Raw genomic sequence first — 51387 nt, forward strand, 5'->3', positions numbered from 1 at the left:
AAGACTGCAAAAATGCAGTCTCTTTGAGGCTATAATTAAATTTTTATGATAAAACCGATTTCAAATCGCCGTTCATGGCTCTAACAGCATCTGCACTTTTAACGAATTATGCTTTTAAAATGTACTAATGTTTAATGATTTTCTCTTTTACCACGCCTTCGTCTATTTCTATTAAAACGATGTAAGTTCCTTTTGCAAAGTCTGAGATATTTATTACAGAAGTCATTTGGTTTATCTGAACTATTTTTAAAATTCTTCCTTGAACGTCACACAATTCAATCTTTTTAATCATACTTTTATTAGATTTTATTGTGAAGCTAGAACTAATAGGATTTGGAAAAATTAATATTTTAGTTAGTTGCAAATCGGGAATTGATAAGGCTTCGGGTGATGGAAATAAATCACAATCAATAGGCTGAAATTGAACCGTTTCACCTTGTTTAGAAAAACAAACTAAACTACCTCCACTGGCACAACTTTGACTAACAACACCTATACCTTCAACTATTCCTGTTGCAGGACCACCCGCTCCTATCAAATGTTTTAAGCTTAAATCATCTATAGTAATTGTATGTATTGTTAGTATTTCACATATTCCGAAAAAAAAGTCTGGTGTAGACGGTAAATTATCTCCAACCTGAGCATTAATAATAGTTTGGTTGTCTAAAACAAGTACTTCTGTATCAAGTTGTGCATAAGGCCTTCTGTAAATTTTACCAGTCGGATCTTCTCTAATCAAATTATATTCAGGTGGATCAAACAATGTAGAACTTACAAACGAACCATTGTAATCATAGTACTCAAATAAAGTTAAAAACTTCTCTTTGTAATAGGTGTAGCCATTATAATTAACTGTACCTTCAAAATAAACAGTTCGATACATCTTTTCAATATAAAAAGGTGTGGGAGCAATACTAAGACCTTTCCATTGACAAGTTTCATCTAAATAGTTTGAATAATAAATTTGTGAATAACAAAAATTACTGATCATTAAAATTAAATAAAATTGAATGATTTTTTTTAAAGATATTACTTTCATTAAATTCTATTTATAGATTAATAAATTTGCTAATTAAATCAAATGTAAGAAATTTGTTAATTAAAAATAAAAAAGTTTCAATTATTTAAAAAAACAATTGAAACTTCTTAAAAATTTAATAAAGTAATTATGATAAAACCGATTTCAAATCGCCGTTCATGGCTCTAACAGCATCTGCACTTTTAGCGAATAATGCTTTTTCATCATCATTTAACTCTAAATCGACAATTTTTTCGATTCCGTTTTTACCGATAATACATGGTACACCGATACAAATATCATTTTGCCCGTATTCCCCTTCTAAAAATACCGAACACGGTATCATTTTTTTCTGGTCGTTTAAGATGCTATCCACCAAATAAGCTACAGAAGCTCCCGGTGCATACCAAGCAGAAGTCCCTAATAATGCTGTAAGTGTTGCACCTCCAACCATCGTACTTGAAGCTACTTTAGTCAATTCTTCTTCAGATAAAAATTCTGAAACAGGAACACCGTTATAAGCTGCTAATCTTGTTAATGGAATCATAGTAGTATCACCGTGACCACCAATTACCATTCCGTGGATATCGTTTGCCGGTTTATCTAAAGCTTGTGATAAATAGGTTTTGAAACGTGAGCTATCCAGAGCACCACCCATTCCAATCACTCTGTTTTTTGGTAAACCTGTTGCCTTTAAAGTTAGATAAGTCATAGTATCCATTGGATTAGAAACCACAACTACAATTGCATTTGGTGAATGTTGTAATAAATTTTCGGCAACCGACTTCACAATTCCTGCATTGATTCCGATTAACTCTTCACGAGTCATTCCCGGTTTTCTTGGAATTCCTGAAGTGATAACTACTACATCGCTGTTTGCTGTTTTAGCATAATCATTAGTGCTTCCCGAAACTTTTGTATTAAAACCTAAAGTAGTTTGCGTTTGCATGATGTCTAAAGCTTTTCCTTCTGCAAAACCTTCTCTGATGTCTAATAATACAATTTCACTTGCAATTCTTCTGTAAGCAATAGCATCGGCACAAGTTGCACCCACATTACCTGCTCCTACAATGGTAACTTTCATTTTATTCGTATTTAAGTTAAGTATTTATAATTGATATTGAATTCCAATATTTGCGTTTACAAATTTACCAAAAGCAATCGAATTCTGCAGATAAATTTTATTAAATTGATAGCGAAAAGCAACTTCTCCCAAGACATTGGTTTTTGATTCTGCAATTGTTTCCAAAAGATTATTGATTACCTGTTGAACCGGCAAAATGGATTCAATGGCACCCTTATTTCCAGAGACGATATATTCAAAATTACTTCGGTTTACAATCACACTAGTCATAATTTCTAGACGGTTGATTTCTTTTGAAGCAGCAAATTGCAGATGGTAGGTGTCAACCAATCCCGAAATTTGATTGATACCTAAATTACCATATTGGGTATTAATATCTAAAAATTCAAACGTAATATCTTCATTGGAATACATTCCCATTACGGCAAAATGGTATTTTTTTTCTTCTAATTTTGGAAAAAACTGACTTATATTTTGTTTTAATCCGAAACCATATACTTGGTATTCACCCCTTTTTAATTTGGTTCGTGTAGAATATCGCACCACTAATTCGGCACCATAAGGCAATTCCAGAGCACCAACCAAATACGGATAAACAATTACTTCTTGATTAACACCATAAGGCGTTCGCAATCGGATTTGTTCACCATCTAAATCGCCAACTAAATAATTGCGATCATCATTTCCCAAAGAAGTTGGCACTGTTGCTGAAGTTTGATTTTCTATTTCAAAAAAATTAAAATCTTCATTTTTTATATCAAAGGTTCTGTTGCTTTTAGGTACAAAAAAAGCATTGGCATGCAATCCAAATGTAGCGGTCCATTTCTTCTTCTTTTTAGGTGAAATCACCCAAGAAGCTGAAGCTTGATAAACAGCAGCATCGGTTGCAGGGACGAGGTATTTTTCAGAATAAAAAAGGGCATCTCCTAAGAGGTACCCAATTTGTTCTAATTGTGAAGACGTTTGACCTGAAGCAGTAACTGCCATACCAAAACAACTTATTCCTATTATAAAAGCGTGCAGTTTACGCATCAATTTTTGCGTAAACAGCGTTTTTCTCAATAAACTCTCTTCTCGGCGGCACCTCATCTCCCATTAACATGGAAAAAATACGATCTGCTTCAGCTAAGCTGTCGATTGTAACTTGACGTAAAGTTCTGAAATCAGGATTCAAAGTGGTTTCCCAAAGTTGTTCCGCATTCATTTCTCCTAAACCTTTATAACGTTGAATTGCAGCTGAACCTCCTAACTTCAAGTTAATCATATCACGTTGATCATCCGTCCAAGCGTATTCTTTTTTGTTTCCTTTTTTAACTAGATATAAAGGCGGTGTTGCAATATAAACGTGACCACCCTCAATCAATTCTTTCATAAAACGGAAAAAGAAGGTTAATATTAAGGTAGAAATGTGACTACCATCCACATCAGCATCACACATGATGACTACTTTGTGGTATCTCAATTTTTCTAAATTCAATGCTTTTGAATCTTCGGCTGTTCCGATGGTTACACCTAAAGCGGTAAAAATATTGCGAATTTCTTCGTTTTCAAACACTTTATGATGCATGGCTTTCTCCACATTCAATATTTTACCACGAAGCGGTAAAATGGCTTGAAATGCTCTGTCACGACCTTGTTTTGCCGTTCCACCTGCCGAATCTCCCTCGACTAAGAAAATCTCACATTTTTGTGGATCTTGTTCTGAACAATCAGAAAGTTTTCCGGGTAATCCACCACCGCCTAAAACAGTTTTACGTTGTACCATTTCACGAGCTTTTTTGGCCGCGTGACGGGCTTGAGCAGCTAAAATTACTTTTTGTACAATAATCTTAGCATCATTTGGATTTTCTTCCAAATAATTCTCTAACATTTCTGCAACAGATTGACTTACCGGAGAAACTACTTCTCTATTTCCTAATTTGGTTTTGGTTTGTCCTTCAAATTGTGGTTCTTGAACTTTTACCGAAATAATTGCTGTTAAACCTTCTCGGAAGTCATCTCCTGAAATTTCAAATTTCAATTTATCTAATAACCCTGAACTGTCTGCATATTTTTTCAACGTACGTGTCAATCCCATACGGAAACCTTGCAAGTGCGTTCCACCTTCGTGGGTATTGATATTGTTTACATACGAAAAGATGTTTTCTGAATAGCTGGTATTGTAAACCAACGCCACCTCAACCGGGATTTCGCCTTTTTCATTATCCATGCTTATTACATGGGAAATGATTGGTTCACGGTTTCCATCTAAAAACTTAACGAATTCTTTCAAACCTTCTTTCGAATGGAAAGTTTCCGTAACTAATTCGCCCTTTTCATCCAAATTTCTTTTGTCGCACATTGTAATGGTGATTCCTTTATTTAAAAAGGAAAGTTCACGCATACGAGCGGCTAATGTATCATAAGAAAACTCAATAGTTTGCGTAAAAATTGTAGTATCGGGTTTGAACGTAACCATCGTTCCGCGTTTGGTTGTTTCACCAATTTGCTTCACAGGATACATTGCTTTTCCGCGTTCGTATTCTTGTTCGTAAATTTTACCGTCTCTGTAAACTGTTGCTCGTAAATGGTCAGAAAGTGCATTTACACAGGAAACCCCAACTCCATGCAAACCTCCTGAAACTTTATAAGAATCCTTATCAAATTTACCTCCGGCTCCAATTTTTGTCATTACTACTTCAAGAGCAGAAACACCTTCTTTTTTGTGCATGTCCACCGGAATTCCACGTCCGTTATCTTCTACAGAAACCGAATTATCTTCATTTATAAAAACGGTGATGGTATCACAGTGTCCTGCCAACGCTTCGTCAATGGAGTTATCAACAACTTCATAAACCAAGTGGTGTAAACCTCTAACACCTGTATCTCCAATATACATGGAAGGACGCATTCTTACGTGCTCCATTCCTTCTAAAGCCTGAATACTATCCGCTGAATAACTATTCTTTTTAATTTCGTCGCTCATAAATTTTTATACTAAAAATGCATTTTTTGTCAAACATGCAAATATAGCAAAAATTGAGCGATTTTTGACTATAACCTCACCTGCAAAAGGTATAAGTTATTAACAAAACGTGTAAGTTTTTCACTATTTTGGAAAGATTCTATTAGTTGTAATTTATAAGAAAATCATTGACCATTGTAATAAAAATTCAAAGAAATTAGAATGAAACATAGTGATATTACAAATCTCCTCTATTGTCAAGCTGAACTTGTTTCAGTTTCTACAGTGTTGCCAGAAGCTGAAATGAGTTCAGCTTGAAAGAGTTAGAGTTAAAAAGATTCTGAAACAAGTTCAGAATGACAAAAGATACAAAAAAAAAACGCCCCGATAAATCGAGACGCTTCTAACAAACAAACTAAACTGCAATCTGAAAAATTTTATACTATAACTGAATCTTTAGCAATGGCGGTATCTGCTTTTACGTGAGCAGCATTTGCTCTTCCGCTTGGATCTTGGTTTTCTTGCCATTTCGGTATCCATTTGCGAACGGTTTGAGCAGCTGCTTGCTGTGGGAAATGTTTATGAAATATACTTCTGTAAAAGAAAGCTTCTTTGGTTGCCGGCGTATTGTATGGAAATAATGTTGCTGCTTTTGCAAAATCTTCATCCGATACTTGAGAAGAGCAATAGTCTATTAACGTATCAATCCAATTGTAGCCCACACCGTCTGAAAACTGTTCTTTTTGACGCCATAATACTTCTTGAGGTAAATAAGGCTGCTCTGGGGTGTCAAATGCTTTTCTAAGGATGTATTTTTCAACGCCATCATAAGTAATAGGCATTTTCTCCTCCGGTTTGATTTTGATGGCTAATTCTAAAAAGGCTTTATCTAAAAATGGTACTCTGGCTTCTAAACCATGAGCCATTGTTGATTTGTCTGCACGAAGCAAATCGGCCGTGAAAAGCTTTTGAACTCGTTCGATAGTTTCTTTATGAAAATCCATTACCGATGGTGCATTTCTAAAATAAAGATAACCGCCAAATATTTCATCGGCTCCTTCACCTGATAAAACCACTTTTATACCTTTTTCTGTAATGGCTTTAGAAAGGAAATACATAGGCGTACTCGCTCTGACAGACGTTACATCATACGTTTCTAAATGCCAAATCAATTTATCAATAATCTCAATACCTTGCTCTATCGTAAAATGAATTTCATGGTGTTCCGTTCCTAAAAAATCGGCTACTTTACGAGCTGCTTTTGCATCGGGAGCATCTTGATCTAATCCAATTGAAAAAGAATGCAAGGTTTTGCCTTTTTCTTTCATCATACGAGCGGCGATAGAGGAAGTTAACGAGGAATCCAAACCTCCTGATAATAATACACCAATCGGCACATCGCTCATCAATCGTTTTTCTACTGCCTTTGATAAGGTTTCACGAATTGCGGCTAAATCCAACTCCTCTACTCCTGCTTCAGGATCTTCCCATTTTGGTTGGTAATATTTTACAAATCCTGTTTCGGGCGTATAATAATGTCCCGGAGGAAAGGTTGAAAAAGTTTTACATTGGTCAGCTATAGATTTCATTTCTGAAGCAAAATACATGCGTCCACGTTCGTCTAAACCATAATACAATGGTTTTACTCCAAGTGGGTCGCGACCCGCAATGTAATCATCGCCATCAATCACAACAAAGGCAAACATGCCGTCTAGTAAATGACAAAAATCGTAACCGAATTTTTCATACAAATGCACGATGACTTCCGAATCGGATGTACTTCTGAACGTATGCTCTTTTAAAATGGTATCCCGCAATTCTTGGTGGTTGTAGATTTCGCCATTATGCACCATCCAAGCGGTATCACACCCTTGAATGGGTTGCTTTCCGGTATGTAAGTCGATAATTGACAAACGTTCATGGGATAAAAAATGACCTTTCTCAGTAATGTGCACATCACTTTCATCCGGACCGCGATGTGACATTCGTTTCGATAATTGTTTCACTAAGGCTTCGTCTTTTCCTTTTCCTATAATGGCTAATATTCCGCACATATATTTTTGCTTTTCAGATTATTATTTATTTGATAAAGCAAAAGTGGGTATTTAGTTTATATTTATAAAACAATATTGGTTTTTTAATTATAATTTAAAACTAAAAACTCATAATAGCATCATAAATGAAACTTAAAATCTAATAAATTGAAGTAACTGATTATAAATTGTAATTTCTAGCAAAAAAAAACTCCTTTCTGTGACAAAAGGAGTTTTAGGTATCTTGTAGTTTTCTTTACTTTTTTATGATTTTTTCAGTTTGAGAAAACTGTTCATTTTTGACTCTTAAAAAATAAATACCATTTGAAAGTGAAGAAATATCTATTGCTTGCGAACTATCTTGGAGTATATTCATTTTGCTTTTGTAGACAATGCGACCATTATTGTCAAAAATTTCTAAATCCAAATCTTGAAATTGACCATTGATTTGAATTTCAAAAATTCCGGTTGTTGGATTTGGGAATAAGATACTCATTTTTTCGAAGTCCTTGTCATCTATTGATAAAAAGGCATAAGGAATATTACTTGTAGACGAATTTACTAAAACTCCACCTTCCAAACCTTGCAACGCTGTTTTGAGACCAGCGGTATCACAAAATTGACAACCTACAGTGAATAAATTTAAACAACACGAAGTACTTGAAGGAAATGCTAATTCATAAAAATTTACATTAAATTGTTGAAAAATTGTATTCAAAAGAGTATTAGATGTCACCACTAACCCATTTGAATCTATTGAAACCAAATTACCATTCATCAAATTACTTAACCGTGTATAATGATAATGATTGTATGTTCCTTCAAATTGCTCGATAGAAGCGTAATACACAACCGAATCGTAGTTATTTAAGTCATTAACAAGGGCAGTAGCTGAGACTGAGTCTGTAGTTAAGATTCCAAATGAAGGGCTGTAAAGAGCTTGGTTTTCAACAAAGACAACTGTACTCTCCATGCTTGCAAAATAAGGACTTATAATTTGATTCAAACCTGTATCGTTGGAATAGAGAGAATTGAAATTAGCATTTTCATATAACAAGTAACCCGGTTTAACCATTAGTTGAACTCTAGCCATTTGAGCAAAGGCAGAAAAACCAAAAATGCAAAAGAGAAAAAGAACAATTCTTTTCATATTTTTAAACTTAGACAATCAAAGTTACTAAAAAATACTTGTGATATTATAATTCTTACCATTAAAAGCGATGCTTTCATTTTTTTTTCTCCCCATAAACAATTCCCCCAAAGGGGATTGAGGCGACATCCCAAAAACAGATTTGCCTTCTACTTCAATTTTAGGTAAAGCAACTGCCATCAAAAAAAAAGTGTCGTTTGCTTGAACTAAACTTCCTAAAACTACCTGATTTGATGCAATAGCATAATCAATTTTCAAGAATTTATGTTGCGTAGCCAAAACCTCTGATAGCTTTTGATTCAGTTTTTCCTGTTCTAAATGCATCATCGCCAAACCGGTTTCATGTTTGTCACCGGCAGAACCTTTGGCATCATTTTTTGAGTCTTCGGTTAAGCCATCAATCATTTCACGTAAGGAAGTGATGCGGTCGTTAAGGTATTGATTGTAATGTTGGATAATTTGTTGTTTCATTTTAGAGGTGCTGAGTTGCTAAGATGCTGAGTTAAAAAAATCCGCAAGGCTTACTAAACTTTGCGGACTTTTTAAAATCTTTGTATGCGGTTAGATAAATTTAAAAATCAAACTTATAATTGGCTCCTAGCACCACTTGAAACTGTTGTGCTGGAAAGTTAAACCATTTCTCATACGATTGATTCAAAATATTATTCAAGCGTAAGAAACCTGTCAAACGTTCGTTATGTTTGTAACCGATATTGGTGTTCAAATCAAAATAACTGTTTAATGTTGCTTTGTTTCTGTCTAAAAATAGTGGGTCATTTGCTACTGTTAAATATTCATCATAACGCTGTCCGACAAAAAAGGCTTCCACACCACCAAACCATTTTTCAGTAAAGGTAACATTCAAATTACTTCCTACAGTAACGGCCGGTAAGTTCCATGCTTCTTGTTCAAAGTTGGTAGTGTAACTATTTAAAGTAGCATTAAGTCCAAAAGATACATTCTTTGAAAAATCAGCTTTTAATTCCCCTGAAAAAGCAATAGTTTTCACATCATCATACACCACGCCAAAGGAATTACCGTTGCCGTATGCTTTGTTACTCGGATCCATAGAGGTGAATGATTCCAAGCTATTGTATTTAAACAACGCTTTGGCTTTTTCATTCGTATAAGAACCTCGAACGTTATAACTGATATTCCCGGCCAATTTCCCTTTTAAACCGGCAAAAATATCATATTGTCTGTCGGTTGGTGTCATAAATTGCGTTGGCGACAAAAACGGATTGCTATTAGTAAATTCTCTGTAACTGTTTTGTTGTAATGATCCTTCTGCACCTGCATAAAAAATCATTAAATCACCCACCACTTTATAAGCCGCTGTAATTTGTGGATAAACAAAAAGGTTGTTGTCACCTTCGCTGGCAATACTGTAGAAAAAAGCAGCTCCGATATTCATGGACAAATCATCTTGATTGTAAACAAAACTTGGATGAATTCCCACATTGGTAAATCCGTAATCTATTTTATTTGAATCGAAATAACTTCTTTCAAAAGAGCCGCTTACATTGTCAACAATTACTTTGGTATTGATTTGAAAATCATTAATGGCAAATTCAAAAGTTGGTTTCAAAATCAATCTGTTTTCTGCCGAATTATAGGCATCCCAAAAACGATTGTATTTGATACTTGCTCCTTTGAAAAAACTGTCTTCCATGCTTAACTTTCCACCTACATAAAAATTGTGATAGGTTTGTTGTGGGTCAATTCCGTTCAAAAACAAATCGCGGTCTTCTTGTGATAGTGAACCAATTAAATAATCAGGAGTTCCATACCAATTATAAATTTGATGTTGGTAACCCAAATCTGCATTCCAAGACATGTCTTTGTTTTGATTTCCATAAGTTAAATCCAATGACGTGTTATAGAATTTATCATCCAATAATACTTCTTCGATTCCGCCTTGAGAAGAATGATGACGCAACATTCCGCCAACATATTCATTGCGATTGAGTTGTTCTGTAACAAATAATTCACCAATAATTGTTCCGTAATTTCCAAAACCTAAAGTGGCATAATTTGAAAATAATTTTTCCTTTTTTGCTTTATCAACTCCGGCTGCTTTTCCTTTGGCAGGTGTAAAGGTGGACGCTACGGGAAAAGAAAAAATATTGTATTGAATGTCTTCTTTTTTAGAATTGTCTTCGTCATCCAACGAAGGTGTTTCTTTCACTTTAAAAGCATCTGAAATAGTTGCCGTATAAGGTTTTACCACATTCACCACTTCGGTTCCTATGTTTTCATCTTTCTTTTGTGCTAATGTTGTCTGAGCAATAATCAGCAATAAGATTAAAAGGTATTTTGGGTTGCTTTGCATAATTTACTTTTTTAAAAACTGCTTACTTTTTAATTAATTCTGAATCGATGAGTTGCGTTTGGCTTCTTCGCCTTTGATAATGGCCAACTCTTTTTGTGCCTCTTCCACTACATCGGGATATTCTTTGAAGTTTGCAATCAAACTATCCAAGATGTAAGTAGCTTGAAAACTGTCTTTTAATCCATAAAAATTCTTAGCCATTACAACTAATCCTTTAGCTCCATAATATCGGTAACCGGAATAATCTTTGGTTAATTTTTGAACGGCAGTATTTGATGCTTCAAACTTATTTTCTTTGTTTTTAAAATACGCATCATAATACAATGCTTCGGCAGCCAATTCGCCTTTGGCAATGGTCATTAACGTTGCATAAGCCGTTTTTGCTTTGGCTTCATCTTTCGTTTTCATGGCAGACCTAGCCACAATCATGTAAGCATCACTTTTGATTCGATCATCAACTTTAGCATTGTTCAACACTTTATCAGCATAAACTACGGCATTGGCATAATCTTCTTGTTCGTAATATGCTTTCATCAAATTGGATTGAGCAAAGGTGATGTTTTGAGGGAAATCTGCTTCTACTTCCAAGCGTTTCAAAGCCGGAATTGCTTTTGCGTAATCTTTTTTCTTTAAATGAATTTCAGTCAATCTAGCTAAAGCTTGTTCCGTATATTCACTTCGTGATTTAGAAGCTACAAATTCATAATGCGGAATGGCATTGGTTTCCAATCCATCTGCAAAATATAATTGAGCCAAATAGAAATTGGCTTTTAAAGCATGAATTCCATTTGGAAATTTGGAAACATAACTGCTAAAACCTGAAATAGCTCCTTTTGAATTGTTTTGCAAATACATTTTTTCTGCCGATTCATACGACGTATTATCAATATCAGCATTGGATACTTCTACATAATCTAAGGTTTTCACCCAAGTGGCATATTCATCTACTTTGCCGGTATCCACATAAATTTGTCTGGCCGTTGTAACCGCTTCCATAGCTTCAGTAGTTCTAGGATAATCGGCTGCCACTTTTTTGAATTTTGTCAACGCCAATTGCGGTTTATCATCATTGTAATAAATCAATCCCTGACGCAAAATTGCTCTTGCGGCAAAAGAACCGTTTTTATATTCTGAAATTAATTGGTCATAAATTTTTAATGCCAAATCGGATTTATTTTCATTGGTATACGTGTTACCTAACTCAAACAAAGCATCGTCACGGAATTGTGATTTTGGATAATTTTTCAAAAACAGATTTAAGTCTTCAATCTTTTTTTCGTTTCTGGCAACAAATCCATAGCTGATGGCTTTTTGGTAAGCCGCATAATCGGAATCCACCACTTTTAATTCGATGGCCTTGTTGTATGCTTCCATAGCCGGCCAATATTTTGCGGATACGAAATGACTGTCACCCAAACGCAAATAACTATCATTCAGCCTTGTTTTGTCTTCTTTTGCCACATCAATGTGTTTTTGAAAAAAGGTAGCTGCTTGTTCGTATTCTTTCAATTTGAAATGCGTGTAAGCCAAATTGTAATTACTATTTTTATATTCAGGAGTAGTTTTGGCTTCCGGATAACCCAAAAACTGTTTAAAACTTAACAAAGCTTCTCCAAAATTGTCTAAAGTATATTCGCTTTCCCCTTTCCAAAACATGGCACGAGCTGTAAATTTTGGGTCACGAGGTTCTGCCAATGATTTTTTGAACATTGCCAAAGCCTCTTGGTTATTTCCGTCAGTATATAGCTCCAAACCTCTGTAGAAGGTTACTTTTTGATACGCCTGTTTGTTTTCAAAACTTTTATTTTTTTCTAATAAAACCAGAGCTTCTTTGTAGTTTTTTGAAGTGATATACGAATTAATCAAAAGTGTTTCCACTTCTTGCTTGTTTGGCGTATTGGGATATTTATTTAAAAAAGCCACCATCACATCCGGCACACTCTGATAAGGATTTCCAATATCATAACTTAATTTGGCATAGTTATAAAAAGCATCTTCTTGAATTTTTAAATCAAAATCCATCTCAGAAGCATTTTTAAAAGCATTCAACGCTTGTTGTTTTTTGTTGGATTTCAAATAACTTTCACCCAAATGATAATACGCATTTTGAGCCACACCATCTTTTCCTTCAATGATTTTATTGAATTGAGCAATCGCATTTTCATAGTCGCCTTGCTTGTAATAGGAATAACCAAACAAGTAAAAATCTGTGTTGCTCCATTTTCCTTTTTTGCCTTTATATTCTTTTAGGTAAGGAATTGCTTTGTCATATTGTTTTAAATTAAAGTAGCTTTCGCCAATAATTTTATTCAATTCTGATTTCTCGGTAGCATCCGATTTTGGCATCGCAGCAATTCCTAAATCAATAGCTTTTTGAAAATTTCCCAATTTAAAATTCATGTCCGCTTGATAATAGGACATTTTTTCTTTGTATTTCTTTTCGTCTTCAACTTGTTCAAAATATTCATTTGCTTGCGTATAATTGTCTGATTCATAAGACATATAACCCAAATAATATTTTGCTTGTGAACCAAATTCTTTTGAATTTTCTACACGTTTGAAATAATTGGAAGCTTCTTTCTTTTTATTTCCCGAAAACAAAGCATATCCTTTTTGAAAGTTGAATTTTTCTTTTTCGTCATTTGTCAAGTTACTTTCATCCACTTTATCAAACCATTGCAAAGCTTGGGGAAATTTCCCTTCGTCAAAATAATAATGAGCCACTTCAATATAGGCTTGATTGTGTTTGGAGCTGGTGGGATAACGCTCTACAAAATCTTCCATCAACACATCACCATTGGCTTGATTTAAACGAATGGCACAATTTGCAATATAGTAGGCACAATCGGATTGCACTTCATAATTATCTTGTGAATCTTTTACTTTTTTGAATAAAATTTGAGCAGATTGGTATTGTTTGTCTTTATACAATTGAAGGGCCCGATTGTATTCCTCTAACGGATTGGTGTAAACTTCAGTTCGTTGAGCCTGAACCGAAAAACAAATTACTGTCAAACAGACAGCAAACAAATAGGTTAATTGACGCATATTTATTGGGTTTTTATGAACTATTCAAAGGTAACATTTACCTATGCATGTAACGAGTTAATGAATGTTTTTATTATGAACAAGGTTTTAAACATTTTTTGAGGGATTGAGTTGCTGAGATGCTGAGATGCTGAGTGGTTGAGAACATTAATTAAAATAAAATTTTGATAACCTTCGTTAAGTTACTACTTTTACCCTTCAAATATCATACCTATGTCAGATTCCATTTTAGAATTAAAAAATCTTACTATTTATCAAGAAAACAACATGGTACTTCAAAACGTTTCTTTGGAAGTGAAACGCGGTGATTTTCTGTACATTATAGGAAAAACCGGTTCCGGAAAAAGCAGTTTGATGAAAACACTTTATGCGGATTTACCTTTAACTAGTGGTGAAGGACATATTGTAGATTTTGATTTAGCAAAATTGAAAGAGAGTGACATTCCTTATTTAAGAAGAAAAATTGGAATTGTTTTTCAAGATTTTAAATTATTGCCTGATCGTAGCATTTTTGACAATTTGGATTTTGTTTTAAAAGCCACAGGTTGGAAAGAAACCGAAGAACGCAAACATCAAATTGATGAAGTTTTAGATAAAGTTGGCATGAAATCAATGGCCTTTAAAATGCCGCATCAACTTTCGGGTGGTGAACAACAACGAGTGGCAATTGCCAGAGCTTTATTAAACAATCCGGAATTAATTTTAGCCGATGAACCAACCGGAAACCTTGACCCGCAAACCAGCGTGGAAGTCATGGGTGTTTTAAAAAAAATCAACGAAAACGGAAAAACCATTATTATGTCCACTCATGATTATGCATTAATTATGAAATTCCCTTCAAAAACGTTGAAATGCGAAGACAGCACTTTGTTTGAAGTGGTGCAACGAACGGTGTAAGTCAAAAAAAACAGATTACCTTTTTCTTTCTTTTTATGAAGCTCAGGGTTTTATAACATCCTTTTTTTTCAGTTCCATTCAACAAGTTTACTATGAAACATGTTGTAAAAAACTAAATAATCAAACACTCTATTCTGCATTATCTTCTTTTAAAATTTCTTCAACATAACTATTTACAACCTTTGAACATTTAGTTGCACCTTCTGTGTGCATGTGGTCTGCATCATAAAAATCATCATTTGTAAACCGCTCATCTTTAAATAAATTGAGATAACTTACATTTTCATTATGATCAGCAATGGTTTTACATGTTTCTTGAATCTTTCTTAGTTTAAGCTGGTTAACCCCTTCCGAAAAATAATCTGTTACAGGCATATTCAACAAAACTACTTCTATTCCTCTTTCTTTACAAACAGCAATAATGGATTGTATTCTAACAATATTATCATCAAAATTCATTAAATTATCTTCAATATTTTTAACTCGTAATAAAGCATCTTTTTTTGATATACTTATGCTCTTCTCTTTTGTATAATCGGTACCAAATCCATTATCATCACAATCAACTAAAGTGCCTTCTCTTAAATACCTCAGCATAAGTTTTATATTGGCATTAACGCTTCTTGTAGAAGATAAAATACATTTATTATAATCGTATTTTTTAATTGAAGGAACATCTAAATTCATGTAGGTTTGGTAATAATATTTTCTCCAATTATTTTCCTTTGTGTCTACTATTTCACTTAAACTTGTATATTCAATGTGCAAAATAACACACTTAACAGCTTTAAATTCATCAATATAATTATCAAACAATAACTTATCAAAATATAGTGTTTGACTAATATGAGCTAAATTATAAGTAGGTCTATCAAAAAATTTGGGATTCAATCCATAAAAAGTATGTGAATTTCCAAAAATTAAAACTTCTGTCGTGTCTGTTTTCTTAGGTATTGTTTCATATTTAGTTGAATAATCATTTGGAACAAATCGGTAAAACATTTCAATTCCTATGAATAGAAAGAGTAATGGAGATAAGTAGAGCACTATTTTCTTTACTAATGTAGTCATCTAAAATTGAAAATATAAAAATTGATAATCTCTTCCGTAATAATAGAGTATCAAAAGAGTCAAAATATAATAAAAAACGATTCTGTTAGGCTTTTTCCAGTTTAAGGCAAATTTTTCTATGGCGTAATTATCTTTTCTCCCAAACCATTCAATCATTATGAACAAAAATATAAAACCTAATAGCGTTTTTGGAAAAATTTCCGGTGATGAAAATAATGAAATTGAAAACAGGTTATCAATGTAACTAAAAGCAAAACTAATAGAACTTGATCTAAAAAAAATCCATGCAATAGAAACCAGACTAAAAGTAACTGCTATTTGAAAAAAAGTTAGTAAAGCTGATTTTATCTTTTTTGGAGCGGCTATTTCTAAATTTTTTCGGTTTTTATTTGCTAGCAACAAAGGAATAAAAAATAAAGCGTGTAGAAATCCCCAAAAAAGAAAAGTCCAGTTTGCCCCATGCCAAAAACCACTCAATAAAAAAATCACAAATACATTTCTAATGCTTTCCCAAATTGTACCTCTTGACCCTCCAAGTGGTATATACACATAATCTCTAAACCAACTTGAGAGAGAAATATGCCATCGCCGCCAAAACTCAGCGATATCACGGGAAAAATAAGGAAATGAAAAGTTTTGCAAAAGTTCTATACCTAACATTCGAGCAGTCCCTAAAGCAATATCGGTATAACCTGAAAAATCTCCATAAATTTGAAATGAAAAAAGAATAGCACCAAGAAACAAAGTGCTACCTGAATAGTCACTGGGATTTTCAAAAATCTCATTAACATAAATAGCACAACTATCAGCAATTACAATCTTTTTGACTAATCCCCATAAAATTTGTCTTAATCCATCTACAGATTTAGAATAGTCAAAACTCCTTTTTCTTTGAATTTGAGGTAATAAGTGTGTCGCTCTTTCTATCGGACCCGCAACAAGCAATGGAAAAAAACTAACAAAAAGAGAATAATCCACTAAGCTTTTTACGGGCTTTATTTTTCCATTGTAAACATCAATCACATAAGACAAACCATGAAATGTATAAAAAGAAATACCAACCGGTAGAATAATTTTTAAAGACCAAACATTATGATTTAATCCAAACAAAGAAATTAATTCTGAAAAGCTGTCAATAAAAAAATTAAAATATTTAAAAAATCCAAGAAAACACAAATTTACTATGACAGAAAACCAAAGCCATTTTTTTTTATTGTTTTTAGAATTGAATATTTTAAGTGCAATGGAGTAATCCAACAGGATAGAAAAAAGAAGTAAAAACAAAAAACGCCAATCAAAACAAGCAAAAAAGAAAAAACTCGCTGCTAATAAAAATAAATTTTGCTGTTTTAACTTTCTATTAAAAACAAACCAATACAACAAAAATACCAGAGGAAAAAAAACTGCAAATTCTATTTTGTTAAATAGCATAAATACAAGGATAATTTTTTTCAAACAAACGCAAATCTTTTCTGCTCTTTGATTGTGAATTACTAAAAAACCTTTACTTTGTAAATATATAATTTCTTTTACTGAAATCTAAAAATGTTATCAATTCTTATTCCTTGCTACGAATATAAAATTACTGACTTGGTTTTTGTTCTTTCAAAAATGATGGCAAATGAAACGCTATCCTATGAAATTATAGTTTTGGATGACGGTTCAACAAACCAAGACTTAATCACGGCAAATCAAAAAATCAACTCTTTACCTAATTGTAAATACCTTTATAATAAAATTAATCAAGGGAGAACAGTTACCCGAAATGAACTGGCTAAAATAGCCACTTATGATACACTATTGTTTTTAGACGCTGATGTAATACCTCTCTCCCAAAATTTCATTCAAAAATACATCCCATATATTACACAAAGTTATAATGTAGTCTGTGGCGGATACTCCTATTCAGAGACCAGACCTCCTGAAACGTTTATTTTGCGATGGAAATATGGTAAATCAAGAGAACAAAACATAGCTTTTAATAGAAATAAAAATCCATTCAGTTATATTTTTTCAGGTAATATACTTATTAAAAAGTCACTTTTTTTTGCTTCTAACTTTACTGAAAACAAAAATATTTATGGATTAGACATCTTTTTTTCATACAACCTTTATATGCAAAACAGTACTGTTTTACATATTGATAATGAAATCGTACATTTAGGATTAGAGCCAAATGAAAAATTTTTTAAGAAATCTTTAGAATCGGTTGTAGGAAGATTTAATTATTTGGTGGATAAACCAGAAATTGAAAAAATAAATGGTTTAATCAAACACTACAAAACAATTAATAAATGGAGAACAAAAAATCTTGTTGCCTTTTTATTCATATGTTTTGAATCATTTCTAAAAAAACAAATAGTAAAAGGCGACCCTAATTTATTGTGCTTTGATCTATATCGATTGGGCTATATGTGTTCACTAAAAAACAAATCCAATGTATAACATTATAAAAAAAAATGTTTATAAACTCATTCCAAAAAGAGTATTAATTCAAAACGAACAACTTATCAGAAAAATGATTTCCTTCTTTTACAAAGGAAATACTAACCTATGTACTATTTGTAATTCAAAACTAAAACACTTCATTGAGCAAAAAGAAAAAGGCAAGTTATGTCCTAATTGCGGGAGCTTACCTAGAAATAGAAGATTATGGACACTTTTAAACAATGAATACCTGCAAAAAGATATGTTAATTATAGACTTCTCCCCTAGTAGATGTTTATACCGAAAATTAAAAAAAATAAAAACAATCAATTATATAGCTTCAGATTTATCGGATGATTTTATTGCAGAATATAACTATGACATCACTAATATCAACGCTAAAGAAAATCAATTTGATTTAATTATTTGTTATCACATCTTAGAACATGTAATTGAAGATAGTAAAGCTATAAAAGAACTTAGAAGGGTTCTGAAACAAGATGGAAAAATACTTATTCAAACTCCTTTTAAAGAAGGAAACATCTATGAAAACTTTGCAATTACAAAACCTGAAGAACGGTTGAAGCATTTTGGACAAGAAGACCATGTAAGGATATATAGTATCGAAGGACTAAAATCAAGATTAGAACAAGAAAGCTTGAAAGTTGAAATTAGAGATTATAAAAACTATGACGATTATTTAGGTCTTGTTCCTGAAGTCATTTTGGTGGTTTCTAAAAATTGATGAATGAATAAATTCTTTCACATGATTTTTTTTTACTTCTTATTAAATTTAATACTTTTGAAATTTAAGACAAATTAATGCCAAGATTTTCAGTTATTATTCCACTTTATAATAAAGAAAACTTTATTAAAAATACTATTAAAAGTGTTTTGAATCAAACGTTTACAGATTTTGAATTAATTATTGTGGATGATTGTTCGACTGATGGAAGTCTAAGTGAGATAAAGAGTTTTACAAATACCAATGTTAGAATTATAGAACACGATGTTAACAAAGGTTTATCAGCTTCAAGGAATACGGGAATACTAAATTCAAATGCTGAATATGTAACTTTTTTGGATGCAGATGATTTATGGAAGGAAAATTTTTTATACGAAATTAATAAGTTAATTAAAGAGTTTCCCCTTGCTTCGCTATATGCTACAAACTATGAAGAAATTGATGTCAATAACAAAATTGTATTACCCAAAAATGGTTCGGATAAATTACCCGAAAAATCACAAATAGATGATTTTTTTAGAATTAACATTATGCAATCATTATATAACCTATCAGGCTTTTGTGTTAAAAAAAATGTATTTAACGATGTTGGCATGTTTAATACTGCCATAACCTTTGGTGAAGACATTGATTTTAACATAAGGGCTAATTTAAAATTCAAATTAGCATATTCAAATGTACCTTTGACTAGCTATATTGTACATTCACAAAATCAAATAACTCAGGGAAAATTGAGTCCCAAAACAATAACCAATTTTGATTTTTACGAGCAAAATAACCCGGGAAACAGTTCTTTAAAAAAATTTCTGGATTTTCAGCGATACACTAAAGCTAAACAATACAAAATAGAAAACAATAGTAGTTCATACAAAAAAATGATAAAACAAATCAACTTATCTAATTTGACCTTGAAACAAAAAATACTATTGTTTTCTCCTGCTTTTCTTTTGAAAATGATTAAAAAAGTGAAGACCTTTTTGTTGGTAAAAGGTTTTAGAGTTACTTCTTATTAAATGCTATTTCTTATTATAATCTAAAAATTTATCAAAATCACGGATGTAGTCTTCTTCACTAAAAACTTCAGAAGCTAAAACTAAACAAACTGACCCCGAAGAAAAATTTTCTAATTCCCTCCAAATATTTTCATTAATAAGCAATCCTTTATCTGGTTTATTCAATGTTATTTTTTGAGTTGCTGTTGGTGTTTTTAAAACAACATCGAAACTTCCGGAAACAGCAATCAGCAACTGCTTCAGGTTTCTATGAGCATGACCTCCACGGTGTGAACTGCTTGGAACATCAAAAAGATAATAAACTCTGTTGATTTCAAAAGGAATTGTATCTTTTTCAATTATGGCAAGATTACCTCGATAGTCTTCTCTCTTTGGAATTTGTAAAATTTCTATATTCATAGAGCAAATTATTTATATTTTAAAAAGTTCAACCATTGCTTTCCAATATTCTCCAATGCAAATTTCTCCACACTTTCAATGGCATTCGATTTACAAAACCTGTATAGTTCTTGGTCCGCTATCATTTCGTTCAAGGCTTTTGTGAGCTTTTCTATATTTTGATCTTCTACTAAAAGTCCATTATGTTTATGTGTTATAATTTCATTTGGCCCTGTAAAACAATCAAACGAAACTACGGGTGTTCCTGTTGCCAGACTTTCTATTAATACATTCGGGAAACCTTCATTTTTACTTGATAAAACTGAAAAAATAGCGTTTTTTTGATATGGAAACGGGTTTTGTTGATGACCTTTAAAAACTACTTTATTTCTCAGATTTTTTTGTATTACTAATGTTTCCAATTCATTGAAGTGCTTTCCTTCACCTAAAATTAAAAGTTTTATATTTTTTTCCGGTAAAACAGAATTTGCATACGCCTCAATCAGCTTGTCGAACTGTTTTACTTTGTTATTCATTCTTCCTACTGCAATAATGTAATTTTTTTCTTCGGGAATAAACAGTTTGCTTTTCTGTTCTATTTGTTCTAAATCGAAAGGATTATAAATTGTTTGAATAGGGATATTCAATATTTTTTTTACTCTTTCTTCAATTGCTTTACTGACTGTTACAATATAGGTTCCTTTATAAATCAATTTGGCAATTATATTATTTTTGGGAACATACCACTGGATAAAACCACTATGTACAGTATAAATTACAGGAACATTATAGGCAAAATATCTTATAAGAAGTTCATTTAAATTATTTACACGATACCTGAAATCAATAATATGATCTACTTTATTTTCTCTAAGATACTTTCGTAAAACATATATTTTTTTGAGTTTATCGAAAATAGTTTTGTTTTTCATTTTCCCTAAATTCAATAATTTTCCTGAATACTCATACGCAATATCATCAAAAATAATAATGTTGTGAACCAAAATTCCATTGTTTTCAAAAAAAACTGAAAGTGTAGCATGCACTTTTTCGGCACCTCCGCCTGCCAATATATCTCCAATAAGGGCTATTTTAAGGTCAATTTTTTCTTTATTCATTTTTGAATTGCTATTTTCGTAAACAAATATAAATGAATTTATGAGAATATTGTTAGTGGGAGAATACAGCCGTTTGCATAATTCATTAAAAGAAGGGTTGGTAGAACTTGGCTATGAAGTGAAAATTGTTGGAAATGGCGATGGTTTTAAAAAATATCTCGTCGATTTTAATACAGAAGCCTTTTGGAGTCAAACTAAAGTAATTAATAAAATACGTCAAATTATTTTTAGATTATTTAGGTTCGATTTTGCTAAAACCGAAAGAGGATTACGATTTTGGATGTATTTAAAACACTTTAAGAACTACGATATTGTACAATTCATCAACGAAGCACCCATTAAAACAACTTCAAAATTTGAATTGTTTTTGCTTGAAAAATTACTACAACAAAACCCTAAAATGTTTTTGCTCTCGAGCGGAATTGATAATAAAAATGTGGAATTTCTACTAAAAAAAAACCTTAATTATTCGATTCTGAATCCTTATTTTGAAAATCCAAATTTAAAAAATGAATACCGATATATTTTTGATTATCTAAAACCATCTCATCAAAAGCTGAGTGCTTTTGTGTATCAAAAAACAAAAGGAATCATTGCATCTGATATTGATTATGTATTGCCTCTTTTAGGAAACCCTAAATTTTTAGGGTTGATACCTAATCCTATAAACTTAAATAAATTTGAATTTCATGATATTCAAATAAAAGATAAAATATGCATTTTTTTAGGTATAAACACATGGAATGCTACTCAAAAGGGTGTGGTTTATTTTGAAAAAGCTCTTGAAATCATCAAGAAAAAATACCCTTCAAAAGTTGAAATCATTATAACAACAAATCTTCCCTACAAAGAATATATAAATGCTAACAACAAGTGTCATATTGTTTTGGATATGGTCTACGCTTATGACCAAGGCTACAACGCTCTTGAAGCTATGGCAAAAGGAAAAGTGGTTTTTACCGGTGCCGAAAAAGAATTTATGGAGCATTATCAGTTAACCGAGAGAGTTTGTGTAAATGCATTGCCTGATGTGGAATCTATAGTTCAGGAATTATCTTTTTTAATTGAAAATCCGGATGAAATTGTCAATATGAGCAAACGAGCCCGAACTTTTATAGAAAAGGAACATCATTATGTGACCATTGCACAAAAATATGTTGACGTTTGGACTAAAAATTAAGGTTTGAAATTTCTTTTTTTGAAGTTTCAAAATCGGTAATAATTTCAGCTATAATTTCTTGTACAGGTTTGATTTCGTGAATTAATCCCGCAATTTGACCAATCTCTAATTCGCCTTCAATTAAATCTCCTTCAAACATCCCTCGTTTTGCTCTAGCCCGACCCAATAATTCTTTTAATTGATCTGTAGTGGGACATGTAGCATACAATTCTTGAACATCGTTATAGAACTTATTTTTAACCAACCGAACGGGGGCTAATTCTTTTAAAGTCACTTGCGTATCGCCTTCTTTTACATCCAAAATCGTTTGCTTAAAATTATCATGAGCTGAACTTTCAACAGAAGCTGCAAAACGACTGCCCATTTGAATACCATCTGCTCCTAAAATCATGGCGGCCAACATGCCCTTTCCGTTGGCAATTCCACCTGCTGCAATTAATGGAATAGTGATACTCTCCCGAACCATAGGAATTAAAGTAAATGTTGTGGTTTCTTCTCTTCCGTTATGACCTCCGGCTTCAAATCCTTCAGCTACTACTGCATCAACGCCGGCTTCTTGTGCTTTTAACGCAAACTTTGAACTGCTGACAACATGAACTACGGTTATCCCCTTTTCTTTTAAAAATGCCGTCCAGGTCTTTGGATTTCCTGCAGAAGTAAAAACAATCTTCACACCTTCTTCCACAATGATTTGCATGATTTCCTCTAAATTGGGATACAACATAGGAACGTTTACACCAAAAGGCTTATCTGTTGCTTTTTTACATTTTTGAATGTGTTCCCGTAAAACTTCAGGATACATGGAACCGGCTCCAATAAGTCCTAAACCGCCTGCATTGCTAACTGCACTGGCCAATTTGTAGCCACTGTTCCAAATCATGCCGCCTTGAATAATGGGATATTGAATGTTGAAGAGTTGGGTAATTCTGTTCATGAATTATTTTTTAATGAGTTTGCCTTTTCTATGTTCTGATGGAGTTTGAAACGAATAAAAATACAATCCCGATTGTAACTGTGATAACGAAAGTGTCTGATTGGCCTGAATAGTTTGTTGTTGAACCACTCGTCCTGTTGCGTTGTAAAGTATAAAATTACCGCTTTCAAACTCATTTGAAAACGCGATTGTTATTTCATTTTCAAATGGATTTGGATATATCGTAAACACATTGGAGGAAATGGTTTCTGTTGAAAGCAACAAACCGTTTTGATAAGCTGCATAAAAATTAGGAATACCATAACCCAATTGTGCTGTTGGAGTGGTATAAATCGAAGCAGATTCTCTAATTAATTGAAGAATTTCTGCATTGGTAAGATTGGGCAAACTTTGCCACAAACAAGCCACTAAACCTGCCGTTATCGGACTTGAAAATGACGTGCCGTTAGCTCCTCCGATTGTTCCGGTTGATGTAGCAACTATGGCTCCAACTCCTTGGGCTACAACATCGGGTTTTATTCTGTTATCCGCTGAAGGACCAATAGAACTAAATGAGGCATAATTACCTTCAGAATTAACAGCTCCAACGGTCAAAGTATTCAAAGCATCGCCGGGAGTAGTAATGTATTGCCAAGCACTATTTCCTGAATTTCCGGCGGAAGTCACACAAATCATCCCACGGGTAAAAGCAATTGCAGCTCCTCGAGCAATGAAAGTTGTGGTTCCGTTCATCGCAGCATAATTATAATTATAAGCCGGATTATCAAAAGTGGAATAACCCAACGAAGTATTGATAATATCAACGCCAAAACTATCGGCTAATTCGGCTGCCTCAACCCACAGCGATTCTTCTAATGGATTTTCATAAGTATTAGATTCTGTGACAAACAAATAGTATTTTGCATCGGGAGCACTTCCAATTAATTGGTTTTCCACAAAAGCTCCCATGTTGGATAACACTAAAGTTCCGTGTGAACCACCACTATATATGGCATCATTTCGCAACACAAAATTATAGCCACCCAACAATAGATTATTATCAAACAAGCGTTGAAAAGGTGCCGTTGTATTCACTCCTGTAAAACCATTATCCATTACAGCAATGATTTTTCCGGTTCCTGTAAAATCATTTTGATGTAACAAATGGCCATTCATCATAGTTACTTGATTGGAAGAATTCCCATATTGGTACGTAACTTGCGTTTCCAAGTTTTTTTCTACAGAAGCCATTTGTTGAAATCGTCCGGAAGTGTTTGTATTCAATGCCGCATTGGCAAATTGAATTTGTGTTACAAAAGAAATAGTATCTAAAAATTGAATAGCTTGTTGACTTCCACGAACATGAACCGCATTGAGCCATTTGGATTGTGCCAAAACGGTAACTCCATTATTTGATGCCACTTGAGTCACATAAGGTTGATGAATAGGAACATCCAAATTGTCCAAAGCAATAGACTGAGCCGAACGTCGGTCTAACGCTCTTTGAGAAAGCATTTCTAAAGGATTGGATAAATAATAAACTGCATCAGGTTTGTTTGAAAAATAAACCCATGCGTCTTCTTGTGAAAAACCAAACGATATACTTATTAAAAAGAAAAACAGTATTGATTTTCTCATACTTTCAATTTTTTGAAAGCTAAGTTACGAAATTACTCCGGAACCTAACAATTCTTCACCCAAATGCCAAGATACAAACTGACCCGGCGTTATGGCTGATTGAGGTTCGTCAAATACAACATACAAACCGTCTTTTGTTTGATGTAAAGTGGCATTTTGAAGCGGTTGTCGGTAGCGAATGCGAGCCATAACTTTCATGGTATCATTGGTTTTCAAGCGTAAATCTTCGCGAATCCAATGCACTTCATGAGACAAAACTTTCAACACTTTTCTAAACAAACCGGGATGTGAAGCACCCTGACCGGTGTAAATTATATTGTTTTCAACATCTGTTGCAATAATAAACAAACCCTCTTTGGTGCCGCCAACATTCAAGCCTTTGCGTTGACCGATGGTAAAATAATGAGCTCCTTGATGTTTGCCTACTATTTTTCCCATGGAGGAAGTATAACTTAAAGGTTGAGCTTCAAATTCCAGTTGGTCTTCTTTTAATTCGAATTTTGGTTTTGGCAAACTATAAATAGAATCATTTGCTGCGATTTCAATAATAATTCCTTCTTTGGGTTGTAATTGTTGTTGTAAAAATTCAGGTAAGCGTACTTTCCCAATGAAACACAAACCTTGAGAATCTTTCTTTTCTGCGGTTACCAAGTCCATTTGAGCGGCAATTTCTCTAACTTGTGGTTTGGTCAATTCCCCAATAGGGAATAATGATTTGGCCAACTGCTCTTGAGAAAGCTGACATAAAAAATAGGATTGATCTTTATTGCCGTCAACACCTGCTAATAATTGATAGATTTCTTTTCCGTCTTTTTCTAGAGTTCCTTTTCTGCAATAATGTCCGGTAGCTACATAATCAGCTCCCAAACTCAACGCAATTTTCATAAATACATCAAACTTGATTTCGCGATTGCACAACACATCCGGATTGGGGGTTCGACCGTTTTTGTATTCGTTGAACATATAATCCACAATACGTTCTTTATATTGTTCGCTTAAATCGACTGTTTGAAATGGAATACCTAATTTTTCAGCTACTAAAAGTGCATCATTAGAATCTTCTAACCACGGACATTCATCAGAAATAGTTACAGAATCATCGTGCCAGTTTTTCATAAACAGCCCAATTACTTCATAACCTTGTTCTTTTAATAAATAAGCGGCTACGCTTGAATCTACACCTCCCGAAAGTCCTACTACTACTCTTTTCATTACCTTAAATTCCAATTTGACTGCAAAAATACCACATATATTGCTTATAGTTTTCGCTCTTTAACTTTTCTTTTAGTGGCTGTCGGGTCGGGGTTAGCGGCTTCTTTTGGTCGTTTGGTTCGAAATAACTCCTTTTTTTCTGTTCTTACCAATTTACCTTTTTCATAATACTTCCACTCGCCAACAGACAATCCGTTTTTATATTGACCGGTGATACTTATTGTCCCATCAGTTTCTTTATAAATTGCCGGACCGTGAAAGAGGTCGTTCTTATAATTTAATTCTTCCATTACAATGCCGTTTTCAGCATACTTTTTATAAGACCCTTCTCTTTTGCCTTCTTTATAATTGGTTTCTTCTGCTAGTTCTCCACTTTTATAAAACACTTTTCGAACGCCGTCTAATTTTCCATTTTTATAATTTTCTAAAGTCATGATTTGATCCATGTCTAAGTGGTAGTATTTCCACTCTCCTTCATACAACTTATTAACTACTTTGCCTTCGCTTACTTTAAATTTACCTTTATAAAAAATGGTGTAGGCCGAATTATCTTTTGCATCAAACTCACGGGTTGCAACCACTCGTTTTGTTTTTGTGTTGTCATAAAAAGTAAAAACACCAACCTCTTTACCATTTTCAAAGGTTCCTTCATATTTTAAATTTTTGGTATCGTCATAATACCCTTTCCAAAGACCGTGCTTCTGCCCTTTTGCATTCAATTGATTGGGTTCCGATTGAGAAAATAATTGTGTTACAGTCAAAAAACAAAGTATTAATAACGGTAAAAACTTTTTTTGAAACATACTTTTAAAATTAGTATTACTTAAACTATAAATTGGACTATTTAGTATTGCAAGCCTTATTTTTACAAACAAATCAACTAAATTTGATAAACTCGATTTCGAGTACAAAAATAAACAATTATTTATGAGAAAAAATTACTTCTTTTTGCTGCTGTTATTACCACTCCTTGCTGTAAGTCAAGTTACGTTGCGTGTCACCTCTATTCCGGCAAACACTCCGGTGGGTGCTCCCATTTATTTTGCAGGGACAACAAACGGTTGAATATAAATTTACTCGGGGTAGTTGGCCCACAGTTGAAGGTAATGCTTCCGGTGGCTATTTGCCAAACCGTTCTTTTACTTTTACCGGTTCACCGCAAACCATCAATTTAACCATTCAATCTTGGGAAGATATTTCAGGAAGTGGTTCCAAAAGTACCGCAGCGGCGAATGTATAAATTTTAAGTCCGTCTTTCTTTATTCCGCAATTAAACAGAAACAGAAGAATTTGGTTGTATTTGCCACCCGATTATCATACCACAACCAAAACATATCCGGTTTTATATATGAAAGATGGTCAGAATTTATTTGACAATACTACTTCTTTTGCCGGAGAGTGGCAGATTGATGAAACTTTGAATGCACTTCATGCTCAAGGAGATTATGGAGCCATTGTTGTTGGAATTGACAACGGCGGTGTGCATCGATTGAATGAATATTCACCTTGGGTTAACACGCAATATTGCGGTGGCGAAGGTGCCGCTTATATGAATTTTATCGCTCAAACTTTGAAACCGTATATTGATTTAAATTTCAGAACAAAACCAGAATCGGAATTCAATGCGTTGATTGGGAGTTCCATGGGAGCTTTAATTGCCACTTATGGTGCAGTGGAACATAGTATGCATTTTAAAAAAGTAGGTTCATTTAGTCCCGCCTATTGGTTTGCTTTGAGCGATTTAAATATTTATGTGAACGCCACTTCAACCGTGCTAAGCAATAACAGAATGTATTTTGTGGCCGGTCAAAATGAATCTACAACAATGGTTACCAATCTAAACACAGTTAGAAATAATTTAATTGCAAAAGGTTTACCAAACACTGAGGCTTTCACTAAAATTGATTCGTATGGTACACATACTGAAAACTATTGGAAAGGTGAATTTGCAGCAGCTTATCAATGGTTGTTTTTAAATACACCTCTGTCAGAAAATGATATTATCATGACAAAACCAGCCGTATATCAACTTGCAAATTCTCAATTGTTAGTGGAAGGTATGGATTCAGAAACTAGTTTTTCAATAGTATCAATTACAGGACAAAATGTTGGAAAAATAACGTTATCAAATGGAATTCATGATATTAATAATTCTTTAGCCTCAGGAATAGATTTTTTAAAACATAACGGTACAATTTTTAAAATTTTCAAACAATAAACAGATTATTGTTTATTAAATTTTTGTTAAAGTTAAACAATTTATAACTTATCATAAAAACACGTTAATGCTCAATATCAAAGGCATTAGCGTATTATTTTTTTATAGGAGAACAAACTTTTGTTTATGATTACACTAATTTTGTTGAACAATATTGTATTTTTTTTCATAAATTTGTCTAAACAATCATAAAAAAACAATAACTATGAAAAATTTAAAAAACATTAAAATTTTTGCTTTAACAACATTTATTTCATTAGGATTATTTTCTTGCAGCAGTGACGATGAAACAGGTACACCTCAATTAGACACTATTGCCGGAATTGCAAGTGATAATGATAACTTATCTATTTTAGTTCAAGCCTTAGTAAAAGCTGATTTAGCAGGTGTGTTAGACAGTCCCGGAAATTATACCGTTTTTGCTCCGACAAACGCTGCATTTACAAGCTTTTTAAGTGCTAATGGATTTGCAAATTTAGATGCTGTACCAACGGCATTACTAAAAGAAGTTTTATTAAATCATGTTGTTTCCGGAACTTTACAATCATCACAAATCAACACCGGATATGTGAAAACTTTAGGAAAAGGTTCGGCATCATCAACAAACACTTTGAGCATGTATGTTGCAGCAAGTTCAACCGGAATTCGTTTAAACAATCAATCTAATGTGGTTTTAAATAGTGCCAACATTCTTGCTTCAAACGGTATTGTACACGTTGTTGATGCTGTTATTGGTTTACCAACAGTAGTTACTTTCGCAACAGCGGATCCAAACTTTTCAACTCTTGCTACAGCTCTTACGACTTTAACTCCGGGTACCGATTTTGTTTCTATACTTAATCGTACAAATACCGGAAATACAGACGGAATTAATCCTCCTTTTACTGTATTTGCTCCAACAAACGATGCTTTTACAGCACTTAACACGGAGCTTGCACCAACGGGTATCGCTGGTTTAACAGAAGCACAATTAACAAGTGCTTTGCTATATCATGTTGTTGGTGGAGCAAATGTATTATCTACTCAAATTCCTGCAACTCCTATTACAACACTTGAAACTGGTACTTTTAGTATAACTGGTACAGTTATAACAGATGAAAATAACAGGAACACCAATATAATAGCTGTTGATGTTCAGGCAGCAAATGGTGTAATTCATGTTTTAGATAGAGTGCTTTTACCTACTTTATAATACTAGTTTAGTTAACCAAAAAGCCACGCAAATTGCGTGGCTTTTTTATGAATAGACCTATTTTACTTCTTTAAATTCTTTTGCTTTTCAGCTTCTTCCATCATTTCCTGCATTTTGCGTTGGAAACGATTCATGGTTTTTGGCTTTGTTTTATTTTCTTGAATCTTAGCATGAATCTTTTTCTCATCAATAATGAAATTCTTGATTACTAACATGATTCCAATCGTAATGGTATTGGATACAAAATAATACAAACTCAATCCCGAAGCAAAGTTGTTAAAGAAAAACAACATCATGATAGGCGAAATATAAATCATAATCTTCATGATTTTACCCATATCCGGCATTCCTTCTTGTGGTGGTGCACTCATAGCCTGATCACCTGTTGTCATTTTCATATAAAAGAAAATTGCAATAGAAGCCAAAATTGGGAACAAGCTCACGTGATTTCCATAAATTAGTATAGAAAAAGGCAATTGTAAAATGGAGTCAAAAGAGGACAAATCATCTGCCCAAAGGAAATTTTTCTGTCTCAATTCTATTGCAGAAGGAAAGAAACTAAACAACGCATAAAACACTGGAATTTGCAACAAGGCTGGTACACAACCCGCCATAGGGTTAACTCCGGCTTTGCTGTATAACTTCATCGTTTCTTGTTGCTTTTTCATTGGATCTTTCGCAAATTTGGTTCCCAACTCCATAATCTCAGGACGCAATACCTTCATTTTTGCTTGCGACAAATAGGATTTATACGTTACCGGAGACATTGCAATTCTAACTAAAATAGTCAAAATTATAATGGCAATTCCATACGGGAAAAAGCCCACTAATAAATCAAAAGTTGGTATAAAAACATAGCGGTTTATCCATCCGAAAATCCCCCACCCTAAAGGAACTACCTCATCTAAATTACGGTCGTATTCTTTAAGAATATGATAATCTGTTGGACCATAATACCAATTCATAGCATGGTTCAATTCACCGTTTTTAAAGGCTAATGGTAAACTTGCTTTAAAATTTTTAGTAAAAACAGTATCTACTTTATCATCATCAACCAAGTTTTCTGATGTCACAATAGCTTTTTCAAAAGGAGTGTCTGTCAATAAAATCGAAGAAAAGAAATGTTGTTTAAATGCAACATAGGTAACATTTTTAACCTCATCTGAAGTCGATTTACCTTGTCCTAAAAAATCGTCTTTTCCTCCTTCATATTCAAAAATCAATTCTGTGTAACGGTTTTCATAGACTACACTTTTTTCATTTCTGAACGCTTTCAATTGCCAGTCCAAGTTGAGCGGATTTGAAGTATTGATGATGTTATCTAACCCTTGTGAGCGAATTCCAAAATCCAACATATAGTCGTTTGGTTTCAACACATAACGGTATTCTAAAAACTGAGTAGGAGAAGCTTTCAACTTTAAACTCAAAATCTGATTGCCATTTTCTTCGGTCAACTTTGGTTCAAAGAATAGGTCTTTTGTTTGAAGCGTTCTGTTATCTGACGTTTTTAATTCAATAGAAAAACTGGCGTTATTTTCCTTGATGATTTGAACATTTTGAGCCGATCCTTTGTGAAATTGCTCAAATTTCTTCATCTCTGCTTCAACAATATAACCTCCTTTGTTGGCAATTTTTAAACGAACTAAATCATTTTCTAAAACAGTAAACGCTGCTTCAGTAGCAGTAGGTAACGCCGCTGAGTAAGCAAACGAACCCAAACTGCTTTGCAATTTTAAGGTTTGTATAGAATCAGAAACTGTAGAATCAACAACTGTAGCTACCGATTCTTTTTTTGGAACTTCAGTAGTTGACGTTGTAGTGGGTGCTACTTTTTCAGTTTCCTGTTTTTTTATTTGTTCTTCTAATTCTTTTTGTTGGCTGTTGTACATAACCCAAATCAGGATTATAAATATCAAGCCAAAGCCGATTATGGAGTTTAAGTCTAATTTTTTTTCTTCCATGTAAAATTTAATTAATTAGTGCTTTCAAATTGTTTTGAAATCAACGATTTTTATGTTGAACAGCGGCAGCCACAAAGCTAACAAAAATTGGATGCGGATTGGCAACCGTACTTTTATATTCAGGGTGGTACTGCACCCCAATAAAAAACGGATGGTCAGCAATTTCTATAATTTCTACCAATCCGGTATCCGGATTAATTCCTGATGCTTTTAGTCCGTTATTTTCCAGTTGTGAAAGATACGCACTATTGAATTCGTAACGATGGCGATGTCTTTCTGAAATTTCATTTTTACCGTAAATAGCATGAGCCAAAGTGTTGGGTTTTAAATCACATTTCCAAGCACCCAATCGCATCGTTCCGCCTTTGTGCGTTACATTTTTTTGTTCTTCCATCAAACTGATAACCGGATTTGTGGTTTCCGGATTCATTTCGGTTGAATTGGCATCAGACAAACCTAAAACCGTTCTAGAAAATTCAATTACCGCCATTTGCATTCCTAAACAAATTCCGAAAAAAGGAATTTTATTTTCTCTTGCAAATCGAACGGTTTCAATTTTTCCTTCGATGCCCCGTTCTCCAAAGCCCGGAGCCACTAAAATACCATTAAGTCCGCTTAATTTTTCTGCTGCAGTATTAACATCAACATATTCTGAATGAACGCTTATTACATTTACTTTAGTTTCGTTGGCAGCACCTGCATGAATAAAAGCTTCTAAAATGGATTTATAAGAATCTTGCAATTCTACATATTTTCCAACCAAACCAATGTTAATAGTATGTTTCGGATTTTTTAACTTTCGTAAAAAGTCATTCCAATGTTCCAAATTTGGAGTCGCTTTTTCAGGTAATGCTAATTTTTTTAAAGCAACAATATCCAATCCTTCTTCCAACATTAAGTTAGGAACATCATAAATGGTTTTTGCATCAATGGATTGAATAACTGCCTCGCGTTTTACATTGCAAAATAAAGCTAATTTTTGACGTAACTCGTCAGACAATTCATGCTCGGTTCTACAAACTAAAATATCCGCTTTAATTCCGCTTTCCATCAATGTTTTTACGGAATGTTGTGTTGGTTTTGTTTTCAATTCTCCGGCTGCAGCCAAATAAGGAACTAATGTTAGATGTATCACTATTCCATTATTTTCGCCCAATTCCCAAACCAATTGACGAACTGACTCAATATAGGGTAACGATTCAATATCACCCACCGTTCCTCCTATTTCTGTAATTACAATATCAAAATCACCTGTCTTTCCGAGCAATTGCATGCGTTCTTTAATCTCATTGGTAATATGTGGAACCACTTGAACTGTTTTTCCTAAAAACTCACCACGTCGTTCTTTTTCTATTACTGAAAGATAAACTCTACCGGTTGTTACGTTATTTGCTTGAGAAGTGGGAACATTCAGAAATCGTTCGTAGTGACCTAAATCCAAATCGGTTTCGGCACCATCGTCCGTAACATAACATTCGCCATGCTCATAAGGATTTAGAGTTCCCGGGTCAACATTAATATAAGGATCAAATTTTTGAATGGTAGTTCGATACCCTCTGGCTTGCAATAGTTTTGCTAATGAAGCTGCAATAATTCCTTTTCCTAAAGAAGAAGTTACACCTCCTGTTACAAAAATATACTTTGTTTGATTCATTGTGTTGTGGTTGTAGTTGTAGTTGTTATTGTTGTTTCAATATTGAATTTCTGTTTTTCAATTCAAAACGGTGCAAAAATACGATTAAAATAATCAATGTGAAAATGAAATTGAACTGTAAATGGAATACAATTTTAAATTTAGGAGTAATTTAAAAAGGATCGTGGTTTTATAGCCGTTTTTTAAAATGAAACAGCACACAAAACACTGTAAATCGTCGAGTTATTATTTTGATTTAGGATATTTCTTTTTAATGGTTCTAACTATTTCTTCCAATCCATTTACTTTTAATTCGTAAATCAATTGCAGTTGTTCTCCTAATTTACCTTTTGGAAAACCTTTTCTGTAGTACCAAACTACATAATATTCGGGAAGATCAATCAAATAGCGACCTTCATACTTTCCAAAAGGCATTTTAGTATGAGCCAATTCAATAAGTAATTGTTGTTGAAAATTCATGAAGATTTTAAGCGTAACCGCTTTTTAAGTAAAGATTACTTCCAATGAAACGTAATGATTTTTTCAATATCCGGATGCAAACTCAAGTAAACGGGGCATGTAAGTGCCGCACGTTCCAGTATTGTTTTTGTTTTTTCATCTACTGAAATTACCATTTCAAAAATAATTTCTATTCGAGCAATTTTTCTGGGTTCCGATTGCATAATTTTTGTAACCATTGCCGTTGATTCCCTTAAATCTACATTCAAGTCTCTGGCTTTAATTCCCATAATGGAAAACATACAAGTGGCTAATGAGTTGGCTACTAAATCCGTTGGAGAAAAAGCTTCCCCTTTACCATGATTGTCTTTTGGAGCATCAGACAAAATTTCTGTACCCGATTGCAAATGAACCGAAGTTGTTCTTAAATCTCCATTATAAATTACTCTTGATGTCATTTAGTCTAGTTCAATTATGGAATAATCTTCTTGATATTGCATGATAAAAATTCCTTTGTTAGAATAACCGGAATCATTTCTGACAAAGTAGTCAAATTTGTTTTCTATTTGCACCGTTGCAATGTTTTGAATAGAATTTTCAAAACCTTCATATAATAAAATTCGTTGCATCACATCAAATGTTACATCAAATCCACGAATGGCAAATTGATTTGGAAAGATATTATTCTTTTTACGATAAGCGTTTGAAAAAACAGTAAATTCTGGAGAATCCTGAAACTTTGTTAGTGATGGAAATATAATTTTTTGTTTAATTAATCGTGGAAAAATTTCATCTGTTTCAAAAGTATCGTTTATTTCTAACACCACTAATTCTACTTTAAAACCACTATTTCTTGCAGCATTGCATTGATTCAAAGCGGAAAAAATCGTTCCGGTACTACCCGTATCTAAAACAAAATAATTAATTTTATTTTTTTGTAATCTTGGCATGATACTGTCACTCATAAAACCACCTTTTTCATTTAGAGGTGCCATATAAATTGATTTGTGTTCCGTTTCTAATAATTTACGAGTGGCGTTTCTTTTGTTATCTATTAATGCAATAATATTTCCCTTTTTTTCGTACAAATACTGCAACATACTGTTTTTTACAAAATCACCTGAAGGCATGGATTGAAACAAATTGTCATAAGATTTTGAAGTTTCTCGTAAAGGAGAAATTACCGGTACTTTTGATTCGTTTAATAATTGAGCTACTTTTTCAACATATTGCGGATAAAATGGCCCTATAACAACATCTGCATTTTTTAAATTTTCTGAATTCACCAATCCTACAACATTGGAATTGTTTCGTGTTTCTTTTGAATCTAAAAATTTTATTTTTAATGGCATCCCTAAACGTCTGGCAGAATCAATAGCCATTAATGCCCCGGAATAAAAATCCAACGTCATGTTTAAAAAGCTATCTCTTTTTAAACGAGCTTGCATAGATAGTGTAGTATCAGAAGCAATACTAGACACATTAAATGGTAATAAAAAAACGATTTCTTTGGTTTCTTTAGTTCGTACCGATTTTGATAAATCGCTGTAGGTTGTTTTTGTTGCAGGAATTGGATTCGTTTTTATCTCTGTTTTTGGTAAACGTAACGTCATTCCTTCTTGCACTCCATTTTCTAATTCCGGATTTAATTTTTTTAATTCCACCTGACTTAAACCAAATTCTTTTGAAATTCCGAAAAGCGTTTCTTTGGGTTTCACTACATACGTTTTGTAGTCAGTTGAAGTGGTTTCTAATACAACTACTTTATTATTGGGATTACTTTCAGTTACTCTTTTATCGTTCGTTTTCTTTTTTATCACCAATTGATGACCAATGGGTAAATTAGCAACCACGTCAGGATTGAGTTGTTCTAATTCAGAAACACTCATGTCATAAAGTCGTGCAATGCTATAAAACGTTTCTTTAGGTTGTACCTGATGAAAGGTTTTTGTTCCGTTTGTTTTAGTATTGTCATTTGATGCAACGCCATTTGAAGTAAGCTGCAGTTGTTGCCCGATGATTAAATTAAATTTATCAACTGACGGATTGGCTTTTTCAAGTTGTTCGTTAGTCAAATTATATTTTTTAGCAATACTGTAAAAAGTATCTCCCGGTTTTACTTCATGCACTTTTGGTGGTACACCGGTAGCTTTTGGAATAAGTAAAATTGTATTTTCCTTTATACCTAGTTTGGCATCCGGATTTAATTGATAAATATCAAAAGGAGTTACTTTATATAACTGTGCAATTTGAGCAACAGTCTCGCCTTTTGCTACTGTGTGTTTTTTTATATCACTGGGTTGTGCACTACTTAAACAGAAGAAAAGTAAAAAACTAATGTAAACTATTTTATTCATAAAAGGAGCTTGAATCAATGGGTTTGAATTAAAATAACTTGACCAATTTGTAAACCATTACGCAACGTTTTTTCATTTAATGATTGAATCTCGTCAACGGTTACACCATATCTTTTAGACAAACCATATAACGTTTCTTTGGGCTGTACAGTATGTTTTATCAAGGCATTTTTTGGCACTTCAAATGATTTTTCAATAACTGTGCCATTTGAAGGTATGGTAATGATTTGACCTATTTGTAATCCCTTTTTTAAAAGCTCTGAATTATTTTGCTGAAGAGCTGCTATTGTCACTTCATATTTTTTTGAAAGTCCGTACAAGGTTTCACCTGTCTTTACTTTATGATAGATTGCTGCAGAACGAATTTCAGGAACAGAAGTAGTGATTATCTTAACTTCCTTTTCAGGACTAACTGGTGTTTTAGTTTCAAAAGGTCCTGCAATTGCAATAGGTTCGGATATAACAATCGAATTTTTAGGAGTTTTCATTTTTTTATAACCTAAAAATTTCAACTCCATCCCTGCTGAAATACCATCTATTGCATACCGATTTTCACGATAAATTTCAGACGGGTCTACCGAATAATCAGTGGCAATTTTGAGTATTGTTTCACCGCTCGTAACAACATGAAGAATAGAAGACAAAGCACCATTCTCCGGCGTTGCTTGACTGAAGGATACCTGAACACTTAAAACCAAGAAAAATAAAAACTGTTTCATAACAACCCTACAAAATTTAATGGTAAAAACTTAAATATAAGGAATACAACTAAAATTTAGTAGCGTCTAAACTAGTTTTACTCCCATTCTATAGTTGCGGGTGGCTTTGAACTAATATCATAAACCACGCGATTTACTCCTCTTACTTTATTTATAATTTCGTTTGAAATGGTCATCAAAAATGAGTACGGTAAATGTACCCAATCTGCGGTCATTCCATCGGTTGATTCTACGGCTCTTAGGGCAACTACTTTTTCATAGGTACGCTCATCCCCCATCACTCCTACACTATTGACAGGCAGTAAAATAGCTCCAGCTTGCCATACTTGGTCATACAATCCGTGCGACTTCAAACCTTCAATAAAAATAGCATCAACTTCTTGCAATATACGAACTTTTTCTTTTGTAATGGCACCTAAAATGCGGATGGATAAACCAGGTCCCGGGAATGGATGTCTCCCCAACAATTCATCATCTATTCCTAAAGTTTTTCCAACACGACGCACTTCATCTTTGAACAACATTCTGAGCGGTTCAACAATTTTAAGTTTCATAAAATCAGGTAATCCGCCAACGTTATGGTGTGATTTTATTGTTGCTGAAGGTCCTTTTACCGAAATCGATTCAATAACATCCGGATAAATTGTGCCTTGAGCCAACCATTTTACGTCTTCAATTTGATGGGCTTCATCATCAAATACTTCAATAAACACCCTACCGATAGCTTTACGCTTGGCTTCAGGTTCTTCAATGTTTTCCAACTGATCTAAAAAACGATCTGCTGCATCAACTCCTTTAACATTTAATCCCATTCCTTTGTATTGATCTAATACATTTTGAAATTCGTTTTTGCGAAGCAATCCGTTATTCACAAAAATACAGTACAAATTAGGACCTATGGCTTTATTCAATAAAACAGCAGCAACTGTTGAATCTACCCCTCCCGATAATCCTAAAACCACTCTATCATTTTGTAATTTTTCTTTTAATTCAGTTACAATTTCTTCAACAAAAGCATTGGGCGTAAAATTTTGAGGCACTTCAGCAATTTTCACCAAAAAGTTTTCCAAAATCTGCTTTCCGTCTATTGAATGATAGACTTCGGGATGAAATTGTATGGCATAGGTATTCTCACCTTCAATTCGGTAAGCGGCATTTTCAACGTCTTTTGTACTCGCCAATAAAACGCCATTTGTTGGAAGTTTTTTGATGGTATCACTATGACTCATCCAAACTTGACTGTTTAAGGCTACCTCATCAAAGAAATGTTCGTCATCTTTTACAAAACTCAAATTGGCTCTACCATATTCTCTGGTATTGGAAGGAGCTACTTCACCGCCATCAAAATGAGCCAAATATTGAGCACCGTAACAAACCGCTAATAGCGGCATTTTACCTCTAATTTGCGACAAATCAGGATGTGGAGCATCATCAGCTCTAACAGAAAAAGGACTTCCTGAAAGAATTGTGGCTTTAAACGATGACAAATCAGATGGAATATTGTTGTAAGGAAAAATTTCGCAGAAAATATTTAATTCCCGCACTCTTCTCGCAATAAGTTGTGTGTATTGCGAACCGAAATCTAAAATAAGTACATTGTGTTGCATGGGCAAAAATAGTCAATATCTTGAGAACAAAAAATAGCTTGTGATGAAATATTTTGAAAGTGGCATTTTAGCAATTCCATTATCTTCAAGCAAACCTGCTTTTTCTTAAAAACCTTTTTGAAGTTTCTGTTTTGGTATAGTAAATCCATAAAAAAAGTCCCAACTAAGGGACTTTTTTATTAATCGTTCATGGAGATTAAAAATTCTTCATTATTTCTGGTTTTCTTAAAGCGATCGTTAATAAAATCCATCGCTTCTACGGGATTCATATCGGCTAAATATTTTCGCATGATCCACATTCTATGTATCGTGTTGCTATCTAAAAGTAAATCATCTCTACGGGTACTCGATGAAGTTAAATCGATAGCAGGGAATATTCGTTTGTTAGAAATTTTACGATCCAACTGCAACTCCATATTACCGGTACCTTTAAATTCTTCAAAGATAACCTCATCCATTTTCGAACCGGTTTCGGTTAGGGCTGTTGCAATGATACTCAACGAACCACCATTCTCGATATTTCGAGCCGCACCAAAGAAACGTTTTGGTTTTTGTAGTGCGTTGGCATCAACACCACCACTCAATACTTTACCTGATGCTGGTTGAACGGTATTGTAGGCTCTGGCTAAACGCGTAATCGAATCTAATAAAATCACTACATCATGTCCGCATTCCACCAAACGTTTTGCTTTTTCAAGTACAATGTTTGCCACTTTCACGTGTCGGTCAGCCGGCTCATCAAAGGTGGAAGCAATCACTTCGCCTCTTACATTTCGTTGCATATCAGTAACCTCTTCCGGACGTTCATCAATCAGTAAAACAATCAAATAGACTTCAGGATGATTGGCTGCAATGGTATTCGCAATATCTTTCAACAACATCGTTTTACCGGTCTTTGGCTGAGCTACAATCATTCCGCGTTGTCCTTTTCCAATAGGAGAAAACAAATCAATAATTCGGGTTGAGATGGTAGCTTGCTTTTCTGCTAATTTGAATTTTTCATCCGGAAAAACCGGAGTCAAATGTTCAAAAGAAATTCGATCACGAACTACCTGAGGATCGTGTCCGTTTATTTTTAAAACTTTTACCAGCGGAAAAAATTTCTCCCCTTCTTTTGGAGGTCTAACTACGCCTTTTACAGTATCTCCGGTTTTCAATCCGAATAAACGGATTTGAGAAGTGGACAAATAGATATCATCCGGCGATGCTAAATAATTATAATCTGAGGAACGCAAAAAACCATAACCATCAGGCATCATTTCTAAAACACCTTCACTTTCAATAATGCCGTCAAATTCATAGTCGGCGTCTCTATAATTGGGTTTTTTATTTTTTTGATTGGGGTGGTGGTTTCCGTTACTGTTTGGATTTTTCTGAAACTGTTGTGGGTTCTGATTTTTGGCAGGAGCATTTTCTGAAGTTTGAACCGGCTCCGTTGAATCAACAAGTGTTTCTGTTGGTTGATCGGCTAGAGGCGTTTCCTGAAATAAAGTTTCTTGAGAAGGTTCCAATTTTCGTTTTTCAAATTTTGGTTTTATTCTTTTTTCAACGGGTTGAATAGCTTCTTCAGGTTTAGTCTCTTGGAGGCTAGTTGGCTCTTCCTTGTTCTCCGCAAGACTTCTTCCCTTTTCATCGGGTGCTTTTACCTCCTTATTGGGAACAATTCTATTGCGTTTTGATTTTAGTTTTGAGAGGTCTTCAGAAGGAGTTTCTTCAGGAGTAGCTTCTTCAAGAGACACAGCAGCTTCCTGTTTGCTAACAATATTTTTTATTAATTCGTCTTTTTTGACACCGTTAAACTTGATATTGGCAATTTTGGCTATTTCTTGAAGCTCAGCAAGCTTCATTTCTTTTAAAGCAGAAATTTGAAACATGTATGTTTTTTAAAATTTAAATTAATTTTTTCGGTAAAATGTGAAGTGTAATTATAATGAAATATGCCGAAGGTTTAGGGGCATTCGGAAATACAAGGCAATAGTACAACATTTTTTTTTACTAAACAATAGTTCAATTTAAAAAGAAAAATTATTTTTGTGCTTTAATAATTTGTAATGTTTCAAAGAATCCAAACAGTTTATCTAATTATAGCTATTGTCAGTGCTGGGATTTTACCTTTTTTCTTGCCCTTGTGGCATGATTCGAATAGGTTTCCTATTTACTTTGACAGTTTTTTAGGTATTGCTATATTATTTATATTTAGTGCTGTTTTGTCAGTTATTGCCATCAATTTATATAAGAAAAGACAAATTCAATCGATTCTTTGCTTATTAAATATAGTATTAAATTTAATTTTATTAGGATTATTGTTGTTCTATTCGTTAAATGTATCCGGAGATATTGATATATCTGAGAAGGGTATTGGGTTAGGTCTTCCTGTTCTTTCTATCGTAGTACTGGCATTGTCCAACAATGCTATTAAAAAGGATGAAAAGCTCGTAAAATCTTCGAACAGAATTCGATAAACCTATAAACTTAGTTTATTATAGTGCGTAAAAAACCCGAACCAATGGTTCGGGTTTTTTTGTTATTTTTATAATTTAACCCGTTGGGTGTAATTATTTAATTCAAGATTATTTTGTTTTTTTACCACGAATTCTCGAATTATAAATTAATCAAACGCAATAATTTGTTCATCTTCGATGAAAATTCGAAATAAATCGAATAATTATTATAAAAAATTAGTGAATTAGTGGCAAATTTATTTCCAAAATTTAATTACACCCAACGGGTTAATTTAAACTATTTCTACTAATATTTTACAATTTGTATTTATTTCTTTACATTTGAAATGTTAAAACAATTATGGAACCCAAAATAAAAATTTATTTAGCAGACGACCATCAAGTGTTGATTGATGGTATGTTGGCCGTTTTAAAAACTAATGCACTATTTGAAGTAGTTGGTCACGCTTTAAATGGAGAAAATATTATAGAAAAAGTATGTGCTGTAAAAGCTGATATTTTAATAATGGATATCAACATGCCCATTCGTGACGGTATTGAAGTTTTAAAAGAATTTTCTGTCAAAGGTTATTGTTGTAAGGTCATCGTCTTGTCAAGTTATGATGATTATAAACTCGTTAAGGAGGTCATTAAACTTGGAGCTAGTGGCTATCTCTCAAAAGAGTGTGCTGGCGAAAATATCATAGAAGCCATAACTACTGTAGCAAATGGAACTCCTTATTATTCTCAAAACATCAGAGATAAAATCATAAACTCTGTTACTAACAATGGGGATTCAAATTCTATGTTAGGGGTACCATTAACTAATCGGGAAATTGAAATTTTGAAACTGATTTCTCTGGAATACAGTGGCAAAGAGATTGGCGAAGAGCTTTTTATTAGTCCTAGCACAGTTGAAACCCATCGTAAAAACTTAATCAAAAAACTCAACGTTAAAAACACTATTGGCTTGGTGAAATATGCTCTGAAAAACAATTTAATAAACCCTTAAAAATTATACAAATGGAACTAGTAGACAAAATCAACATTGACAGAATCTCAATTGAAGAGTATAAGGTAACTTTCGATATACCTGACAACTGTGACTTTTATTTACAAGATGACTCTAAAGGAAACTATGATGTAATTGTAACATTGACACCTCCGGCAACTATTCCTTCGTCAAGTTATGTTACTCATGTTTTTGATACCAAAGCCTACGGTGACAATATTAGCATCAGTTTTGATCAACAAGAATATCAAACCAATTTAGCATCTCGGAAAATTAAGCCGGTATTTCGTATTGCTACAGACTGTTAATTAATATGATAGTTCGATATGTATTTTTTGTTTTATTGCTTTTTCTTGGTTGCTTTTTTGCTCATGCACAAAATGCATCTAAAGATTCTGTTGACTTCTATATAGAGCAAAATGAATTAATCAAAGGTCTTAACTATGCAAAAATAAAGACAGACCACTACATAAAATCTAAACAATTTAAAAAACTTAAAGATATAAGTATCAAAAAATCAAACATTTTCACTAAGCTTAATGAAAATGATAAAGCCATTCAAATAATTTATGATGCTATTATTCACATAGAAAAAAACAAGGCTACAATTCCGATTTCAGATTTGTATATTGAGCTTGGTAAAAAATATTCTATAGTTAGAGACACCACTATGTCCCTAAAAAGTTATCACAAAGGCATGAAATTGGCAAGAGAAATCAATGACACGATTCCCTTAAAAAATGCATATCAGAATTTGTTTCGATTACATGTTCACAACAATCTTGATAGTTCTTACTATTACATGAAAAAGAAATTTGCATTGGACAAAATACATCAAAGCAATGCTGGTTTAGCTTCTAGTTATAATAATCATTTTGTATATTACTCAAAGAAAAATGAATATGAAAAGGCCAAAAAATATTTAGATTCTTGCTATTCAACTTCTTTGAAAAGTAATTCTATTGAAATGAAAATTTCTGCCTTGAGCAATTTGGGTTATTATTATATGGTTCACAAAGAAGATTTCAAACACGGTGCTTCCTACTACCATGAAACATTAGATAAGTTTGAAAACGAGATGACAGACAACGAATTAGTGGATGTTTACCTCAATTTATCTTATGCTTATGAAAATTTAAAAGATTACCAACAAGCCAATGTTTATATGAGCATTGCTTACGAATTGAAAGATAAAGTAATTAATACCAACATTAATGATGCTATTAAAAAAGTTGAAACTCGGTATCAAATTGAAAAAATTGAAAATGAATTTGATCAAATCAGCAAAAACATGCAAGAAAAGCAATTGAGAAACAAAAAAATTATTATAGTTTTTGCCTCACTTTTTGCCTTTAGTTGTGTTTTATTCTACTTTTTTTATCAAAATCTACAGCTCAAACAACGCAACAAAATAAGAGAAATTGATAGTGAGATTCAAGAAAACATTATCAATGCTTCTATTGACGGTCAAGAGTTGGAACGCAAGAAATTAGCGGACACACTTCATGACAATATCAGTGCTTTACTCTCTTCTGCAGGACTGCATTTGTCTGCTTATATCGCTAATAAAGAGGGTGAACCGGCTGAAGAAATCCGGAAAGCTCGCTCCCTTTTAAAAGATGCTCACGATAGGGTTCGGGATTTGTCTCATGAACTTGTTCCACCTGTATTAGCCAAACTAGGAATCGTATATGCTTTACAAGATTTATGTGAAAAAAATTCTAACTCTGCTATTCAATTTCATTTGATAACACAACTTTCTACTCAAAAAAAATACAACACTGATTTTGAAATTAAAATATATTTTATTGTAACTGAATTATTAAACAACACCATAAAACATAGTAAAGCTTCAGAAGTCAACTTAACTTTGGATGAAAACAACAATCAATTGCATGTTAATGTAAAAGACAACGGAAGGGGTTTTGATACAACAAAATCTAGTGGTACTGATGGGTATGGTTTAACACAAATAAAAGCACGGATTAAAGGTCTTAACGGTAAAATTCAAATCACTTCAAAAAACAATGAAGGAACAACTGTTGACATAAAAGTGCCGATTCCTTCAAGTACTACCGTTTAATTTCTATTATTTCTAAATTTTTTATCGCTTCTTTTTCAATCACAAATCGCAACATGGTTCGAACTGTGTGAAAACCATGTGTTCCCACTGCTCCCGGATTCATATGTAATAAATTGTGTTTGGAATCAAACTGCACTTTCAAAATATGGGAATGCCCACAAATAAATAGTTTTGGCGGATTCATTTGTAACTCCTTCAATACCGAAGGATTATACCTTCCCGGATAACCGCCAATATGGGTAATCCAAACCGCCACTTCTTCACATAAAAATCGGTTGTGCAATGGAAATTCCATTCTGGCTTCCTTGTTGTCAATGTTCCCATAAACAGCACGCAAGGGTTTTATTGCTTTTATAGTATCCGTAACCCGTAAATCACCAATATCTCCGGCATGCCAAACCTCATCTGCCCAATTGATGTGTTTAATCATGGCATCATCAATGTAACTATGGGTATCAGACAACAAAAGAATCTTTTTCAAAATGACTAATTTTTCACAAAAATAAACCATTTCAAAACAGTTAAAAAGTTTAACGCAAAATTATAGTCATGCCATCTAGTAAATTCTTCATTTCCGCTATCTTTGCTTTTTGATTATGAGGTATTTTATTCAATTAGCATATAACGGAAGTAACTTTCACGGGTGGCAATCGCAACCCAATGCCGTTACTGTTCAGGAGACTTTAGAAAAGGCACTTTCGCTGTTGTTAAAAACACCTATAGCGATTGTTGGTGCCGGTAGAACAGACAGTGGCGTTCACGCCAAACAAATGTTTGCTCATTTTGATTATGAGGAAACCTTTGAGGTTGCCTTTTGGTTACCTAAATTAAACTCTTTCCTGCCAAAATCGATTGTGATTTATGATATACTTCCTGTTGCTGATACTGCTCATGCTCGTTTTGATGCTACTTCAAGAACTTATGAATACCATATTCACACTTTTAAAGATGCCTTTATAAACGAATTAAGTTGGTATTATGCACAACCTTTGGATATTGACAAAATGAATTTAGCAGCGGCTATTTTACTGCATTATACCGATTTTGAGTGTTTTTCAAAAACCAATACCGATGTGTTCACTTTTAATTGCAAAATAACACAAGCCCATTGGAAGCAAACCAATACTAGTTTACAATTTACAATTACTGCCGATCGTTTTCTCCGCAATATGGTTCGGGCTATTGTAGGTACCCTAGTAAACATTGGTCAAGGCAAAATGGAAGTTGATGAATTACACCCTATAATTCAAAGTAAAAACAGAAGTAAAGCCGGCTTTTCAGTTCCGGCTCACGGTTTGTATTTGACCCAAATTGACTATCCCTATATTCCAAACAAAAGCAACCTATGACAGCCTTTGACACCTCCTTATTCAAACGGATTTTAGTGTATTCTAAACCCTATCAATGGCGTTTTAACAGCGTGGTGGTTTGGGCTATTTCGCTTTCAATATTTGCTGCCCTTCGCCCCTATTTATTAAAAGAAACGGTAGATGGTTATATCAACACCAAAGATGCATCGGGTTTGTTATTTTATATTTCCTTAATGGGATTTGTATTGTTGCTGGAGGTGCTTTCACAGTTTTATTTTGTGTATTGGGCCAATTGGTTAGGACAAGATATTGTTCGCGATATTCGTACTAAATTATTTCAGCACATTGTCCGATTCAAAATGACCTATTTTGATCATTCTCCCGTCGGGCAACTCGTTACCCGTTCCGTTTCTGATATGGAAGCCATTGCCCGAATTTTTAGTCAAGGGTTGTTCATGATTATTAGTGATGTGCTAAAAATGATTGTAGTCATGGCGTTTATGCTCTACATGAATTGGAAGCTATCCATGATTGTAATTCTAGCTATGCCGCTATTGGTTTATGCCACTCGAATTTTTCAAATTAAAATGAAAGGAGCTTTTGAAGAAGTTAGAACCCAAGTGGCCAATCTCAACACTTTTGTGCAAGAACGTGTCACCGGAATGAAGATTGTACAGCTATTTTCGAGAGAGAAAATTGAATATGAAAAGTTTAAAGTCATCAATGACAAACACAATAAAGCATGGATAAAAACGGTGTGGTACAACTCCATTTTCTTTCCAATTGCTGATATTATTTCTTCGTTTACGCTGGGTCTTATTGTTTGGTATGGCGGTTTGGCCATGATTGGTGGCGATTCGCAAACCACAATTGGTGATTTGTTTACTTACACCATGTTAATCAGTATGCTGTTCAACCCATTGCGTCAAATTGCAGATAAATTTAATGAATTGCAAATGGGCATGATTGCCGCCAACAGGGTTTTTGCTATTTTAGATACTTCAAAAGAAATTCAAAAAGAAGGTTTGCTGCCTACTCCACGCTTTAAAGGCGAGATTCTTATTGACAACTTGCATTTTGGTTATACCGAAAATGAAAAAGTGTTAAAAGGCATTTCACTTGAAATTAATGCCGGACAAACCATTGCTATTGTTGGTGCCACAGGAGCCGGAAAATCAACCATTATTAATTTGCTCAATCGGTTTTATGATATTGATGAAGGCAGCATTTTGATTGATGGCGAAAACATCAATTCGTTTGAATTGACCTCGCTTCGCAAACAAATTGCGGTGGTACTACAAGACGTGTTTCTGTTTGCCGATACCATTTATAACAACATCACGCTTTACAATCCTGACATTACAAAAGAAGAAGTGATGGAAGCTGCTCAAAAAATTGGCGTTCACCAATTCATTATGAGCCTACCTAATGGTTATGATTATAATGTAAAAGAACGCGGGGTGATGCTATCATCGGGGCAGCGACAATTGATTGCATTTTTAAGAGCCTACATGAGTGAGCCTAGTATTCTAATTTTAGATGAAGCCACTTCGTCTATTGACACCTATTCGGAGGAATTGATTCAAAAAGCTACCGAGAGAATCACCCAAGGTCGCACCTCTATAATTATTGCACACCGATTGGCAACTGTCATCAATGCCGATCAAATCATTGTGATGGATGCCGGAATGATTGTGGAAAAAGGCACTCATTTTGAATTAGTACAAAAAGAAAATGGCTATTACAAGAACCTTTATGATTCGCAGTTTCTAACAGAACAATAAAAGCAGGTTTGGTTTCAAAACAAACAAACGCTTAGCTTTTACTATATTCAAACAACTGACAACAAAAAAACTTTTTAAAGACATAATTAATCCTTAATTTCGCATTCTGAATAATTAGAAAAAATAAAATATGAACTACGATATTATAGTTTTAGGTAGTGGACCCGGTGGTTATGTAACAGCCATTCGTGCTTCGCAATTGGGTTTCAAAGTGGCAGTTATTGAAAAAGAAAACTTAGGTGGAGTTTGTTTGAACTGGGGATGTATTCCTACCAAAGCTCTTTTAAAATCAGCCCAAGTGTTTGAATACCTAAAACATGCTTCTGATTACGGATTAACTGTTTCTTCCTTTGACAAAGATTTTGGTGCTGTAATCAACCGCAGCCGCAATGTAGCAGATGGAATGAGCAAAGGCGTTCAATTTTTAATGAAAAAAAATAAAATAGACGTGATAGAAGGTTTTGGTAAACTAAAACCGGGCAAAAAAGTAGCGGTTACAGCTGCCGATGGTAAAGTGACAGAATACAATGCCGATCACATCATCATTGCAACAGGAGCCCGCTCGCGTGAATTGCCAAACTTACCTCAAGACGGTAAAAAAGTAATTGGCTACCGCCAAGCCATGACATTGCCATCGCAACCTAAAAAAATGATTGTGGTAGGCTCAGGTGCTATTGGAGTGGAATTTGCCAGTTTTTATAATGCAATGGGAACAGAAGTAACCATCGTTGAATTCATGCCTAACGTAGTTCCAGTTGAAGACGAGGATATCTCCAAACAATTTGAGCGTTCGTTGAAGAAATCAGGAATTACAGTGATGACCAATTCTTCTGTTGAACGCATTGATACTAGTGGTTCCGGTGTGAAAGCATTTGTAAAAACAGCCAAAGGAGAAGAAGTTTTAGAAGCCGACATTTTACTTTCGGCAGTTGGAATAAAAACCAATATTGAAAACATCGGTTTAGAAGACGTGGGTATTGCTACCGACCGTGATAAAATCTTAGTTAACGATTATTGTCAAACCAATATACCTGGTTATTATGCCATTGGCGATGTGACTCCGGGTCAAGCTTTGGCACACGTAGCTTCTGCAGAAGGAATCTTGTGTGTGGAAAAAATAAAAGGTTTGCATGTGGAACCTATTGACTACGGCAACGTTCCGGGTTGTACCTATGCAACTCCCGAAATTGCATCTGTTGGAATGACTGAAAAACAAGCCAAAGAAAAAGGCTATGAATTGAAAATCGGAAAGTTCCCCTTCAGTGCTTCCGGAAAAGCAAAAGCAGCAGGAACACCTGACGGTTTTGTAAAAGTAATCTTTGATGCCAAATATGGCGAATGGTTGGGTTGCCACATGATTGGAGCCGGCGTAACTGATATGATTGCCGAAGCTGTTGTAGCTCGTAAATTAGAAACTACGGGTCACGAAATCTTAAAAGCCATTCACCCCCACCCAACGATGAGTGAAGCGGTAATGGAAGCGGTAGCCGATGCATACGGTGAAGTAATACACTTATAAAAAAAAATCAAATAGAACTACTGAAAAGCTGTCTTGAAAAAGGCAGCTTTTTTTATTTCATTTGTTCATAATTCACCAGTTTCAAGACCGTCTTTAGCCTTTTGGTAGGTTTAAAAACGACCCGATTGCCTTTTATAAATGACTTTCCTCGTGCCTCTACATCTGCAGCCGGCAAACCTTGCAAAGTCAATTGAAATGTACCTAGACTATCAATTCGTACAATTTTTCCATGGGCTAAAGCATCCCCAATTGCATTGGTCAACGCATAAATCACACCAAAACAATCGGCTTCGGTCAAGGAGCAACCGGCACTGATGCGTTGTGCTAATGTTTCTAATGTTTCTTCGCCCTGATGCACTGCACACGGATAATAATTGGTTTCCGGAGGTGTTGCTAAACTATTTGTTTTGGCAACCATTTTAAATTTTACAGCCATTTGTACTGTTGTTTAGTTTGATTTTTAAAAATGTAAAGCTATAAAATTATATGATAACTACCTTTTTATTTTAATTTCTATATATCTTTTTATCTATTTCTATACATTTTTTGTATAAATGCTATATATCTTTTTAATAATTTCTATATATTTTTTATTAAATTAATACTATACTTAACCCGTTGGGTGTAATTATTTAATTCAATAGTATTCTGGATATTTTTGCCACGAATTCACAAATTATAAATTTAGTAAATGCAATAATTTGTTCATCTTTGATGAAAATTCGAATTTAATCGAATAATTAGTCAAAAAAATTGGTGGCCCGAGCGTAGCGAACAGACGAAGTAAATTAGTGGTAAAATTATTTGAAAATTTAATTACACCCAACGGGTTATACTTATTATAATTTTATACTACTAGTTACCCGTTTGGTGTTACTTAATTTTAAAATATCCCTTCTACAATTGAATTAAATAGTACACCCAACGGGTTTACTTCAACAATTTTAACAATTGCATTTTGAAAGTAATTATAAAATGAGTATTTTAGTACTTCATTTAGAAAGCCAACCAACTAATTTTAAGCCCTATGAGTATCATCCTTCGAAAACTGTTTCATCGCGACCGCTTCCGTATTGGATTGTTTTTTACATACAATAGTGCCATTCAAACCAAAATTAAACAAGCAGGTGGTGTTTTCAGTAAAACCCACGGCTGTTGGTATGTTGATTATACACCAGAAAAATATAAAGAATTACAAAAACTTTTTCCCAATTTAATTGTAGCCCAACCGGTGGCCGGCGAAGTGAGTAGCCGTGACCTTCCACCCATAGCCAAAAGCGAACGTCAGTTAGGTTCTTCTGAAAATTTGAACAATCCTGACCATATAACAAAGGAGACTTTGTTAGCCGATAAGTTGCGGTTAGCATTATTACCCAATTTGGGGAAGTATTGGGTTTTTAAAATTCGCTATGTTCAAGCTGTTGTGAATCAATTGAAATTGGTTAAAGGGGTTTATTGGCATTCTACTTATAAGGTTTATATGGCCATGCGACATCCGAAAGTTAAGGAAGCTTTGGAGCGAATTTTGGAGGTGTCTTCTTTTTTTCCGGAAGATTATTTGGAAAAAGAGGTTGTTTTTGAAGGTAAATCCATTGTTTTGAGGGTGCATCCTGAAGATTCAAAATGGATGGAGGTTTATGTTCCGGATATTTTGGTGGTTCGGGAGAAGGTGAAGCGTTTGTCGATGGTCCGCTATAGTAAAATTAGGTCGTGTTATTTGTTGCCTGCTACGCCGCAGGTTTATGAGGCTTTGTTGTTGCATTTTGAACCGAATCGGATATTGATTGCTTCGGAATTGCCGGAGGGTTATTTGCACAAGCGAAATGTGGTAAATCGGAAACAGCTGGATTTGAGTCAGACCAAGTCGCGGTTGTTTGAGCAGGTTCCAGAGGCTGCTCATGGTTATATTTCGGGGATGGTGGATATGTTGTTGGCTTTGAATTATAGTAGTTCGACGTTGCGAACGTATTCGCATAGTTTTTTGCAATATTTGCGTGATCATGGGTATCGGGATCCAAAAGAAATTAGTTATAAAGAGACGGTTAAATATCTATCGTCGTTGATGGAACGGGGTTTGAGTTCGGCTTCGGGACATTCGATGGTGAATGCGTTGTTGTTTTATTATCAGCAAGTTTTGCATATCCCGGGTTATGAGTTGAAGTTGCCTCGACCTAAAAAGGAGAAGAAGCTTCCAACGGTTTTGACGATGGAGGAATGTTTGCAAATTTTTAGGGTGGTTGATAATCCGAAGCACAAGTTGCTTTTGTTGATTGGTTATGGAGCGGGATTGCGGGTGAGCGAGATTGTGAGTTTGGAATGGCGGGATATTTTGTTTTCGGAACATAAGATTCATATAAAAAATGCGAAAGGCAAGAAAGATAGAATGGTAATGCTTCCCTACTCTATTGTTGGTTCGTTGGAGTATTATCGGAGTTTGTATCAGACTAAGAAGTATGTTTTTGAAGGACAATTTGCGGGTGAGCCTTATAGTGTTGGTAGTGTTCAAGCGGTGATGCGGGATGCTTTGAAGAAATCGGGATTGGAGAAAAAAGCAACAGTTCATACGTTACGGCATAGTTTTGCTACGCATTTGTTGGAGAATGGCACCGATATTCGTTACATCCAGAAGTTTTTGGGTCATGCAAGTATAAAGACTACAACCGTTTACACACATGTTAGTGCGAGTGCTGTGAATAAGATTGTGAGTCCGCTAGACCGTTTAACAGACGAAAATCATAAGAAAAAACTTGATTAATTTTTGAAAAGTATGAAAAAGTTGTATATATTTGATGATATTTACTAGTTAGTGGTAAGGCTATGACGACACAACCCGACAGACAAATCGGGTACTTTTTGACATTTTGTATTTTAGTAATTGCTTAAATAAACAA

At 33.9% G+C, this 51387-nt stretch carries 44 protein-coding genes; 17 read left to right on the forward strand and 27 right to left on the reverse strand.

Annotated elements, in window-relative coordinates; all coding sequences use genetic code 11:
• Nucleotides 1-124: 124 nt before the first annotated feature.
• The 9 genes from B3L86_RS00005 to B3L86_RS00045 form a co-directional block, all read right to left on the reverse strand.
• Complete coding sequence (locus tag B3L86_RS00005; RefSeq protein ID WP_291113518.1) at nucleotides 125-1039, reverse strand: T9SS type A sorting domain-containing protein; 915 nt, start codon at nucleotides 1037-1039, stop codon at nucleotides 125-127.
• Nucleotides 1040-1166: 127 nt separating this feature from the next.
• The gene (mdh, locus tag B3L86_RS00010; protein ID WP_291113521.1) at nucleotides 1167-2102 is read right to left on the reverse strand and encodes a malate dehydrogenase; all 936 of its coding nucleotides are present in this window, start codon (nucleotides 2100-2102) and stop codon (nucleotides 1167-1169) included.
• Between the two features lie 24 nt (nucleotides 2103-2126).
• Nucleotides 2127-3134 (reverse strand): DUF6588 family protein, encoded by a 1008-nt coding sequence (locus B3L86_RS00015; RefSeq protein ID WP_291113524.1) that lies wholly within the window; start codon nucleotides 3132-3134, stop codon nucleotides 2127-2129.
• Nucleotides 3127-5067 carry a DNA topoisomerase (ATP-hydrolyzing) subunit B gene (gene gyrB / locus B3L86_RS00020; RefSeq protein ID WP_291113527.1) on the reverse strand — a complete coding sequence of 647 codons (1941 nt, stop codon included), beginning with the start codon at nucleotides 5065-5067 and terminating at the stop codon, nucleotides 3127-3129. Before gyrB ends, B3L86_RS00015 begins: the two co-directional genes overlap by 8 nt.
• Nucleotides 5068-5483: 416 nt before the next feature.
• Nucleotides 5484-7100 carry an asparagine synthase B gene (gene asnB / locus B3L86_RS00025; RefSeq protein WP_291113529.1) on the reverse strand — a complete coding sequence of 539 codons (1617 nt, stop codon included), beginning with the start codon at nucleotides 7098-7100 and terminating at the stop codon, nucleotides 5484-5486.
• 235 nt (nucleotides 7101-7335) lie between these two features.
• Nucleotides 7336-8229, reverse strand: a complete 894-nt coding sequence (locus tag B3L86_RS00030; RefSeq protein ID WP_291113532.1) for a T9SS type A sorting domain-containing protein — start codon at nucleotides 8227-8229, stop codon at nucleotides 7336-7338.
• Nucleotides 8230-8256: 27 nt separating this feature from the next.
• On the reverse strand, nucleotides 8257-8700 hold the full coding sequence (locus B3L86_RS00035; protein ID WP_291113535.1) for a hypothetical protein: 444 nt from the start codon (nucleotides 8698-8700) through the stop codon (nucleotides 8257-8259).
• A 100-nt stretch (nucleotides 8701-8800) separates the two neighbouring features.
• Nucleotides 8801-10561, reverse strand: coding sequence for a TonB-dependent receptor (locus B3L86_RS00040; RefSeq protein WP_291113538.1), 1761 nt, complete (start codon nucleotides 10559-10561; stop codon nucleotides 8801-8803).
• Between the two features lie 33 nt (nucleotides 10562-10594).
• Nucleotides 10595-13609 (reverse strand): tetratricopeptide repeat protein, encoded by a 3015-nt coding sequence (locus B3L86_RS00045; protein ID WP_291113541.1) that lies wholly within the window; start codon nucleotides 13607-13609, stop codon nucleotides 10595-10597.
• Between the two features lie 213 nt (nucleotides 13610-13822).
• Between B3L86_RS00045 and B3L86_RS00050 the strand changes: the two genes are divergently transcribed.
• Nucleotides 13823-14506 carry a cell division ATP-binding protein FtsE gene (locus B3L86_RS00050; RefSeq protein WP_291113544.1) on the forward strand — a complete coding sequence of 228 codons (684 nt, stop codon included), beginning with the start codon at nucleotides 13823-13825 and terminating at the stop codon, nucleotides 14504-14506.
• A gap of 129 nt (nucleotides 14507-14635) precedes the next feature.
• On the opposite strand, the gene B3L86_RS00055 is transcribed toward B3L86_RS00050, so the two are convergent.
• Together B3L86_RS00055 and B3L86_RS00060 are read right to left on the reverse strand one after the other, a co-directional pair.
• Nucleotides 14636-15577: a hypothetical protein gene (locus B3L86_RS00055; RefSeq protein WP_291113547.1), complete on the reverse strand. Its 942-nt coding sequence runs from the start codon at nucleotides 15575-15577 to the stop codon at nucleotides 14636-14638.
• A complete protein-coding gene (locus tag B3L86_RS00060) occupies nucleotides 15578-16687 on the reverse strand; it encodes an MBOAT family O-acyltransferase (RefSeq protein ID WP_349679467.1) in 1110 nt (369 codons plus the stop codon). It lies immediately after the preceding gene.
• Nucleotides 16688-17122: 435 nt separating this feature from the next.
• On the opposite strand from B3L86_RS00060, the gene B3L86_RS00065 reads away from it, so the two are divergent.
• From B3L86_RS00065 to B3L86_RS00075, 3 genes are all read left to right on the forward strand, one after another.
• Nucleotides 17123-18022 (forward strand): glycosyltransferase family 2 protein, encoded by a 900-nt coding sequence (locus tag B3L86_RS00065; RefSeq protein WP_291113552.1) that lies wholly within the window; start codon nucleotides 17123-17125, stop codon nucleotides 18020-18022.
• A complete protein-coding gene (locus tag B3L86_RS00070; RefSeq protein ID WP_291113554.1) occupies nucleotides 18015-18749 on the forward strand; it encodes a class I SAM-dependent methyltransferase in 735 nt (244 codons plus the stop codon). The genes B3L86_RS00065 and B3L86_RS00070 overlap by 8 nt, the downstream gene beginning before the upstream one ends.
• Before the next feature lie 77 nt (nucleotides 18750-18826).
• Nucleotides 18827-19762: a glycosyltransferase family 2 protein gene (locus B3L86_RS00075; RefSeq protein ID WP_291113556.1), complete on the forward strand. Its 936-nt coding sequence runs from the start codon at nucleotides 18827-18829 to the stop codon at nucleotides 19760-19762.
• Between the two features lie 3 nt (nucleotides 19763-19765).
• On the opposite strand, the gene B3L86_RS00080 is transcribed toward B3L86_RS00075, so the two are convergent.
• Together B3L86_RS00080 and B3L86_RS00085 are read right to left on the reverse strand one after the other, a co-directional pair.
• Entirely contained in the window at nucleotides 19766-20161 is a 396-nt protein-coding gene (locus tag B3L86_RS00080) for a sugar 3,4-ketoisomerase (protein WP_291113559.1), read from the reverse strand.
• An 8-nt stretch (nucleotides 20162-20169) separates the two neighbouring features.
• The gene (locus B3L86_RS00085; protein WP_291113562.1) at nucleotides 20170-21258 is read right to left on the reverse strand and encodes a glycosyltransferase; all 1089 of its coding nucleotides are present in this window, start codon (nucleotides 21256-21258) and stop codon (nucleotides 20170-20172) included.
• 40 nt (nucleotides 21259-21298) lie between these two features.
• Between B3L86_RS00085 and B3L86_RS00090 the strand changes: the two genes are divergently transcribed.
• On the forward strand, nucleotides 21299-22438 hold the full coding sequence (locus tag B3L86_RS00090) for a glycosyltransferase (RefSeq protein WP_291113565.1): 1140 nt from the start codon (nucleotides 21299-21301) through the stop codon (nucleotides 22436-22438).
• Here the strand turns inward: B3L86_RS00090 and B3L86_RS00095 are convergent.
• From B3L86_RS00095 to B3L86_RS00110, 4 genes are read right to left on the reverse strand one after another with little or no spacing between them, the layout of a single operon-like run.
• Nucleotides 22428-23372 (reverse strand): NAD(P)H-dependent flavin oxidoreductase, encoded by a 945-nt coding sequence (locus tag B3L86_RS00095; protein WP_291113568.1) that lies wholly within the window; start codon nucleotides 23370-23372, stop codon nucleotides 22428-22430. The genes B3L86_RS00090 and B3L86_RS00095 overlap by 11 nt on opposite strands.
• 3 nt (nucleotides 23373-23375) lie before the next feature.
• Nucleotides 23376-24989 carry a S8 family serine peptidase gene (locus B3L86_RS00100; RefSeq protein ID WP_291113570.1) on the reverse strand — a complete coding sequence of 538 codons (1614 nt, stop codon included), beginning with the start codon at nucleotides 24987-24989 and terminating at the stop codon, nucleotides 23376-23378.
• Nucleotides 24990-25013: 24 nt separating this feature from the next.
• Nucleotides 25014-26201, reverse strand: coding sequence for a tRNA 2-thiouridine(34) synthase MnmA (gene mnmA, locus B3L86_RS00105; RefSeq protein WP_414655112.1), 1188 nt, complete (start codon nucleotides 26199-26201; stop codon nucleotides 25014-25016).
• A 44-nt stretch (nucleotides 26202-26245) separates the two neighbouring features.
• Nucleotides 26246-27004, reverse strand: a complete 759-nt coding sequence (locus tag B3L86_RS00110; RefSeq protein WP_291113573.1) for a toxin-antitoxin system YwqK family antitoxin — start codon at nucleotides 27002-27004, stop codon at nucleotides 26246-26248.
• Nucleotides 27005-27128: 124 nt separating this feature from the next.
• Between B3L86_RS00110 and B3L86_RS00115 the strand changes: the two genes are divergently transcribed.
• The 4 genes from B3L86_RS00115 to B3L86_RS00130 all read left to right on the forward strand — a co-directional run bounded on the left by B3L86_RS00115 (nucleotide 27129) and on the right by B3L86_RS00130 (nucleotide 29611).
• On the forward strand, nucleotides 27129-27266 hold the full coding sequence (locus B3L86_RS00115; protein WP_291113576.1) for a hypothetical protein: 138 nt from the start codon (nucleotides 27129-27131) through the stop codon (nucleotides 27264-27266).
• Nucleotides 27229-27441 (forward strand): hypothetical protein, encoded by a 213-nt coding sequence (locus tag B3L86_RS00120; RefSeq protein ID WP_291113579.1) that lies wholly within the window; start codon nucleotides 27229-27231, stop codon nucleotides 27439-27441. Before B3L86_RS00115 ends, B3L86_RS00120 begins: the two co-directional genes overlap by 38 nt.
• A gap of 21 nt (nucleotides 27442-27462) precedes the next feature.
• Entirely contained in the window at nucleotides 27463-28419 is a 957-nt protein-coding gene (locus tag B3L86_RS00125) for an alpha/beta hydrolase (protein ID WP_291113639.1), read from the forward strand.
• Between the two features lie 205 nt (nucleotides 28420-28624).
• Nucleotides 28625-29611 carry a fasciclin domain-containing protein gene (locus tag B3L86_RS00130; RefSeq protein WP_291113582.1) on the forward strand — a complete coding sequence of 329 codons (987 nt, stop codon included), beginning with the start codon at nucleotides 28625-28627 and terminating at the stop codon, nucleotides 29609-29611.
• Nucleotides 29612-29673: 62 nt separating this feature from the next.
• On the opposite strand, the gene yidC is transcribed toward B3L86_RS00130, so the two are convergent.
• The 8 genes from yidC to rho all read right to left on the reverse strand — a co-directional run bounded on the left by yidC (nucleotide 29674) and on the right by rho (nucleotide 40221).
• Nucleotides 29674-31572, reverse strand: coding sequence for a membrane protein insertase YidC (yidC, locus tag B3L86_RS00135; protein ID WP_291113585.1), 1899 nt, complete (start codon nucleotides 31570-31572; stop codon nucleotides 29674-29676).
• A gap of 40 nt (nucleotides 31573-31612) precedes the next feature.
• Nucleotides 31613-33226, reverse strand: coding sequence for a CTP synthase (locus B3L86_RS00140; protein ID WP_291113588.1), 1614 nt, complete (start codon nucleotides 33224-33226; stop codon nucleotides 31613-31615).
• 225 nt (nucleotides 33227-33451) lie between these two features.
• Nucleotides 33452-33685, reverse strand: a complete 234-nt coding sequence (locus B3L86_RS00145; protein ID WP_291113591.1) for a DUF3820 family protein — start codon at nucleotides 33683-33685, stop codon at nucleotides 33452-33454.
• Nucleotides 33686-33720: 35 nt separating this feature from the next.
• The gene (locus tag B3L86_RS00150) at nucleotides 33721-34122 is read right to left on the reverse strand and encodes an OsmC family protein (RefSeq protein ID WP_291113594.1); all 402 of its coding nucleotides are present in this window, start codon (nucleotides 34120-34122) and stop codon (nucleotides 33721-33723) included.
• Complete coding sequence (locus B3L86_RS00155; protein WP_291113597.1) at nucleotides 34123-36021, reverse strand: LysM peptidoglycan-binding domain-containing protein; 1899 nt, start codon at nucleotides 36019-36021, stop codon at nucleotides 34123-34125.
• A 14-nt stretch (nucleotides 36022-36035) separates the two neighbouring features.
• Nucleotides 36036-36740: a muramidase family protein gene (locus B3L86_RS00160; RefSeq protein ID WP_291113600.1), complete on the reverse strand. Its 705-nt coding sequence runs from the start codon at nucleotides 36738-36740 to the stop codon at nucleotides 36036-36038.
• Nucleotides 36741-36817: 77 nt separating this feature from the next.
• Nucleotides 36818-38347: a glutamine-hydrolyzing GMP synthase gene (guaA, locus tag B3L86_RS00165; protein ID WP_291113603.1), complete on the reverse strand. Its 1530-nt coding sequence runs from the start codon at nucleotides 38345-38347 to the stop codon at nucleotides 36818-36820.
• A 179-nt stretch (nucleotides 38348-38526) separates the two neighbouring features.
• On the reverse strand, nucleotides 38527-40221 hold the full coding sequence (gene rho, locus B3L86_RS00170) for a transcription termination factor Rho (RefSeq protein WP_291113606.1): 1695 nt from the start codon (nucleotides 40219-40221) through the stop codon (nucleotides 38527-38529).
• Between the two features lie 177 nt (nucleotides 40222-40398).
• On the opposite strand from rho, the gene B3L86_RS00175 reads away from it, so the two are divergent.
• The 4 genes from B3L86_RS00175 to B3L86_RS00190 all read left to right on the forward strand — a co-directional run bounded on the left by B3L86_RS00175 (nucleotide 40399) and on the right by B3L86_RS00190 (nucleotide 43883).
• Complete coding sequence (locus tag B3L86_RS00175; protein WP_291113607.1) at nucleotides 40399-40809, forward strand: DUF4293 family protein; 411 nt, start codon at nucleotides 40399-40401, stop codon at nucleotides 40807-40809.
• A 340-nt stretch (nucleotides 40810-41149) separates the two neighbouring features.
• Nucleotides 41150-41800, forward strand: a complete 651-nt coding sequence (locus B3L86_RS00180; RefSeq protein ID WP_291113610.1) for a response regulator transcription factor — start codon at nucleotides 41150-41152, stop codon at nucleotides 41798-41800.
• 11 nt (nucleotides 41801-41811) lie between these two features.
• Nucleotides 41812-42108, forward strand: coding sequence for a hypothetical protein (locus B3L86_RS00185; protein ID WP_291113613.1), 297 nt, complete (start codon nucleotides 41812-41814; stop codon nucleotides 42106-42108).
• Between the two features lie 5 nt (nucleotides 42109-42113).
• Complete coding sequence (locus tag B3L86_RS00190) at nucleotides 42114-43883, forward strand: tetratricopeptide repeat-containing sensor histidine kinase (protein WP_291113615.1); 1770 nt, start codon at nucleotides 42114-42116, stop codon at nucleotides 43881-43883.
• On the opposite strand, the gene B3L86_RS00195 is transcribed toward B3L86_RS00190, so the two are convergent.
• Nucleotides 43873-44364, reverse strand: coding sequence for a metallophosphoesterase family protein (locus B3L86_RS00195; protein ID WP_291113618.1), 492 nt, complete (start codon nucleotides 44362-44364; stop codon nucleotides 43873-43875). The two genes, B3L86_RS00190 and B3L86_RS00195, sit on opposite strands and share 11 nt — an antisense overlap.
• Nucleotides 44365-44479: 115 nt before the next feature.
• Between B3L86_RS00195 and truA the strand changes: the two genes are divergently transcribed.
• The 3 genes from truA (at nucleotide 44480) to lpdA (ending at nucleotide 48496) form a co-directional block, all read left to right on the forward strand.
• A complete protein-coding gene (truA, locus tag B3L86_RS00200; protein WP_291113621.1) occupies nucleotides 44480-45232 on the forward strand; it encodes a tRNA pseudouridine(38-40) synthase TruA in 753 nt (250 codons plus the stop codon).
• On the forward strand, nucleotides 45229-46977 hold the full coding sequence (locus B3L86_RS00205; protein ID WP_291113624.1) for an ABC transporter ATP-binding protein: 1749 nt from the start codon (nucleotides 45229-45231) through the stop codon (nucleotides 46975-46977). The genes truA and B3L86_RS00205 overlap by 4 nt, the downstream gene beginning before the upstream one ends.
• A gap of 130 nt (nucleotides 46978-47107) precedes the next feature.
• Nucleotides 47108-48496, forward strand: a complete 1389-nt coding sequence (gene lpdA / locus B3L86_RS00210; RefSeq protein ID WP_291113627.1) for a dihydrolipoyl dehydrogenase — start codon at nucleotides 47108-47110, stop codon at nucleotides 48494-48496.
• 52 nt (nucleotides 48497-48548) lie between these two features.
• On the opposite strand, the gene B3L86_RS00215 is transcribed toward lpdA, so the two are convergent.
• Nucleotides 48549-48932 (reverse strand): HU family DNA-binding protein, encoded by a 384-nt coding sequence (locus tag B3L86_RS00215; protein ID WP_291113630.1) that lies wholly within the window; start codon nucleotides 48930-48932, stop codon nucleotides 48549-48551.
• A 591-nt stretch (nucleotides 48933-49523) separates the two neighbouring features.
• Between B3L86_RS00215 and B3L86_RS00220 the strand changes: the two genes are divergently transcribed.
• The gene (locus B3L86_RS00220; protein ID WP_291113633.1) at nucleotides 49524-51251 is read left to right on the forward strand and encodes a tyrosine-type recombinase/integrase; all 1728 of its coding nucleotides are present in this window, start codon (nucleotides 49524-49526) and stop codon (nucleotides 51249-51251) included.
• Nucleotides 51252-51387: the final 136 nt, after the last annotated feature.

Origin of the sequence: Flavobacterium sp. UBA6135, from assembly GCF_002428305.1 — a bacterium.
In the GTDB taxonomy this organism is placed as follows: Bacteria; Bacteroidota; Bacteroidia; order Flavobacteriales; family Flavobacteriaceae; genus Flavobacterium.

Coding starts and splice junctions, on each gene's coding strand:
- B3L86_RS00005 (WP_291113518.1), bottom strand. CDS start 1,039: ATGAAAGTAATATCTTTAAAAAAAATCATTCAATTTTATTTAATTTTA.
- mdh (WP_291113521.1), bottom strand. CDS start 2,102: ATGAAAGTTACCATTGTAGGAGCAGGTAATGTGGGTGCAACTTGTGCC.
- B3L86_RS00015 (WP_291113524.1), bottom strand. CDS start 3,134: ATGCGTAAACTGCACGCTTTTATAATAGGAATAAGTTGTTTTGGTATG.
- gyrB (WP_291113527.1), bottom strand. CDS start 5,067: ATGAGCGACGAAATTAAAAAGAATAGTTATTCAGCGGATAGTATTCAG.
- asnB (WP_291113529.1), bottom strand. CDS start 7,100: ATGTGCGGAATATTAGCCATTATAGGAAAAGGAAAAGACGAAGCCTTA.
- B3L86_RS00030 (WP_291113532.1), bottom strand. CDS start 8,229: ATGAAAAGAATTGTTCTTTTTCTCTTTTGCATTTTTGGTTTTTCTGCC.
- B3L86_RS00035 (WP_291113535.1), bottom strand. CDS start 8,700: ATGAAACAACAAATTATCCAACATTACAATCAATACCTTAACGACCGC.
- B3L86_RS00040 (WP_291113538.1), bottom strand. CDS start 10,561: ATGCAAAGCAACCCAAAATACCTTTTAATCTTATTGCTGATTATTGCT.
- B3L86_RS00045 (WP_291113541.1), bottom strand. CDS start 13,609: ATGCGTCAATTAACCTATTTGTTTGCTGTCTGTTTGACAGTAATTTGT.
- B3L86_RS00050 (WP_291113544.1), top strand. CDS start 13,823: ATGTCAGATTCCATTTTAGAATTAAAAAATCTTACTATTTATCAAGAA.
- B3L86_RS00055 (WP_291113547.1), bottom strand. CDS start 15,577: ATGACTACATTAGTAAAGAAAATAGTGCTCTACTTATCTCCATTACTC.
- B3L86_RS00065 (WP_291113552.1), top strand. CDS start 17,123: ATGTTATCAATTCTTATTCCTTGCTACGAATATAAAATTACTGACTTG.
- B3L86_RS00070 (WP_291113554.1), top strand. CDS start 18,015: ATGTATAACATTATAAAAAAAAATGTTTATAAACTCATTCCAAAAAGA.
- B3L86_RS00075 (WP_291113556.1), top strand. CDS start 18,827: ATGCCAAGATTTTCAGTTATTATTCCACTTTATAATAAAGAAAACTTT.
- B3L86_RS00080 (WP_291113559.1), bottom strand. CDS start 20,161: ATGAATATAGAAATTTTACAAATTCCAAAGAGAGAAGACTATCGAGGT.
- B3L86_RS00085 (WP_291113562.1), bottom strand. CDS start 21,258: ATGAATAAAGAAAAAATTGACCTTAAAATAGCCCTTATTGGAGATATA.
- B3L86_RS00090 (WP_291113565.1), top strand. CDS start 21,299: ATGAGAATATTGTTAGTGGGAGAATACAGCCGTTTGCATAATTCATTA.
- B3L86_RS00095 (WP_291113568.1), bottom strand. CDS start 23,372: ATGAACAGAATTACCCAACTCTTCAACATTCAATATCCCATTATTCAA.
- B3L86_RS00100 (WP_291113570.1), bottom strand. CDS start 24,989: ATGAGAAAATCAATACTGTTTTTCTTTTTAATAAGTATATCGTTTGGT.
- mnmA (WP_414655112.1), bottom strand. CDS start 26,201: ATGAAAAGAGTAGTAGTAGGACTTTCGGGAGGTGTAGATTCAAGCGTA.
- B3L86_RS00110 (WP_291113573.1), bottom strand. CDS start 27,004: ATGTTTCAAAAAAAGTTTTTACCGTTATTAATACTTTGTTTTTTGACT.
- B3L86_RS00115 (WP_291113576.1), top strand. CDS start 27,129: ATGAGAAAAAATTACTTCTTTTTGCTGCTGTTATTACCACTCCTTGCT.
- B3L86_RS00130 (WP_291113582.1), top strand. CDS start 28,625: ATGAAAAATTTAAAAAACATTAAAATTTTTGCTTTAACAACATTTATT.
- yidC (WP_291113585.1), bottom strand. CDS start 31,572: ATGGAAGAAAAAAAATTAGACTTAAACTCCATAATCGGCTTTGGCTTG.
- B3L86_RS00140 (WP_291113588.1), bottom strand. CDS start 33,226: ATGAATCAAACAAAGTATATTTTTGTAACAGGAGGTGTAACTTCTTCT.
- B3L86_RS00145 (WP_291113591.1), bottom strand. CDS start 33,685: ATGAATTTTCAACAACAATTACTTATTGAATTGGCTCATACTAAAATG.
- B3L86_RS00150 (WP_291113594.1), bottom strand. CDS start 34,122: ATGACATCAAGAGTAATTTATAATGGAGATTTAAGAACAACTTCGGTT.
- B3L86_RS00155 (WP_291113597.1), bottom strand. CDS start 36,021: ATGAATAAAATAGTTTACATTAGTTTTTTACTTTTCTTCTGTTTAAGT.
- B3L86_RS00160 (WP_291113600.1), bottom strand. CDS start 36,740: ATGAAACAGTTTTTATTTTTCTTGGTTTTAAGTGTTCAGGTATCCTTC.
- guaA (WP_291113603.1), bottom strand. CDS start 38,347: ATGCAACACAATGTACTTATTTTAGATTTCGGTTCGCAATACACACAA.
- rho (WP_291113606.1), bottom strand. CDS start 40,221: ATGTTTCAAATTTCTGCTTTAAAAGAAATGAAGCTTGCTGAGCTTCAA.
- B3L86_RS00175 (WP_291113607.1), top strand. CDS start 40,399: ATGTTTCAAAGAATCCAAACAGTTTATCTAATTATAGCTATTGTCAGT.
- B3L86_RS00180 (WP_291113610.1), top strand. CDS start 41,150: ATGGAACCCAAAATAAAAATTTATTTAGCAGACGACCATCAAGTGTTG.
- B3L86_RS00185 (WP_291113613.1), top strand. CDS start 41,812: ATGGAACTAGTAGACAAAATCAACATTGACAGAATCTCAATTGAAGAG.
- B3L86_RS00190 (WP_291113615.1), top strand. CDS start 42,114: ATGATAGTTCGATATGTATTTTTTGTTTTATTGCTTTTTCTTGGTTGC.
- truA (WP_291113621.1), top strand. CDS start 44,480: ATGAGGTATTTTATTCAATTAGCATATAACGGAAGTAACTTTCACGGG.
- B3L86_RS00205 (WP_291113624.1), top strand. CDS start 45,229: ATGACAGCCTTTGACACCTCCTTATTCAAACGGATTTTAGTGTATTCT.
- lpdA (WP_291113627.1), top strand. CDS start 47,108: ATGAACTACGATATTATAGTTTTAGGTAGTGGACCCGGTGGTTATGTA.
- B3L86_RS00215 (WP_291113630.1), bottom strand. CDS start 48,932: ATGGCTGTAAAATTTAAAATGGTTGCCAAAACAAATAGTTTAGCAACA.
- B3L86_RS00220 (WP_291113633.1), top strand. CDS start 49,524: ATGAGTATCATCCTTCGAAAACTGTTTCATCGCGACCGCTTCCGTATT.